The 57671-nt window shown below is 38.6% G+C and carries 48 protein-coding genes (2 of these 48 running past the window's edge); 18 read left to right on the top strand and 30 right to left on the bottom strand.

Going from position 1 to position 57671, the window contains the following annotated elements; translation table 11 throughout:
* Window positions 1-1405, bottom strand: the 5' portion of a protein-coding gene (gene hrpB / locus OB69_RS02110; RefSeq protein WP_053222044.1) for an ATP-dependent helicase HrpB. The gene continues 1079 nt to the left of window position 1, outside the view; 1405 of the gene's 2484 nt are visible here — the first part of the coding sequence; it begins with the start codon at window positions 1403-1405; its stop codon lies off the left edge, out of view.
* 158 nt (window positions 1406-1563) lie between these two features.
* On the opposite strand from hrpB, the gene OB69_RS02115 reads away from it, so the two are divergent.
* A complete protein-coding gene (locus tag OB69_RS02115) occupies window positions 1564-2871 on the top strand; it encodes a M28 family metallopeptidase (protein WP_053222045.1) in 1308 nt (435 codons plus the stop codon).
* 67 nt (window positions 2872-2938) lie between these two features.
* Here the strand turns inward: OB69_RS02115 and OB69_RS02120 are convergent, their stop codons facing one another.
* The 7 genes from OB69_RS02120 to mog form a co-directional block, all read right to left on the bottom strand.
* A complete protein-coding gene (locus OB69_RS02120) occupies window positions 2939-3673 on the bottom strand; it encodes a YoaK family protein (RefSeq protein WP_053222046.1) in 735 nt (244 codons plus the stop codon).
* Window positions 3674-3861: 188 nt separating this feature from the next.
* Entirely contained in the window at window positions 3862-4269 is a 408-nt protein-coding gene (locus OB69_RS02125) for a response regulator (RefSeq protein WP_053222047.1), read from the bottom strand.
* Window positions 4270-4273: 4 nt separating this feature from the next.
* Window positions 4274-5323 carry a PAS domain-containing sensor histidine kinase gene (locus tag OB69_RS02130; protein ID WP_053222048.1) on the bottom strand — a complete coding sequence of 350 codons (1050 nt, stop codon included), beginning with the start codon at window positions 5321-5323 and terminating at the stop codon, window positions 4274-4276.
* A 280-nt stretch (window positions 5324-5603) separates the two neighbouring features.
* The gene (gene dcd, locus OB69_RS02135; protein ID WP_053222049.1) at window positions 5604-6131 is read right to left on the bottom strand and encodes a dCTP deaminase; all 528 of its coding nucleotides are present in this window, start codon (window positions 6129-6131) and stop codon (window positions 5604-5606) included.
* Between the two features lie 4 nt (window positions 6132-6135).
* Entirely contained in the window at window positions 6136-7647 is a 1512-nt protein-coding gene (gene cysS / locus OB69_RS02140; protein ID WP_053222050.1) for a cysteine--tRNA ligase, read from the bottom strand.
* Window positions 7644-8336, bottom strand: a complete 693-nt coding sequence (gene folE / locus OB69_RS02145; RefSeq protein ID WP_053222051.1) for a GTP cyclohydrolase I FolE — start codon at window positions 8334-8336, stop codon at window positions 7644-7646. The genes cysS and folE overlap by 4 nt, the downstream gene beginning before the upstream one ends.
* Before the next feature lie 179 nt (window positions 8337-8515).
* Window positions 8516-9043, bottom strand: a complete 528-nt coding sequence (mog, locus tag OB69_RS02150; protein ID WP_053222052.1) for a molybdopterin adenylyltransferase — start codon at window positions 9041-9043, stop codon at window positions 8516-8518.
* A gap of 102 nt (window positions 9044-9145) precedes the next feature.
* On the opposite strand from mog, the gene OB69_RS02155 reads away from it, so the two are divergent.
* The gene (locus OB69_RS02155) at window positions 9146-10258 is read left to right on the top strand and encodes a DEAD/DEAH box helicase (RefSeq protein ID WP_221404842.1); all 1113 of its coding nucleotides are present in this window, start codon (window positions 9146-9148) and stop codon (window positions 10256-10258) included.
* A gap of 1 nt (window position 10259) precedes the next feature.
* On the opposite strand, the gene OB69_RS02160 is transcribed toward OB69_RS02155, so the two are convergent.
* Complete coding sequence (locus tag OB69_RS02160) at window positions 10260-11093, bottom strand: hypothetical protein (protein ID WP_053222053.1); 834 nt, start codon at window positions 11091-11093, stop codon at window positions 10260-10262.
* Window positions 11094-11243: 150 nt separating this feature from the next.
* Between OB69_RS02160 and OB69_RS02165 the strand changes: the two genes are divergently transcribed.
* Window positions 11244-11831 carry a peptidylprolyl isomerase gene (locus OB69_RS02165; RefSeq protein WP_053222096.1) on the top strand — a complete coding sequence of 196 codons (588 nt, stop codon included), beginning with the start codon at window positions 11244-11246 and terminating at the stop codon, window positions 11829-11831.
* 96 nt (window positions 11832-11927) lie between these two features.
* On the opposite strand, the gene OB69_RS02170 is transcribed toward OB69_RS02165, so the two are convergent.
* From OB69_RS02170 to OB69_RS02185, 4 genes are all read right to left on the bottom strand, one after another.
* Window positions 11928-12431 (bottom strand): SRPBCC family protein, encoded by a 504-nt coding sequence (locus OB69_RS02170; protein WP_053222054.1) that lies wholly within the window; start codon window positions 12429-12431, stop codon window positions 11928-11930.
* Window positions 12432-12474: 43 nt separating this feature from the next.
* Window positions 12475-13662: an MFS transporter gene (locus tag OB69_RS02175; protein WP_053222055.1), complete on the bottom strand. Its 1188-nt coding sequence runs from the start codon at window positions 13660-13662 to the stop codon at window positions 12475-12477.
* A 61-nt stretch (window positions 13663-13723) separates the two neighbouring features.
* Window positions 13724-14518 (bottom strand): TlpA family protein disulfide reductase, encoded by a 795-nt coding sequence (locus tag OB69_RS02180; RefSeq protein WP_082338041.1) that lies wholly within the window; start codon window positions 14516-14518, stop codon window positions 13724-13726.
* A 123-nt stretch (window positions 14519-14641) separates the two neighbouring features.
* Window positions 14642-16675, bottom strand: a complete 2034-nt coding sequence (locus OB69_RS02185; protein WP_053222097.1) for a M3 family metallopeptidase — start codon at window positions 16673-16675, stop codon at window positions 14642-14644.
* Window positions 16676-17078: 403 nt separating this feature from the next.
* Between OB69_RS02185 and OB69_RS02190 the strand changes: the two genes are divergently transcribed.
* Window positions 17079-20222 carry a beta strand repeat-containing protein gene (locus OB69_RS02190; protein ID WP_053222057.1) on the top strand — a complete coding sequence of 1048 codons (3144 nt, stop codon included), beginning with the start codon at window positions 17079-17081 and terminating at the stop codon, window positions 20220-20222.
* A gap of 207 nt (window positions 20223-20429) precedes the next feature.
* The gene (locus tag OB69_RS02195; protein ID WP_053222058.1) at window positions 20430-24302 is read left to right on the top strand and encodes a T9SS type A sorting domain-containing protein; all 3873 of its coding nucleotides are present in this window, start codon (window positions 20430-20432) and stop codon (window positions 24300-24302) included.
* Between the two features lie 15 nt (window positions 24303-24317).
* Here the strand turns inward: OB69_RS02195 and OB69_RS02200 are convergent, their stop codons facing one another.
* Both OB69_RS02200 and trpS read right to left on the bottom strand, forming a co-directional pair.
* Window positions 24318-24860, bottom strand: a complete 543-nt coding sequence (locus OB69_RS02200; RefSeq protein ID WP_053222059.1) for a hypothetical protein — start codon at window positions 24858-24860, stop codon at window positions 24318-24320.
* 81 nt (window positions 24861-24941) lie between these two features.
* Window positions 24942-25910: a tryptophan--tRNA ligase gene (trpS, locus tag OB69_RS02205; protein ID WP_053222060.1), complete on the bottom strand. Its 969-nt coding sequence runs from the start codon at window positions 25908-25910 to the stop codon at window positions 24942-24944.
* A gap of 110 nt (window positions 25911-26020) precedes the next feature.
* Between trpS and OB69_RS02210 the strand changes: the two genes are divergently transcribed.
* The gene (locus OB69_RS02210; RefSeq protein WP_053222061.1) at window positions 26021-27055 is read left to right on the top strand and encodes a DUF1573 domain-containing protein; all 1035 of its coding nucleotides are present in this window, start codon (window positions 26021-26023) and stop codon (window positions 27053-27055) included.
* Between the two features lie 5 nt (window positions 27056-27060).
* Here OB69_RS02210 and OB69_RS02215 read toward each other — a convergent pair whose 3' ends face one another.
* Window positions 27061-27846, bottom strand: coding sequence for a hypothetical protein (locus tag OB69_RS02215; RefSeq protein WP_053222062.1), 786 nt, complete (start codon window positions 27844-27846; stop codon window positions 27061-27063).
* Window positions 27847-27967: 121 nt separating this feature from the next.
* Here OB69_RS02215 and ppk2 (OB69_RS02220) point away from each other — a divergent pair, with 121 nt between their 5' ends.
* The gene (ppk2, locus tag OB69_RS02220; RefSeq protein WP_245620767.1) at window positions 27968-28867 is read left to right on the top strand and encodes a polyphosphate kinase 2; all 900 of its coding nucleotides are present in this window, start codon (window positions 27968-27970) and stop codon (window positions 28865-28867) included.
* Complete coding sequence (gene ppk2, locus OB69_RS02225) at window positions 28867-29649, top strand: polyphosphate kinase 2 (RefSeq protein WP_053222063.1); 783 nt, start codon at window positions 28867-28869, stop codon at window positions 29647-29649. Before ppk2 (OB69_RS02220) ends, ppk2 (OB69_RS02225) begins: the two co-directional genes overlap by 1 nt.
* Window positions 29650-29652: 3 nt before the next feature.
* Here the strand turns inward: ppk2 (OB69_RS02225) and OB69_RS02230 are convergent, their stop codons facing one another.
* Window positions 29653-30840 (bottom strand): 6-bladed beta-propeller, encoded by a 1188-nt coding sequence (locus OB69_RS02230; protein ID WP_053222064.1) that lies wholly within the window; start codon window positions 30838-30840, stop codon window positions 29653-29655.
* A 146-nt stretch (window positions 30841-30986) separates the two neighbouring features.
* On the opposite strand from OB69_RS02230, the gene OB69_RS02235 reads away from it, so the two are divergent.
* Window positions 30987-32564, top strand: coding sequence for an NAD(P)/FAD-dependent oxidoreductase (locus OB69_RS02235; protein ID WP_053222065.1), 1578 nt, complete (start codon window positions 30987-30989; stop codon window positions 32562-32564).
* A 58-nt stretch (window positions 32565-32622) separates the two neighbouring features.
* On the opposite strand, the gene OB69_RS02240 is transcribed toward OB69_RS02235, so the two are convergent.
* Window positions 32623-34593 (bottom strand): hypothetical protein, encoded by a 1971-nt coding sequence (locus OB69_RS02240; RefSeq protein WP_053222066.1) that lies wholly within the window; start codon window positions 34591-34593, stop codon window positions 32623-32625.
* Window positions 34594-34676: 83 nt separating this feature from the next.
* Between OB69_RS02240 and OB69_RS02245 the strand changes: the two genes are divergently transcribed.
* Window positions 34677-35315 (top strand): hypothetical protein, encoded by a 639-nt coding sequence (locus tag OB69_RS02245; RefSeq protein ID WP_053222067.1) that lies wholly within the window; start codon window positions 34677-34679, stop codon window positions 35313-35315.
* On the opposite strand, the gene OB69_RS02250 is transcribed toward OB69_RS02245, so the two are convergent.
* The 4 genes from OB69_RS02250 to OB69_RS02265 form a co-directional block, all read right to left on the bottom strand.
* The gene (locus OB69_RS02250; RefSeq protein WP_053222068.1) at window positions 35304-36179 is read right to left on the bottom strand and encodes a hypothetical protein; all 876 of its coding nucleotides are present in this window, start codon (window positions 36177-36179) and stop codon (window positions 35304-35306) included. The two genes, OB69_RS02245 and OB69_RS02250, sit on opposite strands and share 12 nt — an antisense overlap.
* 52 nt (window positions 36180-36231) lie before the next feature.
* Entirely contained in the window at window positions 36232-37128 is an 897-nt protein-coding gene (locus tag OB69_RS02255; RefSeq protein WP_053222069.1) for a helix-turn-helix transcriptional regulator, read from the bottom strand.
* 204 nt (window positions 37129-37332) lie between these two features.
* Window positions 37333-38028, bottom strand: coding sequence for an aspartate/glutamate racemase family protein (locus OB69_RS02260; RefSeq protein ID WP_053222070.1), 696 nt, complete (start codon window positions 38026-38028; stop codon window positions 37333-37335).
* Between the two features lie 108 nt (window positions 38029-38136).
* Window positions 38137-39345 carry a thioredoxin fold domain-containing protein gene (locus OB69_RS02265; RefSeq protein WP_053222071.1) on the bottom strand — a complete coding sequence of 403 codons (1209 nt, stop codon included), beginning with the start codon at window positions 39343-39345 and terminating at the stop codon, window positions 38137-38139.
* Window positions 39346-39445: 100 nt separating this feature from the next.
* On the opposite strand from OB69_RS02265, the gene OB69_RS02270 reads away from it, so the two are divergent.
* Both OB69_RS02270 and gyrB read left to right on the top strand, forming a co-directional pair.
* A complete protein-coding gene (locus tag OB69_RS02270; RefSeq protein WP_053222072.1) occupies window positions 39446-39811 on the top strand; it encodes a CoA-binding protein in 366 nt (121 codons plus the stop codon).
* A 104-nt stretch (window positions 39812-39915) separates the two neighbouring features.
* Complete coding sequence (gyrB, locus tag OB69_RS02275; protein WP_053222073.1) at window positions 39916-41871, top strand: DNA topoisomerase (ATP-hydrolyzing) subunit B; 1956 nt, start codon at window positions 39916-39918, stop codon at window positions 41869-41871.
* A gap of 127 nt (window positions 41872-41998) precedes the next feature.
* Here the strand turns inward: gyrB and mnmA are convergent, their stop codons facing one another.
* From mnmA to OB69_RS02295, 4 genes are all read right to left on the bottom strand, one after another.
* Window positions 41999-43201 (bottom strand): tRNA 2-thiouridine(34) synthase MnmA, encoded by a 1203-nt coding sequence (gene mnmA / locus OB69_RS02280; protein ID WP_053222074.1) that lies wholly within the window; start codon window positions 43199-43201, stop codon window positions 41999-42001.
* Between the two features lie 114 nt (window positions 43202-43315).
* A complete protein-coding gene (locus tag OB69_RS02285; protein WP_053222075.1) occupies window positions 43316-43825 on the bottom strand; it encodes a hypothetical protein in 510 nt (169 codons plus the stop codon).
* A gap of 152 nt (window positions 43826-43977) precedes the next feature.
* Complete coding sequence (locus OB69_RS02290) at window positions 43978-44670, bottom strand: LytR/AlgR family response regulator transcription factor (protein WP_053222076.1); 693 nt, start codon at window positions 44668-44670, stop codon at window positions 43978-43980.
* On the bottom strand, window positions 44667-45794 hold the full coding sequence (locus OB69_RS02295) for a sensor histidine kinase (protein WP_053222077.1): 1128 nt from the start codon (window positions 45792-45794) through the stop codon (window positions 44667-44669). The genes OB69_RS02290 and OB69_RS02295 overlap by 4 nt, the downstream gene beginning before the upstream one ends.
* A 211-nt stretch (window positions 45795-46005) precedes the next feature.
* Here OB69_RS02295 and OB69_RS02300 point away from each other — a divergent pair, with 211 nt between their 5' ends.
* Both OB69_RS02300 and OB69_RS02305 read left to right on the top strand, forming a co-directional pair.
* A complete protein-coding gene (locus tag OB69_RS02300; RefSeq protein ID WP_053222078.1) occupies window positions 46006-46893 on the top strand; it encodes an ABC transporter ATP-binding protein in 888 nt (295 codons plus the stop codon).
* Between the two features lie 7 nt (window positions 46894-46900).
* The gene (locus tag OB69_RS02305; RefSeq protein WP_071426682.1) at window positions 46901-50467 is read left to right on the top strand and encodes an ABC transporter permease/M1 family aminopeptidase; all 3567 of its coding nucleotides are present in this window, start codon (window positions 46901-46903) and stop codon (window positions 50465-50467) included.
* Window positions 50468-50958: 491 nt separating this feature from the next.
* Here OB69_RS02305 and groL read toward each other — a convergent pair whose 3' ends face one another.
* From groL to OB69_RS02325, 4 genes are all read right to left on the bottom strand, one after another.
* Window positions 50959-52590 carry a chaperonin GroEL gene (gene groL / locus OB69_RS02310; RefSeq protein ID WP_053222080.1) on the bottom strand — a complete coding sequence of 544 codons (1632 nt, stop codon included), beginning with the start codon at window positions 52588-52590 and terminating at the stop codon, window positions 50959-50961.
* A 30-nt stretch (window positions 52591-52620) separates the two neighbouring features.
* Window positions 52621-52899: a co-chaperone GroES gene (locus OB69_RS02315; protein ID WP_053222081.1), complete on the bottom strand. Its 279-nt coding sequence runs from the start codon at window positions 52897-52899 to the stop codon at window positions 52621-52623.
* Between the two features lie 302 nt (window positions 52900-53201).
* Window positions 53202-54047, bottom strand: coding sequence for a DUF2911 domain-containing protein (locus OB69_RS02320; protein WP_053222082.1), 846 nt, complete (start codon window positions 54045-54047; stop codon window positions 53202-53204).
* A gap of 145 nt (window positions 54048-54192) precedes the next feature.
* Entirely contained in the window at window positions 54193-54732 is a 540-nt protein-coding gene (locus OB69_RS02325; protein ID WP_053222083.1) for a DUF2911 domain-containing protein, read from the bottom strand.
* A gap of 136 nt (window positions 54733-54868) precedes the next feature.
* Here OB69_RS02325 and OB69_RS02330 point away from each other — a divergent pair, with 136 nt between their 5' ends.
* The 4 genes from OB69_RS02330 to OB69_RS02345 form a co-directional block, all read left to right on the top strand.
* Window positions 54869-55465 (top strand): DNA-3-methyladenine glycosylase, encoded by a 597-nt coding sequence (locus OB69_RS02330; RefSeq protein ID WP_053222084.1) that lies wholly within the window; start codon window positions 54869-54871, stop codon window positions 55463-55465.
* Entirely contained in the window at window positions 55447-56382 is a 936-nt protein-coding gene (locus OB69_RS02335; RefSeq protein WP_053222085.1) for a 2-hydroxyacid dehydrogenase, read from the top strand. The genes OB69_RS02330 and OB69_RS02335 overlap by 19 nt, the downstream gene beginning before the upstream one ends.
* Before the next feature lie 162 nt (window positions 56383-56544).
* The gene (locus tag OB69_RS02340; protein ID WP_053222099.1) at window positions 56545-56892 is read left to right on the top strand and encodes a helix-turn-helix transcriptional regulator; all 348 of its coding nucleotides are present in this window, start codon (window positions 56545-56547) and stop codon (window positions 56890-56892) included.
* Window positions 56879-57671, top strand: the 5' portion of a protein-coding gene (locus tag OB69_RS02345; protein WP_053222086.1) for an ABC transporter permease. The gene runs 1847 nt beyond the window's last position; the window shows 793 of its 2640 coding nt (coding positions 1-793); its start codon is at window positions 56879-56881; its stop codon lies off the right edge, out of view. The genes OB69_RS02340 and OB69_RS02345 overlap by 14 nt, the downstream gene beginning before the upstream one ends.

The following is a 57671-nucleotide window of genomic DNA, read 5'->3' on the forward strand; positions in this document are numbered from 1 at the left end:
GCGCCTCAATTCGGGTGTTGATGTCAATGCCTGCTTCTCGGCCCAGCGGATCTCTTTCTTCTAATAAAGCGGCAATATCAGTGGCCAATTCCAATTGATCATCTTCTTCGGCCATCAGCAGCATATGCGCAATTCGTGGATGACAAGGCAAACGAAGCATTTTCTTACCATGTGCTGTGATTCTACCGTTTTCTAATGCTTCTAACTGATGCAATAAATCGGTGGCTTGCGCTAAAGGGCCTTTCGGAGGAGGCGTAAGCCAAGTCATTTGTTGCACGTCCGTTATACCCCATTGCGACATGTCGAGGACTAGTGAAGCCAAATCTGCTTCAAGAATTTCGGGGGTAATGTGCTCGGTTAATCGTTGTTGGGTTACTGCAGACCACATGCGATAACAAACTCCTTCGCTCAATCGGCCAGCCCTTCCTGCCCGTTGGTCGGCTGAATCTCTTGAAATACGAACCGTTTCTAATCGAGACAAGCCAGAGTTAGGGTCGAATTTAGAGGTGCGTCCAAAACCACTATCCACCACTACTTTAATACCTTCAATGGTTAAACTGGTTTCGGCAATGGAAGTGGCTAAAACTACTTTTCGATTTCCATTTCTATCTGGTAAAATGGCTGCAGCTTGTTGCCTTTGGGGCAGCGAACCGTAGAGCATATGGATGGAAAACCCACGTAGTTCTCTCCTTAAAATTTCGTTGGCGGTATGGATTTCCCGCTGGCCGGGCAAGAAAACCAGAATGTCACCTTCATGGGCTTTTGCGGCTTTCATCACGGTTCTGGCACAAAGCTCGGCCATTGAAAATTCATCAATATCGTTTTCGTAACGCACTTCAACTGGATATTGCTTGCCTTTACTGACTATGGCAGGCGCCTTCAACAGTGAAGTTAATTGCGGCATGTTCAGCGTGGCCGACATAACCATAATGCGCAAATCGCTGCGCAAAACTTGTTGAGCTTCGCGGCAGAGCGCCAAGGCTACATCGGCATGGATGCTGCGTTCGTGGAATTCATCAAAAATAACCAGGCCCACATTCTCCAAAGCATTATCGTTTTGGATCATTCGAGTCAGAATTCCTTCGGTAAGTACTTCTATTTTAGTGTGTTCAGAAGTTCTGTTTTCAAACCGAATCCGAAAACCGACTGTTTGGCCCACAGGTTCTTCCAAAAAGTAGGAGAGGCGTTCGGCAATGGTTCTGGCGGCCAATCTTCGTGGTTCTAGCATCAATATCTTCTTTCCTTCCAACCACGGCTCGCTCAGCAAAGCAAGAGGAAGAAGCGTGCTTTTACCAGCTCCTGGAGGTGCATTTACGATCAGCGTATTTCCTTGGCTAAGGTGCTGGCGCACATCGTCAATAATTTTGGTAACGGGAAGCTGAACGGAATGCGGATCGAATGACAAAGCTTGATTAAATTTAGATTAGATGAGTAAGCAAAATTAAGCTGCTTTTATTTAGCTTAAAAACCCTTTGGGGCAAAAGCTTTGAATGACACTAGCGGTAGCAAGGATTGATGAAAATTATCCTAAATTGACCCCGTACACAAATTGATTATTACACCATGAAAAAGCCCATTTTATCGCTTATCACATTTTTTATCGTTTCCTCGCTAAGCTTTACGAGTTGCCAAACGCCTTATGAGATCACTCAGGATGAAGTGACAAGAGTTGTTTCCACCTTGGCTTCCGATGAAATGGAAGGTCGAATGATTTTTACTCCAGGAATTGAAAAGGCCTCTCAGTTTATTCAGGAAGAGTTTAAAAAGGCAGGTTTAGAGTATTTGGAAGAAATGGACAGCTACAATCAGCAGTTTAATATTTATTCGATTGCTCCAGAAAGCATGGCAGCTACATTGAATGGAAAAGCGATTGACGCGGCAGATATGATGGCCATGTCGAATTCTGAAGGTTTTGATTGGACGAATGTTGCCGACTTAAACGTAAGAACGATTGGTGCTAAGGATAATTTTCAGAGCGCTTACAATGAAATTAGAAGAGGAACAGGCAAGAATTTGGTATTGGTAAATCCTGCGCACAAAGATATATTCAATCGTTACAAAGGCTTTTCATCACGTGGAAGCAGAGTGGTTGCTTTAGACCCTGACAATGCTACTGTGATGGTAATTTCTGATTTGACCGCAGTATCGTCTGTTGATATTGAAGTGCAAAATACGGTAACCACACAAAGCCTTTCTAACGTAACAGGAAAAATTACAGGGAACAGGACCAACGAAATTGTTCTTTTTGGAGCGCATTACGATCACTTGGGTATTCGTGAAGGTATGGAAGGCGATAACCTTTTCAACGGGGCTAATGACGATGCTTCTGGTACTACAGCAGTAATAGAATTGGCGAAATACTTTGCCGCATCGGGCAAGAAGCCAGAAAGAACAATCGTTTTTGTAGCCTTTACGGCTGAAGAAAGTGGGGGATATGGCTCAAGACATTTCTCTGAACAATTGAATCCAGACGAAATTGTAGCCATGTTTAATATTGAAATGATTGGAAAAGGAGCGAAAGAAGGGCCAAACACGGCTTGGATTACAGGTTTTGAAAAGTCTAGCTTTGGTAAATTATTACAAGATGCAGTGGAAGGAACGGAATATACCTTCTACCCAGATCCTTACCCAACTCAGAACTTATTCTACAGATCTGACAATGCTACATTGGCGAGATTGGGCGTTCCTGCACACTCTATCAGTACTACGCAAATCGACATTGATCAGGATTACCATAAAGCTTCTGACGAAGTAAGTACTTTGGATATGGCGCATATGACCAATACCATTAAGGCCATTGCTAAAGCTGCAGAAGGAATGATCTCTGGTGAACAAACGCCAACAAGAGTTGACCCAACTGGTTTAAGATAAACAGAACAGAAACTTATTAAAAAGGCTCATTCGCATTTGCGGATGAGCCTTTTTTGTCTTGAGGTTATTATGCCATCTTTTTGTGACGGTACTTCCGTTTGGCCAGTAAAAATCTGTGTCTCATATCATCGTAAATCAGCCCCGTTAATAGAATCAAGGCTGCTATAATCAGTACATTTAACTGGATTTTCATGTAAAGAAAGCCTCCAAATATTCCCCCTAAAAAGAAAAAGGTAATGATGTAGATTCTCAACTTAATAGTTGAAATGATGCTTTTGCTATTGGTTTCTTTTTTAAGAAAAAATAACTGAGACAGTTCGATGCCTAAATCAGTAAAAAGCCCTGTGAGGTGGGTTGTTCTTACCACCGCATTCGATATTTTAGTCACGAATGAGTTTTGCACGCCCATAGCAAAAAGCAGCAGGCAGGCAATTGTATTTGGCGATTGAAGGGTAGATAAATCTGTTAGTATAACAACCAGCAGTAGAATGGCAGATTCAAGTAATGTGGGTAAAATAAAAATATTGAGTTTTTTAGTCCTCATCGTCCATTCTATAAGCAAACTTGAGGTGAAAGACCCTAAAAGAAAAGAAAGGATATAGAGAAAGTAGGCCAAGCCATTTGAGAATTCGAATTCTAAAATGTCGTTAATAAATAAGGCAAAATGCCCAGTAACGTTAGTGGTAAGCTGATGTATAGCCAAAAAACCAGCTAGGTTTACAATTCCGGCCACAAAAGAAAGCACGATGGCGATTCGTAAGTTGTTTTTAAACGTTCTTCTTTTACCCTGATGTCTGAACATTTGCTTTGGTGCCAGTCGCTAGGTTTATAAATTCTATACTTTTTTTAATTGTGGGTGAATTATGAGTAGCCTCAATATTTATTACAAAATTGATGAAAATATTAACTCTTTAGTGGTGACTAAGGAGTTAATATTTTAGTGAGAAGTAGGGTAGGAAGTAAGCTAATTGGAAGAGCAATGACGATTTCTCATTTGAAATGTTTAGACAAAATATTCTGAACCAGTTCTATTCCCAGTGGCTTATTTACAAAATCTTGAATTTCGTTTAGTCGAGAAGCCATTTCCTGATCGGCAGGGTTTAAGGAGGTGGTGAGCATTACTACTACGATACGGCCTCGTTGCGTTGCTTCAAGTTTCTTGTATTGTTCTAAAAACTCCCAGCCATTCATTGCGGGCATATTTATATCTAAAAAAATAAGGTCAGGACAAGGATAGTTTCCGTCATCTTCTTTCGACTTAAGATATTCGAGGGCTTCAAAACCACTTTCTTTCACTACAATTTTATTAGTGCAGTTTAATTTCCCTATAATGATCTGATTGTAATAATTAGTCGCTTCATCATCATCTATCAATAAAATACAATTGAGTTTCTTCATAAGTTTAAAAAGGTATAGTGAAATAAAAAGTGCTTCCTTTTCCTAGGGTGGATTCTACCCAAATTCTTCCGCCATGTAATTCAATGATTTTTTTACAATGAGCTAACCCAATTCCTGTGCCTGCGTAGTCCGTTTTACGGTTTAATCGTTGAAAAATAACAAAGACTCTATCTTTGTAGCTTTCATTAATGCCTATGCCGTTGTCTTTGAATGAAAACAACCACTGGTTCTGTTCTTCTTTTGCGGAAACTTCAATCAAAGGGTCGATGTCTTTTTGTTTGAATTTGATGGCATTCGCGATTAGATTCTGACACAGTACTCTAAACTCAACTTCATAGCCTCTAATTTTTGGAAGTTTATCAATTTTAATGTAAGCATTTGATTCCTTTATACTTGCGTCTAAGTCCTCCAATGTTGATTTTAGCGCCTCATTGCAATCGATCGACCCTAGTTCTTTTTTTCTTCCAATAAGGCTGTGGTCTAACAAGCTTTTGACAAGTATGCCCATTTTAGAAGACGCCTCCAGAATGAATCGTGTATATTTCTCAGTTTCTTTATCTTCTCCACCTTTATATTTTTGATTAAGCATTTCAGAAAAACCATTGATGGTACGCAATGGCTCTTGCAGATCGTGAGAGGCTACATAAGTAAACTGTTCAAGCTCTTTGTTTTTCCGCTCTAATATTTCTACATATTTTCGAGGTCGGGTGTCTCTAATAATAGCAATAATAAGCATGCCGCTTTGCGTGGATATGGGGCCAAGGCTAATTTCTACAGGAATGTTTGTTCCATCTTTATGGATTCCAAATAATTCCTCCCTATTACTCATTAATCTTGGGCTAGGGTTTTCGGTATACTCCTTTCGGTGTAAGGCGTGGTTTTTTCGGTATTTACTGGGAATTAATACCTCAATTTTTTGATTAAGTAACTCATCTTTCTGATAACCAAACATGCTAAGCGCAGGTGGATTTACGAACTGAATCAATCCACTGCGATCAGCTACTATAATTCCATCGGGAAGTAACTCTAATACCTCAAGACTTACATCTGTCATTAGTTACTATTTAGATTGACTTGTATTTAAATATAAATATATAATATTGAAATTAGAAAGTATTTGCAATATACTTTTTGAGTGGAGAACCACGGTGAAGCATCCCGAATTGGTGAAAAACGGGAATAAATCTTATTTCTAGATTTTCAATCGAAAGTATGGCTTGCCGATACTAGCGAATTGACATAATTGGGGGGATCGTCTCAGCTACGTGAAACAATAGTAGTTATGTAATACCTTGAACGGTCTCAGGATTTCAGATGCTGACTTAAAAAATAATTTATTGTTTTCTTTCGAAATCCTTATAGAGTAAACTCGGCTGAATGCCTTGGTTGTTCTGGTATTTGCCTTCTTTGTACGTGTCGTAATCGCCTTCAATGGTATGATAGAAAATCTGACAAATTTCAACACCCGCATAGATTCGGATAGGCTGTACGCAGAAAATTTCTAAGGTCCAGAAACCATTGAAACCCACATCGCCAAAACCAGCAGTAACATGTATAAATAAGCCTAATCGTCCGATAGAGGAGCGACCTTCTAGCATGGGTACAAACTTAGAAGTTTCGGTGTGCTCCACAGTACGGCCCAAGTAAAGCTTGTTGGTTTCTAAAAGCAATCCTTCTTCAGGAATAATCAGTTTTTCTGTTGGGTTGGGTTGCTTCATGTCCAACTCGTTGTTGGAATAGGTGAGCAGCTCGTGATGTAACTTTAGGTTATAGCTATTTGGGTTAAGCTGAGATGGATTAAAAGGCTCTATATTGATGCCTTTGCCCATTTCTCTTTGAATTTCCCTTCCTGAAAGAATCATATGATTAGTCTATGGTAAAAGAGGTTTCGCCTCCTTTTTCGTCTTTTAATTGAATGCCTACATTTTTGAGGTCATCTCTAATTTTATCGGATAGCGCATAGTTTTTAGAAAACTTGGCTTCTTTTCTTAGGTTGATCAAAACCTCCATTGCACCCTCTAAAACATTGTTTTGAGCGGCATTTTCGGTTTCAGAAACTAGGCCTAACACATCGTTAATAATGGCCTTGAATTTAGTCATAGCAAAGTCAAAAGCTTCCGCATCAATTTCCGCCAGTTCCGAATGGTTTTGATAGTAGGTGTTAACTTTAGAACTGACTTCAAACAAAGAAGCAATCGCTTTTGCTGTATTAAAGTCATCGCTCAAGTTTTGCATGGCTTGGTCTATAAAACCTTTCAGCTCTTCAGATTTCTCTTTAGAAACCTTTCCAGTTCCTGCTGCAGGCAATTTATCGACCAATTGAACGCTGGCCATTAAACGCTTAAAGCCTTTTTCTGCGGCCTGCAAGGCTTCGTTGCTGAAGTCTAGCGTACTTGCATAATGGCTTTGAAGCATGAAAAAGCGCACCGTCATAGGGCTATAACCTCGTTCCAAAAGCTTATGATTTCCCGTAATCAGTTCTTCTGGCGTAAAACCATTGCCTTCACTTTTTGCCATTTTGCGACCGTTTACGGTAAGCATGTTGGCATGAATCCAATAATTGGCGCCTCCGGTGTGGTGGCATCCTTTATTTTGGGCAATCTCGGCTTCGTGGTGAGGGAATTTTAAATCCATTCCTCCTCCGTGAATATCGAAAGACTGGCCCAAGTATTTTGTGCTCATGGCAGAGCATTCCAAATGCCAGCCAGGGAAACCTTCGCTCCATGGTGATGGCCAGTGCATTAAGTGTCCTGCTTCGGCTTTTTTCCATAAAGCAAAATCCAATGGATCGGCTTTTTGATCTTGGCCGGCCAAAGCACGAGTGTTCGAAAGCATATCGTCTACGTTTCTGCCCGAAAGCTCTCCGTATTCGTGCGCTTCGTTGTATTTTCTTACATTGAAATAGACAGAGCCATCCTTTTCATAGGCAAAACCATTTTCAATGATCTTCTTAATAAATTCAATTTGTTCTATTAAATGGCCAGTAGCGGTAGGTTCAATAGAAGGTGCTTGAATATTAAAAATTTGCATTACATCATGGAAACCATTGGTGTATTTCTGCACCACTTCCATAGGTTCGATTTCTTCTAAACGAGCCTTTTTAGCAATTTTATCTTCTCCTTCATCGGCATCACCTACAAGGTGACCTACATCAGTGATGTTGCGCACATAGCGTACCTTATAGCCCAAAAACTTGAGGTACCTAAAAACAATATCGAAAGAAAGAAAGGTACGAACATTACCCAAATGGACATCGCTATACACGGTAGGTCCACAGACATACATGCCCACTCGGTCTTTTACAAGGGGCTTAAAAACCTCTTTTTGTTTAGTGAGAGAGTTGTATACTGAAATTGGGTATTGTTCAATCAGGCTCATTTAAGCTTGTCGTTCACGTAGGTTAAAAATTCTCTTTTGGTTTCTTCTTCTTTGAATTTACCACTGTATTCTACCGTAACCGTAGAAGAAGATTGGTCTGATACACCTCTAGAGCTTACACACATGTGTTCAGCATCAATATATACCGCTACATCTTCGGTGTTCAAAGCACGTTTCATTTCATCAAGAATCTGTAAAGCCAAGCGCTCTTGCACTTGCGGTCTTCTTGAGTAATAATCTACAATTCTATTGATTTTAGAAAGGCCAATTACGTTTCCGTTAGGAATGTAAGCCACGTGCGCTTTACCCACGATAGGTAGGAAGTGATGCTCACAGTTGGAGTAAAGTGTAATGTTCTTTTCAACAAGCATTTCGCTGTATTCATACTTGTTTTGGAAGGTAGAAAGCGAAGGTTTGTTTTCTGGCTTTAGGCCTTTAAAAAGCTCTTTTACATAAAGCTTGGCTACTCTTTTTGGTGTTCCGCTCAAACTATCATCAGTCAAGTCTAAGCCTAAGGTGTGCATGATTTTTTCGAAGTGGCCTTGAATAATAGCAATTTTCTCTTCGTCTGATAAGTCAAAAGCACCTTCGCGCATCGGTGTTTTAATTGAGGACATCACGTGATCGTCACCCATCTCTTCAATTTGCTTCAACAAATCCTCTGAACTTTTACCGTTTTTGTTTTTCATTTATTGGTTACCTAAAACAATGAATCGTTTATACTGCCCATAAGCAGAAAAGTTGTGCAAAAGTACAATTAATTGGCTGGCTTTTGAAACGTGATTTCAAAAATGATTAATGCCCAATGCAGCCCTTAAACACGGCATTGCCCTAGGTAGTTCAAAAACCGTTCACTACCCCTTACTAACTACTGTTTTGGCCTGAAAACCTTCATGATTTCGGGCTTCGTTTCGATAAATGGCCCACCAATTAAATCGATACAATAGGGGATAGCAGGGAATACGGCATCGAGGCATTCTCTTATTGACTTAGGTTTGCCTGGTAAATTCACTATGAGTGACTTTCCTCTAATTCCTGCTGTTTGTCTTGATAGTATGGCGGTAGGTACGTATTTCAAACTTTCTTGACGCATTAGCTCGCCAAATCCAGGTAGCATTTTCTGGCAAACTGATTCAGTGGCTTCAGGGGTTACATCGCGTGGAGCAGGGCCTGTTCCGCCTGTGGTAACGATTAAACAACAGCGTTCTTTATCTGCCATTTGTTTAATTGTACTCTCTATTAAATGTTGTTCATCTGGAATAACATGATACACAGTTTTCCACTTAGAAACGAGATACTCGTTAAGTGTGTCGATAATGGCAGGGCCAGAAAGATCTTCGTAGGTTCCTTTACTGGCTCGATCTGATACTGTAATTATTCCTATTTTAACTTCCATGTTCCTTATTTTGATGCAAATAAGTCAGGTTGAAAGAAGAATCCAATGCTTTAATGCGAAGTATTCGTTCTACCTTTGTAGCTGAATAAAATAAAACAAACAGTGACTACATTTTCCGAACTCGGCATATCCAAAGATTTAATCAAAGGCTTAAGCGAAATGAATATTCTAGAACCTTCTGAGGTTCAATCGCTTTCCATTCCAATTCTTCTTCAACAAAACACCGATTTTATCGGTCAGGCGCAAACAGGAACTGGTAAAACCGCAGCTTTTGGCTTGCCTTTGCTTCAGAAAATTGATGCAAAGAAACAGGCGATTCAAGGTTTGATTTTGGCGCCTACACGCGAATTATGCCAGCAAATCGCGAAGCAGCTATTTAAATTCACCAAATACACCGATAAGATTTTTATTGAAGCGGTATATGGTGGTGCTGATATGCAAGTTCAAATTCAGCGTTTACAGCGGCCTACTCATATTGTAGTGGCTACTCCTGGCCGTTTAATGGATTTGATTAAAAGAGAAGTGATTGATATTTCTCAAGTGAAGTATGTGGTTTTAGATGAAGCGGACGAAATGTTAAGCATGGGCTTTAAACAGGATATGCACAGTATTCTGGACTTTGTTCCTGCTGAACGTACCATTTGGTTGTTTTCGGCTACCATGCCTGATGGAATTAGAGAGATTATTTCGAAATTCTTAAGAAATAATGCTCAGAAAATAGAAGTAGGTAGAAGTGCGGGCGTAAATGCCAATATTAGCCACGAATATGTAGTCTGTCAATCAAAAGATAAAGTGCAGGAAATCAATCATTTCTTGTCGTATCATAAAGACGAGCGCGGAATGATTTTCTGCCAAACCAAAAATGCGGCTCGTATTCTAACCAAGCAGCTTTTGGCCAAGAATATTGCTGTAGATGTAATTGAAGGCGATATGGGCCAACGCGACCGTGATAAGGTAATGCGAATGTTTAAGAGCGAGAAAATTGATCTTTTGGTAGCTACCGATATTGCAGCCCGTGGTATCGATGTAAAAGGTTTAAGCTTTGTGTTGCATTATCAACTTCCGCAGCAAATTGAATACTATACTCACCGCAGTGGCAGAACAGGCCGCGCTGGATTGAAAGGAACTTCGATCTTATTCATCTCTGAAAAAGAAAAATCTAAGATTTTCGAAATGGAAAAAGAGCTAAAAATTAAAATTAAGGTATTGAGCTAGTTTATTCTGCCATCAATTTCCTTAAAATATTGAAGTCCTGAGTTTCTGATTTCAAACCGGTAGCCATTACCTCATGGTAATTGTTTTCGAATTGAACATTGGTGATATAAGTTTCTGCGCTATGCAGTTGACTGGCTATTCCGTGGTAAATGTATGATGCAATTTGGTCGTGCGACATCTGGAAAGTGTTGAAATAACCAGTGCTAAATAAACACACCCGAATGGTATTGATAGGTTTTAGGTTTAGGCTGTTGGGGCTTTTCTCTAAGGTGAAATTTTTGTTGTAGTACATTACGGCTCTGATAATGTTTTCGGCAGTGTCTTCAATCGCGTTAAGAAAATCGTTTGGTGTGCTGTACAAATCCGCTAGGGGAGGCACTACGTAAATCATGGCATAATTGGCGTCAATTTGGTAAGGACGCAAATGATCTTTGAAAATATCAACGAAAACAGTTCCGTCAAAATCAATACAAGCCGTATCTAATGGAGGTTTTTGTACCAGCGCAAACTGCACTCCAAAATCACTGTCGAAATTATCGATATGGGCGGTTTCTTTGTTTTCTGCTAGGCGATGAAGTGTTTTATGAATTTTCTGATAAGGATGTTTTCCTACAAAGTTTTGCTGTACACTGAGAATGCCATAAAAAGCGCCTGTCATACCTTCTTGACCCATTACAAATAAAGATCCTGTGTAAGAAGTGCCAGCGTTTACAGACCCCATTACTACTTCTGGTTGAAGCGGTGGGTTTTCATAAAACACTTCACAGAAATTAGAATGCTTTGGGTTGAGTAATTCTGCCGTGATGTGTGTTCCAGGGAATTTATTGATAATCATGGTTCAGAAAGTTAAATATGATTGACAGTTGGTCTTTACAAACTACGAAAAATAATTGAAAAATTATGAGCCCTATTTTGTCGAGATAACTACTAATATGCCATTATGATCACACGTTCATTTTTTATACTTTCAAGAAAAAAAGAGAGTATGAAAAATCTATTTCTGTTACTTGTAATTGGTCTGATTTCAAGTTGTACGCCAGAAACTACTTACCCTGTAGGGCAAATTAAAACCGATAAGGGCGATATTCTGATTTGGCTTTATGATGAAACTCCAAAACATAAAGAGGCCTTTATTGAATTGGCCGAAGAGGGATATTGGAACGACTATACATTTAACCGAGTGATTGAAAATTTTGTAGCCCAAGGCGGTTGCCCAGATACGCCCGAAGGTTTTGCTTACTCAACCCACCTTTTAGAGCCTGAATTTGACCCCATTGCTAAACATGTGTATGGTGCTTTTGGTGCTGGACGAGATGATAACCCAGGTAAAATTTCGGCTGCCTGTCAATTCTATATTGTTCAGAATAAAAAGGGTTTACCGCGTTTAGATGGGGATTACACGATTTATGGACAGGTGTTCAAAGGCATGGATGTAGTTGATCAAATTGTTAAGGTAGAAACGGATTCAACTAATGCGCCTTTGGTTCCTATTAAGTTAGATGTCAGTGTTATACAAATGACGGCCGCTCAAATTGAAGCAGAAGGGTATACAATGCCAGCCAAAGGCTTGTAATACTTACTTAGGCTTGACTTTTTGAGTAGGTAGAACCTTCAAAGTTTTTCATTCTGATTTTAAATAGAGTGATTTAACACAGCTGATATTATTGCATCAACTTTTAGAAAGATTTTTCAGTTTAGCTGGAAACATCTCTTCTAACACTTTGTAACGGTGAGTAAAAATTTGCAACAGCTTTCCTCTTACTAAAATTGGGTGAACCATACGTCCTAAAATGCCAAAAGGAAGTTTATATGATACCTTGTCGATCATTCTAACTCCAGTCAAAGAAGTTTCGAAAATGTGTTCGTGATGCCACATGACATAGGGGCCAAACCGTTGCTCATCTACGAATGAATTGAGGTGATTTACATGAGTTATTTCCGTTACCCAATTAGATTTTATACCGGGGAAGGGCGAAACCTTATAAGTGATGATTTGGCCTGCATACATGGTTTTGGCTTCTTCTGAAGTGATTTTAAAACCCATATGCTTCGGTGTTATTTTCTCTAAATTCTTAGGAGAAGAAAAGAAAGCCCAAGCTGTTTTAATGTCTATTGGAAGCTCTTGTACTGTTTTGAGGGTGTAAATACCAGAATGACTTTTCAGTGATACCATTGTTTCAAATTTGGTTATCAACTGTTTTTGTGAGTGAAGTGTTTTAAGCTTTCGTAATATTTTCTTTGATCAACTTTTTGGTATGCACTAAACCAAATAAAGGTCCTATAAACAAGCTAAACATTAGCCATTTGGTATCGATTACTGTGGATAAGTATCCTAAAAGCTGAATGCTTGGAATGGTCAATAAAAAGCCGATACTTACTACAATTGTAATGGCCGTACCAACCGATTCTTTGGGTGCTGTTTTTGCAGTTAGTGAAGAAAACTGAGCTGAATCTCCAATAACAGCAAAGCCCCAAACTAGGAGCGAGGCAATGAAAAATGTTTCGTTTAGATTGAAAATAAGAGGTGAAATCAAACAGAGTATTCCAGAAATCATCAGGAAGGTATACGCCACTTTTGCACTGCCTTTTTTTACTGAGATAAAGCCCCCCAAAACACAACCAATAGCACCAATTGCCATGATAATAAAGGTGTAAAGGCTTGGGTGAAGCGCTGCCCCTTGTGTTTCATTATAATACACCAGCACTACAGGCAAAAAAGCCCAAAAGGTGTATAACTCCCACATATGCCCAAAATAGCCAAAGGCCGCAGACCTGAACTCTTTAACTTTAAACACTTCAAAAATCTTAGCAGGGTTGAATTTAGAACCCTTTTTGCGGTGTGGACCTTCTCCGACAAAGAGAATCATGGCTAAGCCACCTAGAACTGCTAAAATGGAAGTGCCAATCAAAACGAATTTCCAAGAAAGACTGCTGCCGGTATAGTTCAATAAATGAGGGAAAGCAGAGCCTAAAACCAAAGCAGCCACTAAATAGCCTAATGCTTTACCCAGTTTGCCCTCAAACCAATCAGAGGCTATTTTCATTCCGACAGGGTAAATTCCAGCAATAAAAACCCCTGTTAAAAAGCGTGCAGAAAGCAATACAAAGTAGCTAGAAGGCAAGAAAATCAATGAAACATTTAGAGCACTACCTGCAAGTGCGCAGAGCAGAAAAACCCTTGAGGGTTTAAACCTATCAGCAATGGATAGCAGGGCGAAAATAAATGTACCGAAGATAAAGCCCAGTTGCACCGATGAAGTTACAGCGGCCAAGGCATCTTCAGGTAAATTCCATTCTAATTGAAGCTCTTTTAGAATGGCATTTCCTGCAAACCAAAGAGAGGTTCCCGCAAATTGAGCAAACACAATACTGGGTAATACCCTTTTAGGAACGCTTAAAGTCAAAATAAATGGAGTTCGGTTGGTGTAAAGTTACTTAGTAAACATTGAGTTACTAAAATACAGGTTACATCTTCTCGATAATCTTCTGAATTAACTCATTTGTAGTTTCGTAATCCGTTTCACTTTCTTTGGCAAGATCAATTGCTTCCTTGGCTTTTTTTAGTGCTTCGGTATATTGACCCGATAGATATAGAAGGGCAGCGTATGTGTCGGTATTATTGTAGTTGGCGTTTAAGCTGATAGATCGTTTCACAAATTCTAAGGCCTTTGCCATTTCTTCATCTGTTTCTGGAATTACATTACTTTCATCTTCGTGTTCTAAATAATAGTTCCAAGCGTAAGAATTAAGGCCTTCCGAATCTTCCCAAATAAACTCTTTTCCAAAATAATCTACGAACATGTATGACCTCAAGCTATAACTCGCATCCATGTATTGAATATGACCTAGCTCATCAAAAAATAGAATTACCGGAGCTGTAGAAGTAGTGAAATACGTATCGAATGAATTGTTTAAATCAGTGTCTAGGTAAAGATTAGTAACATTACTCCAGTAGTTGTTATGGTAATTATTGGCTTTCATGGCTTTCCAATCCTCATCAACATTGAGTGCCAAAACCTGAACTTTACCCGATTTTGCTGCTGCGCCTAAAGATTTTATCACATCCATACATGGTGTACACCATTTACCGCTCCAAGTGATTAGAAAGGTTGGATTTGCACCACCTTCTCCGTCTGATATCAGGCTGACAAGCTCTACTGTTTCGTCATTATCGGCTCTTCTCATTGTAAAATTGACTTGAGCATCTACATAAGTATATGTCAGTGTTAGGAAAAGTAGTGTTGTGATTAGGCGTTTCATAATTGGCGATTTAAACAACTAATTTATAGAAAATCGATTACCTAATTCAAAGTGGCTATAAAAAAATAAGCATCTGTATTTTCAGATGCCTATTTTTCTTCATCAATAAGTGAGAAAAGTGTCTTATTTAAGTAAACCAGCTCTTCTTAATAGGGCCTTAACATCTGGTTCTTTGCCTCTGAATCTTTTGTACAGAGTCATTGGGTGCTCCGAACCTCCCTTAGATAAAATGTTGTCCTTAAACTTGTTGGCTATTTCTTTATTGAAAATTCCATTCTCTTTGAAATACTCAAAAGCATCTGCGTCTAAAACTTCGGCCCATTTATAACTGTAATAGCCAGCCGAATACCCGCCTTGGAAAATATGAGAGAACGAGCAGCTCATATTAGTTCCGTCAATGGGAGCGAGCACCTCGGTATTTTTTAAAATATCTCTTTCAAAATCAGATACGCTGGTAACGCTTGAATTGTCTTGCCCGTGCCAAGCCATATCTAGTTTACCAAAACCTAACTGACGCATGGTTTGGTATCCTTCCAAGAAATTGGCGCTTTCCTTAATTTTTTCAACTAGTGACTCAGGAATGGTTTCTCCTGTTTCGTAATGCTTCGCGAAAAGGTCTAAGCATTCCTTTTCATAACACCAGTTTTCTAGAATTTGAGAAGGAAGTTCAACGAAGTCCCAGTAAACACTTGGCCCCGATAGGCTTTCATATTGAACATTGGAAAGCATTCCATGCAACGCATGACCAAATTCATGGAAAAGCGTAGTTACTTCGTTAAAAGTGAGGAGGGAAGGTTTACTTTTTCCTGGCTTAGTAAAGTTGCAAACGTTTGAAACCAAGGGGCGGTGATCGCCTTTTTCATCTTTGTATTGCCCAGCGAAAAGTGTCATCCAAGCGCCAGCGCGTTTGCCTGGTCGTGGAAAGAAATCGGCATAGAAAATTGCCATGTGCTCACCTTTTTCGTTTTTTACTTCATAGGCTGTAACATCAGGGTGGTATACTTCAATTTCATCATTCTTCTTGAATGTCAAGCCATAGAGCTTTTGTGCAGTTTGGAAAACTCCATCAACTACGTTTTCAAGCTTGAAGTATGGTTTTAGCATTTCATCATCAATGCTGTATTTTTCCATTTTGAGCTTTTCGGAATAGTAACCGAAATCCCAGCGTTCTAATTTATCTATGCCATCTAGTTTCTTGGCAAAGTCTTCTACTTCTTTTACATCATTTTTAGCTGCTTCAATTCCATGTTTCTGAATTTCATCTAAGAAATCGAGCACTTTTTTAGGCGACTCAGCCATGCGCTCTTCCAAAACAAAGTCGGCATGAGTTTTATAACCAAGTAGTTTAGCGCGTTCGTTTCTGAGTTTTACAATTGCCTTTACGGTTTCTTGGTTATCTAGCTCATCGCCTTTAAAGGCTTTTGATGAAAAAGCTATGCTTAACTCTTTTCGCAGTGCTCGGTTTGCAGCATAGGTCATGAATGGAACATAACTTGGGTAATCAAGCGTAATCACCCATTTGCCTTCATGCCCCTTATCGATGGCATCTTGAGCTGCTTGTTCAATGGCGTAATCTGGTAAACCTTTAAGGTCGTCTTCGTTATCAATTACCAATGCATATTTATTGGTTTCAGCCAATACATGGTCGCCAAACTGTAAGGAAAGTTTCGAAAGTTCAACATCAATATTGCGGAGTTTTTGTTTTTGATCATCATTCAATAAGGCTCCGTTTCTTACAAACCCTTTATAAGTTTTATCAAGCAAGGTGTTTTGTTCCGCAGTAAGTTTTGTTCTGTCTTCATTCTCATAAACAAACTTTACTTTTTTGAAGAGCTCCTCATTTAAAAGGATGTCGTTAGAGAACTCAGTAAGCAGCGGAGAGATTTCTCTGGCAATTGCCTGCATTTCTTCATTGGTTTCAGCTGAATTCAAGTTGAAAAAGATAGAAGAAGCTCTATCCAGCTGCTTTCCCGAAAACTCTAGGGTTTCTACCGTATTCTTAAAATTAGGCGTTTCACCGAGCTTATTGATATTCTCAACTTCAATCTTTGCTTGATTAATTAAGGCTTCAATTGCGGGCTGATAATGTTCGTTTTTGATTCGTGAAAAATATGGTGTCTGAAATGGGTTGTTATTATTTTCAATAAGGGGATTCATCTGAATTCTTTTTATCTGTTTGAACACTGCAATATTAACCAACTCAAAATAGAAGCGGTTTCTTATTCTTTAAAAAGTTTTAAGAGAATCGACTTAGTTGAGGAATTGTATTTGAACAAGTGGTTGAGTGTTTTTATAATGAATACTGTCTGTATTTTACTGCTGAGTTGAATTATATCGTGCTATTACGAGTGTGTTTTTTTGCCGGTGTTTTCATGTTGAAAAACAAAATAAAAATAAATAATTAATAACAGGTAGGGTGCGAACTAATATGGGAGTAATTCAGTTTTTCAAACACAAAAAAATGCGTTTCACACGGAAAAATTATTTTCAATTAAACTGAATCCAGTCTTACTGATTAAGCCGTATGTGTAATCTTGAAAACGCTAACCAATAATCTTTAATGAGGTTTTTTACTTTCGCCTTTTACCTTCTTTTCTTATTCCCTTTTTATCTGGCCGCACAAGGAAACTTTGTTTCCAATAGTTCTGGACAATGGAAATCCAAATCTACATGGACTTTAGTCAGTGGTTCTGATGCTAATGAAGTACCTGATGATGATGATAATGTTATTATTCAATCTGGGCATACTATTACTATTTCCGGTAATGAAGCTGGAAATAATCTCGTTTTTAATGGAGGAACCATTGCCTTTAATAGTAATAGAACACTTACGCTTAATGGAAATGTAACTATGACGGCCAGTTCGTCAATTACAGGCTATAGTAACTCACATGTATTTAATGTATTGGGTAACTTAACTGTAAGTAGTGGTAATACGCTTTCAGTTGGGGCCGTTAAATTTGAAATTCAAGGCACAACTACGGTTAACGGAACCTTAGCTATTACTGGTTATAGCGCTAAACCGCGAAACTTTGGAAACCTTATCATTAATAGTGGTGCTACGATGACAGTAAGTGGTCAGGACCTCTATACTTTTAGTGGTAATGTGACAAATAATGGAACCTTTACCGCCAACGATCAAACCGAGTTTCGATTTGTAAGTGCCACAGGCACGATTGGAGGAGCAAACCCAATGAGTATGTATAAGGTGGTTTTTAACTCTCCAGCCAATTATACAAATAATGGAAATTTGGTGGTTAGGAATGACATGTCTGGTACGGGTAGCTTTACCAACGGAGCTGGCGGAAACCTTGAGTTACAGAACGGAGGACCTTTTACAGTAAGCACATTCAACGCTTCTGCCACTGGCAATACTATAACGTATACAGGTTTTGGAAGTCCCACATCGTTCTCTGGTAACTATTATAACCTCGTTCTTAACAAGTCTAGTGGTAGTTTAAGCTTTGGTAGTAGCTTGTCTGTTTTGAATGACCTTACTATTCAAGATGGTATTCTTCAAGTAAATGCGGTTACACTAACCATAGGGAATGATTTAATAATTGAAGATGGGGAATTTACACCAGATAATGCATCTGCAATTGTGAATATTGGAGGAGACTTTGTTGGCACTGGTGGTCAATACGATCACAACAATGGAGATGTGAATGTTACGGGTAACGTAGATATTTCTGGTACAGAGTTTTTGTTCAGTGGTGCCTCTTCTACCTTAGATGCAGGCTCTTTCACCATGAATAATGCAGCCATTACTTTTAGTAGCGGTACTATTACTACAACAGGAAATTACACCCTGAACGGAACAAGTAACTTAATTGTCAATAATGCAGCAGCTACACTATCTGTTGGAGGTGAGTTTTCTTTGGTGAGTGGCACTACAAACCTTAGCCGAGGTAATTTTTCAGCAGGGTCAATAAACGTAGCAGCAGGCAAAGAGCTTGTACTAGGGAATATTACAACTACTGTAACAGGAACAACCACGATAAACGGCACAATAACTTTTAATTCATCTGGTAGCTCTAAGAGTTTTAATTCAATTTTGGTGAATTCTGGTGGCTCTTGGGCAGTTACTCAACCCAATAATTTTACAGTTTCAGGAAATATAACCAACAATGGGTCTTTCACTAGTCCTAGTTATGGAAGTAGTATTTACACATTGTCAAGTACTTCGGGTAGTTTGAACGGTTCTGGAAACCTTTCACTTCGAGATATTCTAATTAACAGTCCGGCCAGTTATACAAACAATACGGATTTAACGGTAGGGGGTACTTTAAACGGTTCTGGAACATTTATTAATGGGGCAGGAGCCACTTTGAGGTATCAGGGTGATAATAGTGCTGGTTCAAATTTCACCATTTCAAATTTTACGGCCTCAGCTACTGGAAATACAGTAGTATATGGTGCTGCTTCATCGAGTCAGAGATGGAGGGCAACAAGCAGCGCTAATAATGATTACTATAATGTGACTTTAGATTTTACTGGAACGGGAGACTATCAGCGACTTCAGTTGGTAAATAATGTACGTGTAAATGGCACTTTAAATATCATTGCGGGCGATCCAGTGTTGAATACTTACAACCTAGAATTAGCTGCTGGAGCAAGCGTTACTGGAGGAAATGCTACAGAATATATTAGACAGAATAGCTCGGGCGTAATTCGAAAGTATTTTTCGGCAACGGGTCAATCGGTGTATCTTCCTATGGGAGACGATAACGATTTCTCACCTATTACTAATTTCACCTTAAATGGAGGTACTCTTGGTGCTAACCCTTATGTAAATTTTAGCGTCACAGATGCCAACCATCCAAATAGAAACACAGACAATACTGCTTCTGGAGGAGACGATGACGGAACCACAGCAGTAGCCTATTTGAGTAGATACTGGACTGTGACTGGCAATGACATTGCAAACCCATCCTTTAGCGCTACCTATCAATATGTAGATGCAGATGTAACAGGTACAGAATCGGATATGGTGGCTGCACTCAGACGAACTAGAACTGGTGGAATGGGGCCAGTTTTAGATTGGACAGAAGCCGGAACAGTTAATCCCACAACTAATACGGTATCGTTAAACAGTGGCGATGGATTTGGCGATATGTATGCGATGGACAATACCGATAGTCGTTTGCCAATTGTATTGTTATCATTTACTGCCGAAGTTAAAAAAGCTAAGGTTCAATTGTCATGGTCTACCGCGTCAGAATTGAACAATGATTTCTTTACCATAGAGCGTTCTCAAAATGGACTTGATTTTGAGCCTATCCTATTTATTTCGGGTAAAGGAACAAGTAAAGAAACCAACACTTATACCGCATTTGATGATTTACCTATTACTGGTAGAAATTACTATCGATTAAAACAGACAGATTTTAATGGGGCTTTTGAATATTCAGAGGTGGTTAGTGTAATGAATACTAATGTCTTTGAAAAAAGTTCTGAATTAAGAGTGTACCCTAATGCTGTTTACCGAGGCAATGACCTTAATATTCAACATGCACAAATCGGCAATGAGATTGTTGTTTTGACCTTGATATCTCTTAATTCTTCTGAAATTCTAGAGATTACTGAAAAGGGAGAAGATGGGCATATAAAGTTTCAAATTCCAAATACTTTAAAATCAGGCGTCTATATTTTGAAAGTGGTAAACGGAAGCTTTACAGAGTCGCTGAAGGTGTTAATTAACTAGTTAACAAAGACCTCTAGACTAACTTTTTTGGTAATTCTCTGTTTAGAAAGTCCGAATATTTTTTGTTCTTTTACGCTGAGAACCTCGATTGTCTTAGTAAACTCAATGCGTCTTTCACCGCACTACTCACTTTTGAGCTTATTAGACGACTATTATTTCCTAGCACTAGTGCTGAATTAACCATTTAGATTAAATACCGAAACTGCTGTGAAGTTTATTTTTACATTCACATTTTTTGTGTGTACTGTTATTTGTAGTGCTCAAGCTAATTTTCAGAGCAATGTTGCTTCAGGCAACTGGACTGCCCCTGGAAGTTGGCTTTTAGTCAGTGGATCAGACGCTGATGGTATTCCTGATAGTAACGACAATGTTACCATTCAAACGGGGCACACCATAAACATTGCTACCACTACCACCCAAAACTGTAACAATCTCACTATTGATAGAGGTACGTTAGCATATACGGCAGGTACAGGAAGGTTAAATGTACGAGGTAACTTTGTTGCCAATTCAACATCTGGAACTCGTGCTAGATTATCTGGTTCTTCCAATAATCATCGTATCGTAATAACTGGCAGTTCTACAGTAAATGCTTCTAGTCACCTCGAAGTAATTGCCGTCAGAATTACAGCAAATGGTCCAACGGTACTCAGTGGCTTATTAGAGTTCACAACGGCCCAAGCTTCAAATAACCTTTTTACAGATGTAACTATAAATGGAAGCGGTACTTGGACCAATAACTCTACCCAAAACTTTACATTTAGCGGTTCTATTTTGAATAATAGCGGAAATGCTATGACACCATGCTCAACCGTGGATGGTTGTAATTATGTTCTTAATGGAGATGGAGAGAGTATTGGTGGTACGGGCACAAATACATTGACTAGGCTTGTAATTAATGATCCAGTAACCATAACAAACGATGGTACTTTGGTGATGACTGACGACATAGTAGGCTCAGGTACTTTGATTAATGACGGCTCTATTACAGTAAATACCCATGCCGGTGGTGCAAATTTCACATTGGATAACTGGGATCTAAATAACCCAGGAAGCTCTTTTACCTACCAAGGAACCGCCAATGAAACACTTGATATTACTTTTCCATTTTATGATTTAGTAGTCAACATGGATAATGGCGTTTTGCTTCAAGTACTAAATAACGATGTGTCGGTTGAAAATAACTTGGCCATAAATTCTGGAGAAATGAGGGTGCGAGATAATAGAACCTTGGCCGTTACAGGTGATTTAAGTATTGCTGGTGCTAATGCTGAATTCTCGCCTTTTTCAACCAACAATACTGTAAATATTGGAGGAAACCTCTTGATGTCAGATGGTAACTACGACCAAAATGAAGGAGATGTAAATGTAACAGGAGACATAATTCTGACGGGTGGAACAATGATTATTTCTGAATCTGGAACCTCTACATTAGACGCCACAGATATGACCATTACTGCTGCTGCAGTAACACTTAGCAGTGGTACAATGACTATTTCTAACGCTGCTGGCGGATTGACCATAGATAGTGATGCGAACAACGTGGCTATATTGAGCGCATTAGATGTTGCAGGTCAAATTGCCGTACAAAGTGGTACTACAATTCTTAATTCTGGAGCCGATGTTTCGGCTGGTTCGATAGCGATTTCTGGAGGGATTTTTAGACCAAATAATGCCACAGTCATTTTGGATGTAACGGGTGATATAACCACTTCAGCAACTGGTATTTATGATCAAAATGATGGTGACGTAAACGTATCAGGAGATTTCAATTTAACCAATGGGTCGGCTTTTTTAGATGGAGGGACTTTGGATGCCACAGACATGGATATCGCTACAGGAGATGTTCAGCTAAGGGCAGGCACAATGAATGTCACCAATCCCACAGGTGGAATAACCATAAATTCAGGAAGACTTATAATGAATGGTGGAAATACGTTGAATGTAACCAATGACTTGACTATTGCTGGTGGTGAATTGTTATTTAATGATAACACAGCTACAATTAATATTTCAGGCGATTTACTTATGTCATCAGGTGAATATGACCATAACGATGGGGATATGAATATTTCTGGTGATATAACGATTACAGGTGGAGCTATGGATTTGAATGAAACAACAGCTTCAACCATAGATGCTACCGATATGACCTTAGCAACAGGCACCGTTGACTTAAGAGCAGGAACCTTAACACTTACAAATGCTGCTGGAGGATTAACTGTAAATAGTGGTGCATTTAATCAACTTGGCACAACCGTCAGTATTGCTGGAGACTTTGAGGTTAATGGAGGGACTGTTGACTCCAATACAGGTACTTTGACCTTCGTAAATATGGATATTGCTACAGGTGGAGCAATGACTTTGGCCAATACCTCTATTACTTCTACCGGCACAATTACTGTTGACAATGGTAGTTTTACTATTGATGGAGCGGCAGGATCTTACAACTTCAATAATATTGATGTAAACTCAAATGGATCTTGGTTGGTTACAGCCCCTTATTCACCAACTATCTCGGGTAATTTATCAAATGACGGCACTTTTACAGGCTGTAACGGAGCAGGTTGTGTATATACACTGACCAGTGCAACAGGAACTATTTCCGGAACAGGAGCAATGAATACTATGTCTGACTTTTTAATTGACGCACCTGCAAGCTATACCAACACAAACTCTGGCGGAGTAGATATATCTGATGCACTAGGTGGAACTGGGGCATTTATCAATGGAGCGAATGGATCGATGCTTTATGGTGGTTCAAATGCAAACTTTACCATAAGCTCTTTTACTGCTTCGGCTGTGGGCAATACGGTTACCTACAATCGTACTGTGAGCAATCAGGAAATTCAACAAACCACAGATGCAGGGAATAATTATTACAATTTGGTTATAAATAAGGCTGATGGACAGGATGTTACAACTACTGCAGACATCACTATCGACAATCAGTTGACCATGACAGCAGGAGATATTATTATGGGAGGTCAGAATATAATTATGTCTCCAGGGGCGACAATTACTGGTGGAAATTCAATCAGTTATATTCAAGATAATGCAGGAGGAGTACTTAGGTATGGCCTTTCAGCTTTGGGTACATTTTTCGTTCCAATTGGAGGCGATCAGTATTCTCCGATAACCCTTACACTAACATCTGCCACAATAGGCGGTGGTGCTTCAATTGATTTTAGTATAACAGATTCAGCGCACCCTAACCGTGATAGAGATAATACTGGCGATTCACCAGCGGGTGATGATGATGGTACTGCGGCAACAGACTATATAGACTTGTATTGGACAGTTTCAGGCAATAACATTACCAACCCGGTATACAATGCTAGTTTTATTTACGATGCATCAGACTTTACTCAAACCACAGAGAGTAATATGGTTGGGGTAGCTTACCGAACAATTGCAGGAGGCACTCTAGACTGGTTTGTAGGCGGAACTGTAAACCCAACCAACAATACGGTAACGGTGAGCAATGTAGCAGGCTTTGGCGATTTATATGCTATGGATAATACCACCGAACGTTTGCCAATTGTATTACTTTCTTTCAATGCTTTTCCATCCAAGGGCGCTGTCAATTTGAAATGGGTAACCGCCATCGAAGAAAATAATCAACTTTTCACCGTTGAGCGATCTTCAGACGGTAAAGAATTTACGCCAGTTTTATTTGTAGAAGGAGCAGGCACAACCACCGCTACAAGGTCATACAGCATATCAGATTTGAATCCGGTTTTGGGCAGATCATACTATAGGCTTAAGCAAACTGATTTTAACGGGCAATTTGAGTATTCAGAAGTTATCAGTGTGGTTTATGAAGGGGTTAACACTTTCAGTTTTGGCCTAAAAGGAAACGTAATTACGACAGGTGAAAAACTTAGAGTTTGGTCTCAGAATGCCTTAGAGCTTCCTAAACTAATGATTAGAGATATTAAAGGAGAAATGCTTTTAAATAAAACCCTTTCACCAGAACAGGAAGAAGTAGAAGAGACTAGCTTACTATCGGCTGGAATTTATTTCTTAACAGTTAGCCATTTAGGCAGCGTAGAAACAAAGAAGTTTATTGTTCGATAAACGAATCGCAGTGGGTTAGTTTCCGAAGTTAGAATTACAAACGGTTATACTTTTAGTTCCGTTTAAATAGGCTTGATTTTGATCTACATTCAGTCCAATGTTAGTTGAGCCCAAAATTTCGTTTTCCAACGGTCCTGAAGCTTCAAAGTGGATTTTAATACTGCCATTAAAGTCCAAAAAGTCATTATAGTCAATGGTAGTGTTGTTATCTAACGATTCCAAAATGGTAACACTTTTACCAATTCCATTCACCTCTTTTAAAGTGGTAAGGTAAGTGGCTACATCTCCATTATCACTTAAGCTCCCAAAATGGAGATGAACTGGATGTTCAGCACCTGAAATCACATCGTTTAGAGTGATTTCTATTTGAGCTTTTCCATCATTCCGTTCTTTTATTGATAAAGTGCCTGAGGTCGTATTTCCTTCAACGGAACCAGGGATTAAGGTCATTTCCATTTGGTTACCCGTAAATTCAGAAAGCTCATTTCCAGAATCGTTACACGAGCTAACGAATAGAAGAGTGGATAAAATCAAACTACTTAGAAATGCCTTTTTCATAATCCTTATTTTTTAACCAATTAACTAAACGACATGTGACTGACTTTGGTCTTTAATTAAGCAAGAATTTTATCATTTGGTTCAAAAACCAATGGCTTTCTTGGCCCTAGCAAGAACTTCTCTAGCTACTACTCTGGCTTTTTCTTCACCGGCTTCTAATTTCTTGTTCAGTTCGTCAAGGTTATTCATGTAGTAATTGAAGATTTCTCTTTCCTTGGCGTATTTTTCTAAAATTAGCTCATAAAGCGCAATTTTAGCATGTCCATAGCCATAATTTCCGCCTTCATAATTTGCTCTCATTTCTTGGGTTTGAGCTTCAGAAGCTATTAATGAATAGATGGCAAATGTGTTGTCAGTGTCGGGGTTTTTAGGAGCCTCAAGCGGAGCACTATCGGTAACGATTTGCATAATATTCTTCTTAAGGGCCTTGTCGGGCTGAAAAATATCAATGGTGTTTCCATAAGATTTACTCATTTTTTGGCCATCCGTACCAGGAATGGTCATTACTTTTTCGTTAATCTTGGCTTCTGGAATTTTAAATATTTCTCCGTATTGATTATTGAAAGTATTGGCCATATCACGTGCCATTTCTAAGTGCTGTCTTTGGTCTTTTCCTACAGGAACATAGGCGGCATCGTAAAGTAAAATATCGCAGGCCATTAATACAGGGTAAGTGAAAAGCCCAGCGTTTACATCTGAAAGTCTGTCCGATTTATCTTTAAATGAATGTGCATTGGCCAGCATAGGGTAGGGCGTCATGCAGCTTAAGTACCATGTGAGTTCGCAAACTTCTGGAACTCTTGATTGACGGTAAAAGGTGTTTTTTTCTGTATCGAAACCAAAAGCCAACCACGCGGCTGCCACAGCATTGGTATTGTCTATTCTTGTTTGTGGGTCTTTAATGGTGGTAAGTGAGTGTAAATCAGCAATAAAGAAGAACGAATCGTTTTTAGGATCCTTTGATAATTCGATTGCTGGAATAATAGCACCTAATAAATTTCCCAAGTGTGGTTTGCCTGAACTTTGTATACCAGTTAAGATTCTTGCCATGGATTTAATATTTGTCACAAATAAATGATTATTGACTGGTCGATTCAAGCATTGCCTTGTTATTTTTGCTTGTGAACATATTAAAAATACATTCCTGTCGTCAATACCTTATGACCAAATTCTTCAGCTTCCTTTTTTTGATTTGTATTACTTCTTACGGTTTTGCTCAAAAGCCTGAAGTGATTAATGTAGGAGTGATTGATGGAGAAGTAGGGACTTTTTATGGAAATTTTTCTTGGGAAAACACCTCTGAAGATACAGTGATGATCGGGTTTTGGTCTGGCGCTGAAAGGTTAAAACTGGAAAAGGAGAACTTGAAAGTGCACCCAAGAGAAACCGTAGATATTCCTTTTACCATTCTGACAGAAGGCTATGTAGGAGGTTTTGAAATAGGGGTTAGAGTTTTAGACTCATCTGAGATTATTATAAAAGAATATGTTTTTCAAGGAAGAATTTTAACCCCAGTGATAGATGTATTTAAAGCTTATCGTAATGTGTTTTGGCCATTTCGATCTAAATATCAGTTAGTTAACTTCAAGTCGGGCTTTATTGGAGATGATTTAAGCGCGGAAATGATCCTGTACAATTTCGGAGGTGAACCATTGGATTTGAGAGCAACCAGCATTTCATCTTATTACGATGTAAGTTTTCAACCTAATGAAGTGCCTCACAATAGCTTCACTAAAATGAATATTGTTTTAAAAACAGATTCTTTATTAGTACCAGGCTTTACAAAAGAGATTGTTCAAGTAAAAGATAAAAATGATTCGCTGGTATTTTCAATTCCAGTGCAGTTTACCCTTGAACAGAAACCTTCGGACTATACTGCCGACTCGCCATATTTGGCAATAAGTGATTTAGACCATGACTTTAAAGTGATGGCGCCAAACACTAAAAAGTCGGTGAATATTACACTTTCAAATCGAGGAAATGAGCCATTGGAGCTTTTAAAAATAGAAAGCAATTGCTCATGTTTGTTGTATGATGTAAAAAGGGCTGCTATAGCTCCTGGCGAATCTGTAGAAATGCAAGTTACCTTTGATGCGACTGACAGATTAGGCTTCGAAAGAAAAACACTAGCTATTTTTAGTAACGACCCCAGAAAACCTACTGCGGTCATTACTTTTAGAGCACATGTGAAATAATACTGCTATTCCTCAATAATTTTGTTTAGCAGCTCAACAAGTTTGTTGTCATTTTTGATGGCACCTTTTAATGCATTAATCAGGTAATCAGGTACTTTTTCTCCTTTTTTAAGTTTAGAGCTCAAATCCGAAAACATCTCTGTGGCACTTTCTTTATTTTCCACTTTTTCAGAATACTTAAGTAATGTTTCAAAGTCTTCTAACATGCTTTGTTTAGAGGCTGCTATTTTAGGAGCAACAGACTGGTAGTAAGAAGCGGGTTGTTCTTTGATTGAGTTTTTTAGCGCAATACAGCCATTATAATCCGCAACAATTTGATCTATATCCTTTCTGGTAAATTCTTTCTCCTCAATTTTATCAGATACTTCTTTACAGTCTGAAAGGTAATCTGCCATTAGCTTTCTGAAACCCATTATGCCGGGTAGTGCAAATGCTGGTGCGCCAAATTTCTGTAAAGCCACCATACCAAAATCATCCATTCTATTAGAATTAGAATATTTGTAAACGCTTAAGTAGTCTTCAGAAACAAGTAATCCGAAATGATATTGCTCACCAATTTTCATAGGTTTAATTAGCCCAAACTCTTCCATTGAAATGTTCTGGATGTCGAAAAGCTTAATGGTCTCCTTGTCCTTACCATTTTTTACAACAGCGTAAGGCATTCCATCAGAATTAGATAATAATTGAACATCGCCAGTTAAGGTTTCGCCTGTATGTTTTGTAAGAATGTCTTGGCCAACAACTGAAAATGAAAGAAGTAACAGTGTGAAAATTGATAAGTAGCGTTTCATATAGATTTATTGTGTTTGCGAAGGTAGGGCATATTTTTTTTTAATTCCACAGAATTGATGCTGCTTAATGCAAAGGGTGTAACCATTTTGATTATTTTAACGCCAGAAATCAATTCGAATTATGAGCGAATTTTTAATAACAGATGATTCTGTTCAAAATAAGTTAACCAAAGACCAAATGCTTGATAATCGAGATTTCTCGAATATTAAGAATGGAGCCGATTTAGAGCGTTTACTTCAAGAAAAGGGTAGAGATTACTCGAAAGCTTTGTATAACCTCGAATATGAAAGACAGCTTGAAAAGCTCCAGATAGAATTGGTTAAACTTCAGCACTGGATTGCTGAAACTAAACAAAGAGTCGCTGTAATTTTTGAAGGGCGCGATGCAGCAGGAAAGGGTGGAACCATTAAGCGATTTACCGAGCACCTAAACCCGCGATCTATGCGCGTAGTAGCGCTGAATAAGCCTACAGATTTAGAAAAGGGGCAATGGTATTTTAGAAGATACATTAAGGAACTTCCTTATGCTGGTGAAATGGTTTTTTTCGATCGTAGTTGGTATAACAGAGCTGTGGTAGAGCCTGTTATGGGGTTTTGTGACGAAGATCAGTATCAGCGTTTTATGCGTCAGGTTCCAGAGTTTGAGCATATGCTTTTTGAAGATGGTGTTCATATAATAAAATTTTGGTTTTCAATAGGTAAAGATGAGCAAGTCAAACGCTTTAATGATAGACGAGCCAATCCCTTGAAACAATGGAAACTAAGTCCTGTGGATGAAAAGGGACAAGAAATGTGGGAAAGATATACCTATTACAAAGAGCAAATGTTTGCCCAAACGCATAACAGTTTCAGCCCTTGGGTTATCATAAAAACTAACACTAAAAAACAAGCCCGTTTAGAAAGCATCCGCCATGTACTTTCTAAGTTTGAGTACCCTGGTAAAAAAGAGGCAGATGTTGTGGTATTGCCCGACCCAAACATTGTAATGCGTTTCCACCGATCAATTTATCATTTGATATAATGTCTGAATTAAAATACAACTTTACTGATAAGGAACTGAAACTCTTGAATAGCAATAAGGCGATTAAGCTATTGCTAAAAGACAAGAATAATATCAATCCCGAAAAGGTTTTGCGTTATGTGAAATATGAGAAGCGCCTCGAAGAGTTTCAGGTAGAACTTATCAAACTTCAGCAATGGGCCATTAATGAAGGAAAGCGAATTTGTTTGCTGTTTGAAGGAAGAGATTCAGCAGGAAAGGGTGGGGCGATTAGAAGAGTAACTCACCATTTGAACCCAAGAAATTATCGTGTAGTAGCCTTGCCAAAGCCTACTGAAGAAGAGCGTGGACAGTGGTATTTCCAACGTTATATTTCCCGTTTACCAAACCCAGGAGAAATCGTGTTTTTTGACAGAAGTTGGTATAATAGGGCTGTGGTAGAGCCAGTTAATGGTTTCTGCACCAATGAAGAATATGAACGATTTATGCGCGAGGTCAATAACTTTGAGACTATGTTGACCAATGATGGCATCATTCTGTTGAAGTTCTATTTCTCGATTACAAAGAAAGAACAAGCGGCTAGGTTTAAGGCTATTCTGGAAAACCCACTAAAGCGCTGGAAGATGTCGCCAGTAGATGAAATGGCGCAAGAACTATGGGATTCTTACACAGAGTATAGAGTGAGAATGTTTGCAGAAACAAACACGAAAAATAACCCTTGGATTGTGTTGAAAGCGAATAAAAAGACTTCAGCAAGAATTCAGGTTATTAGACATATTTTAGAGAAAGTGCCATATAAATAGCCCTTACTTGAGGTGGTATGCAATCATTACCAATGGGTCTTCAATACTTAGGTTGCTAGCGAAATCCAAAAAGGCTCGTTCTTTTTCATTGAATTCACTTTTTTCTTGTTGCAGTTTGTTGGCTCTTTCCATAACGTATTGGGAGTCAATGATCATTATAAGATTATCCTTGTTGACGGAGTGAATCCAGTAGAGAGGTAAACCACCATCAACATCATTTTTGGCAGTTGACTTTATAATTGATGATTTACCTTCTTTGTCATTGTTGATTAAATAGCTATTTCCACTCGATTTAAATCGTGTTATTAAGAACTCGGAGTTCCCTTGCAGGTCTGGATTATGGTATACTTTGTCTTTAAGAGTTTCTGTAAAGTCTGAAATAGGTTGGTTAGAGTCAAGGGTTTCAGTGGGTAGAGCGTTCGAAGAGAATTTCATTATAAACCGTGGAGTGAATTTGTCCCCTTGTTTTCTATAGATGGTGTCATTAAAATATGTGCTATAATAAGTTATGCCTCCTATGTTTTTCAAAATATTTCTTTCCTTGAAAGAGTGCGGGTTTTTGCCATTATGAATTTCTAGCTGACAGTCTGTTTTTTTGGTCTCTAAATTATATTGAACCACTTCACAAGGTTTTCCATTTTCACCTAGTTCGTTTGGTATTTTACCCGTTTGGAATAAGTAATCATTACTTGTTTTTAAAAATGCTCGTGCAGAGAAAGGTAATTTTTCACTTCTCTCAAAAGCGCCTTGATTATCGTAAAAAACTAATTTCCCTCTAGTATCCAGCACTTCAATCTTGCCTTTGTCTATTAAGAAATCTTGGACTGATAGGTATTGGTCTGGCCCTTCCCCTGGTTTAGTAATGGCAAATTGAAAGTTGCCTTTTAAATCATAAACAGAGAGCGATCGACCGGAGTAGTAATCAAAGATATAAATCAATCCGTCCTCAATTAAAACCTTGTCAATTCGGTAGGCACGATGTTCTGGATGATATTTCAACGCAGTATAGCCAATGTCATCAACTACATCCGACAATTTGCTTGGTGTAATTTCTGCAATAGAAATCACATCAACGTCTTCTAAACTAGAATCAGAGTTCTGCTTTTCAGAATTAGCTCCACAAGATGAAGTGAGAAAAATAATTGTGATGATTAATTTTGAAATTAGAAGTGCTTTTTTGGTTGATTTCATAATTATAAACTTAGCAAATATATTTTTGTATTCTACCTAAATGCGTACCTCTAGCCATGTTGTGGGGCAATAGGTTTGTTGATGTTTTGAATCTAAATTTGCAGGAAATCAAAGAACATTCACTTTAGAGATAAATACTCTACGCCATGCAAAAGTCTATAAAAACTACGCTTCGCCCCGAAGAAGCCTTCACTCCAGAATTATTTGAGGCCATCATCCTGAAAAGGGCCAATATTACCAACCCTAAAAGTGCTCAGGTGCGGGCTTTAAAACGCTCCATCGATGCACGTTCTCGAAATGTAAAGGTGAATATTGAAGCGCAAGTTTTTATTAATGAGGAGCTTCCACCTGTTATTTCCTACAAAAGAGATTATACAGTAGTCACCAATGCCGAACCAGTCATTATTGTAGGTTTTGGGCCCGCTGGAATGTTTGCCGCATTGCGTTTAATCGAATTGGGCTACAAACCCATTGTTATTGAACGAGGTAGCGATGTGCAGAAAAGGAGACGCGACCTTGCTGCCATCAACAAAGAGCATGTTGTGAATCCTGAATCCAACTACTGTTTTGGAGAAGGGGGAGCAGGTACTTTTTCTGACGGTAAGCTTTATACCCGTTCAAAAAAACGTGGTGACATTCTCAGAACCTTAGAGATTTTAGTTGCGCATGGTGCTACTGAAGATATTTTGGTAGATGCACATCCGCACATTGGTACCAACAAGTTACCTAAAGTGGTGCAAGAAATCAGACAGAGTATTTTAAATGCAGGTGGAGAAATTCATTTCGATACCAAAGTGGCTGACTTCATTATCAAGGAAAAAAGAATGACGGGAGTGGTTTTGGCAGATGGCTCTAAAGTAGAAGGCTTGGGCGTGATTCTAGCAACTGGCCATTCCGCTCGAGATATTTTTCATTTACTACAGAAGAATAAGGTAGTGATTGAAGCGAAACCTTTCGCTTTGGGTGTAAGAATTGAGCATCCGCAATCGTTGATCGACAAGATTCAATACCATTGCGATACTGATAGGGGTGAGTTTTTGCCAGCGTCATCTTACGCACTCGTTCATCAGACTTACTATGAAGGCAAACAAAGAGGTGTATTTAGCTTCTGCATGTGTCCAGGAGGTTTTATTGTGCCTGCGGCTACTGCTCCGGGCGAAGTGGTTGTAAACGGAATGAGTCCTTCAAGAAGGGATTCAGCCTTCGCTAATTCTGGTATTGTTTCGGCAGTTGAATTAGAAGACCTTACCGCGTATTCCAAATTTGGTGCTTTGGCTGGAATGGAGTTTCAGAGAGAAATTGAACAACGTGCTTGCCAGATTGCTGGAGGTACTCAAGCGGCTCCTGCGCAGCGCATGACTGACTTTGTCAATGGCAGAGTTTCATCTTCTTTGAATGACACTTCCTATCAGCCGGGCTTACTTTCTGTAGATATGCGTGAAGTATTGCCAGAGTCGATTCATTTGAGATTGAGAGACGCTTTTAAAGGCTACGCCAAGAAAATGAAGGGCTATTACACTAACGAAGCGCAAATAGTGGGAGTAGAGAGCCGAACTTCTTCACCTGTAAGAATTCCAAGGGATAAAGAGAGCTTAGAACATGTGGAAATCAAAGGCTTATTTCCTTGTGGGGAAGGAGCAGGTTTTGCTGGTGGAATTGTTTCAGCCGCTATGGATGGTGAGAAATGTGCTGAAGGTTTAGTGGCGACTTTGAAAAGAAAATAGTTGCAGAGTGTCTCATGTAGATATGGACACTCCCAAAAACTACTTTGTTCTTTTATAATTACGTTTTCATTCTCATAAACTCCCAAGTATAGTTAAATGTAGACTCATAGTCTTTTGGCTTGATGCCAATCTCTTCAAAAACCTTGAGGAGCTGGGTTTGATTAACTTTTTGAAGCAAAAGTAATTTCATGCTTAGTTTTTTGAGCCATTTCTTATTGTTTCGTAGCGTCTCTAGCGCAAGTGCATAAGCTTCATCTATTTCATGCTGTATTTGACTTTCCAAGCCCTGATACTGGATTTCTTGATCGTTGGGTTGTGCATTGCTATATGATCCAATATGCTGCCCCAAGCCATATACTTTAATAGCTTTAGAGGCTAGTTTGGTAGCTTCTTTTAAATCTTGATACGCTCCGGAAGTGATATATTCTTTTCCGAAAACAATTTCTTCAGCAGCTCTTCCTCCCAAATAACCAGCAAGCTTCGCCCTGAGGTTCTTTCTGTTTAAAATTTCGTCTTCTTTGGTATAGTAGACAAAGCCTAATAATTGCTGATCTCTTGATTTACATACTACCTGTTCGGGCACTTTGCCTTCAAGCATTAAACTGACCAAAATGTGGCCAGATTCGTGCAAACTAGTGATGATGTCAGCATCATTTCGCTTGTCTATTTTTCTGGTAGGGTTCATCTTGAGCAGTAGACTGTAGATTTTCTCATCTGCTTTTTTAAAGGTGCCAATGATTTGATCATTATTGATCCAAAAACATACCTCATCTATGTCGAGCTTTTGTTTGAGTACCGTTTGCACCATTTTACCTAAATGGGCTTGCACTTCGGTATCAATACTTGACAAAACAGGTCGATAACCCAAAGAAGGAATTACAGCCAAATTATAGAGGTAAGATTTAAAAGTGTCTTCAAAGGTTAATCTAAAGCCAGTAGCGGACTTGATAGTTTTTGACAAAAGTTCGAGCTTCTTCTCAATGAATTGTAGGTATTGTGTTTCGTTGATGGATGGATAAATGATGTGGTTGTTACCTAGCCGCGCCACTTGTTCATGCCTGAAAAGCCCGCTTAACTTCTTTTTGACATCCGACAAGTCAATCTTTAGCGATTGCTTATAAAACTCATCAGCCGAAAGGTCGATAGAGTAATTACTACTCATCGGGTACAAACTGTTGAGGTTTCCAATGTTGAAAATCAAGGCCTTTGAGCAGTCGATTGTGGTAGGGGTGGTGTACTCGTTCAGTACTCGTTTTAAAAAGGCCAGAGTTTCCATTTCGTTTAATGAAAGCAAGTATTCTTCAATTTCAAATGGATCTCTAAAACCCATTAGTCTACAGTTCCAGATTTCTAAATAGGTGGAAGGGTGAATAAGAAGATCATTCATCAGCTTTTCATCGTCTTCTTTTGCGTATCTGTCAGGCTGATTTTGATTGTGCACTTTCTGAAAAAACGCGAGTTGTTCGGTCACTTTACCGTTTTTAGCTCTGACACCTTTTTTAATCAAAAACTCTATCGTAGTGATCTCTTCTGACAATTTGAGTAGCTTAAATTGTGAAGCATTGTCTATTTCGAACTTACCCACATCTAGAAGTTTCCATATAATTCGATTGTTAGGCTCAATAAGCTCTTCGTTGGTTTCAGAGATGGTTCGAGCCAACTGAAATTCATCAAAAACGATTACCGAAGGCTGGTCTGCTGACACATTACTTAAGTCTCTTAGCTGATTGAAGATATTGAGTTTGTCACCTTTCACTTCGCCCAGGTCGAAGTAATAACGAATGTTTTCAAACTGGATTAATTCAATCAACCTTTTTACTAAGGCAGATTTGCCAACTCCCGTCATGCCCCAGAGGTTAATAATCAGCGGACGTTCTTGTAATTGAGGAAACAAATACCAAGAGGAAATATAAGAGACCAGTTGATCTATGATTTTATCCAGCCCAATAAACTCCTGCTTTAATGTCTCTTTTGCTTTTTCGAGTAGGCCGGTCTTGAATACTAGTGCTTTTTTTGTTTCTTTATCCATGTTCATCTTTTTCTTCAAAGATGATAGGAGGGGTACGACAGGGGGTGACGTGATAGTAAAGTTATAATTGTAAAAAAACAGATATGAGTAATTTAAAATGGAAACCATTTGTTGGAAAGAACTATCAAAACAGTGAAAAAAAGATGCTTTTAATAGGTGAAAGTCATTATATATACGACACCAAAGAGTCACAAGTCAGTGCAAACAGCAAAGAGTTTACGCAGAAAGTTGTAGATGAACTTGCGATAAAGCAATGGAAAACAAAGTCTCCATTTTTTCAAAATATCAATAAGCTATTTCTCGGGGCAGAAAGTAACACCAACAAGTTCTGGTCTGAGGTTGCTTTTTATAATTTTATTCAACGCCCAATGCGTGACGCAATAAAGGAAAAGCCAAGTAAAAGTGACTTTGATAATGCCTGGGTAACTCTAATTGATGTCTTGGTCGAGTTAAAGCCTAAGGTCTGCTTATTTCTTGGAAACTCTGCTTCCAATAGAATGGAAAAGGCATTAAGAAATGAAGGAAGAGTTGAACATGGGAAGTTGCGCTATATTTCAAAAGTAGGATCTAATTGGTTCAAAAAAGTAGAATTGAATATTGAAGGAGATACCATACAGTGCTTATTTATTAAGCATCCTAGTGCCTATTTCTCTATAAAAAAATGGAGAGATGAGCTGTCTAAAGATCATGAGTATCTCTTTAACTTAGATTCAGTAGAGTAGTAAATTTAACTCTTTCAACTCCTCTTCACTCCAACCAGCAGAACCGCTTAGTTGGTTGGTGAGTATTACAGTTCTTTTGTTATCGCGTGACTTAAACTTGAGGTATGTCTGTTTACCAACCTTGGCTGTTTCTACAAATTGGACGTCATAGATTTTTTCTGTCAAGCCTTGATTTTTCTTAATAGCATCATATGCTCGATAAGTCAACAGGACTTTGGAGAATGTTTTGAAGTAATCATTCATGAAGAATTCTTTTCGGACTGGATCGATCACTGCATTTCCGAGACTGTATTGAGAAGGTAGATAATTGAATTCAGTTATAAAGCAATGATTAAAGAATTCATTTCGGCTCTCCAATATCATAGGTTCATGTAGCATGGAGGAAATTAATTTTCTGTAAAGCCTCCATGTATGACCTCCACGAAAATCGTCCTGTATTCCACCGTATGGCTTCCTCACTGAAAAGTTTTTACCCTCTGTCTTTTGTGTCCAATAAAAGTTGTTCAAGATAGACTCTTTAAGGAACTGAAATTCAAGCCAATCATATTTCAGAGCGTCTATATCTTCATTTTTAACTGGTTTAATGTCAAATCCTTTTTCTTTACCCACTATAAGTAAGTCTGCTTTAGGGTTTCCGTAACCTATGAATAAAGGGTTGGCAAATAGTTTTTGAGAATTGCTATCCAAACTAATGAAGTTGTCTTTCCATATTTTAAATTTTTCATCTTCATTATCGGACTTGAACAGCTTTTTGAAAACTGGAGTTTCCTTGATCTTTTGCTCAGTTAAGCGCTGAATAGTTGTGCATAACTGTTTTTGTATTGACCACTTAACAAGTTCGTTGAAAGTATCTATTTTATTCATTTTTTTCGTGATTCATTGTTCTTAATAGTAGTTACTTTGAAGGTTTGTCAACTCACTTTATAGGGTTGTATCGTGTATTAATCTCCATAATTTTACTTGCCATATAGTCTACAAATTGATCAGGGCCAGTGACGGTTAAGAAGATAGAATGCATTAAGAGTTTTTGCTCTAGTTCATAGTTGTGAACAACTTCCATTTGGTAGTGGGCATATCCATCCTCGTCAAATAGATGAGTTTGTGATTTATGGAGAGGGAGAGAGTCCATGTACTTTTTTTGGCTCATGGGTACTTTAAACTCCAGTTTGATCAGTTTATTCGGGTTATAAACAACTCCAATTACGCTTTCGAAAAGAGCATTGAGGTTAACTTTTTTACTTTTCTTAAATGGAGTTGCTGTTTGAGTGAGGTTTGAAATTCTATCAATTCCGTAAGTTCTTAGTTCTTGAGTATCTTGCTTGTAGCCTATTACATACCATCTGTTTAAGTACTCTCGGATCAAGTATGGCTCTAAGAGCGTTTCTTTCACAGTACCTGCCTGATAGTTTTCATGCTTGAAACTAATTAATTTACTCTCGTCAATGGCATTGAGGATTTTAGGCACCTGTTCAACACCTTTTAGTAAATCCACTTCCGCATAGGAGATGTATTTAGCAAACTTAGGGTCGTTTAAGTTATCACTGAGATAGGAGAGTTCTAAGAAACGGAGTACGCCACTGGCTTCTTTTAGATCTTCACTTTTAAAATAATATCCTTTCGCCTTTGAATCGTATTCTGGCCACAGTTTGAAACTGTACCTAAGCGCGTTGATATAACGGTCAAGGGTTCTCTCATCAATCTTTATATCGTGTTCTTCAAGAAATTCGAGAATCTTGTTTTTGGAAGGAAAACGTTGATGAATTATACATTGGTAAATGAGATAATAACCTCTGAGTTGTTTGCTATTCGCCATAAGCGAAGATAACTTTCTGCTACGACAAATAATGTCGCTAAGGTTTTAATATTAGTTTTTTTGAATGAAATTTAAGTATCGCAAATGCTGGGACAGCAATGGTTGATAGACCCTTCGCTTCACTCAGGGAAAGAAAACGGACTTATGGCTGTAACTAATCACCTAATCAGTTAAGCTGTTTCCAGTTAACTTTATGTGGTTTAATTATTCAACAAGTATAAACTCCACCGCTGCTTTAGCGTGGATCAAAGTAGTATTAAAAATAGGAACGTTCAGGTCACTTTCAGAAATCATTAGGGGAAATTCTGTACAACCTAGAATAACACCTTTAGCACCCTTTCCAATCATTCTGTTAATGGTATCTAATACGTATTGCTTAGACGATTCCTCGATCCGACCAAAAGTCAGTTCTTTCTGGATAATCCGATGCAGTTCTTCAATCACTTCTGGCATTTCAGGAACGAGTACTTCAATACCAGACTGTCCAATTCTACCGGTAATAAAATCCTCTTCCATGGTGATCTTCGTTCCAATAAAACAGACTTTGTTAATGCCTTTTGTTTTAATGGCTTGGGCTGTGGCATCAGCAATATGCAGCATTGGGACTTCAAGAGTTTCGTTTACGGTATCGAATACTTTATGAGGTGTATTTGCGCAGCACATAAGCGCTTCTGCTCCTGCAAGTTGAAGTCGTTTACCTGCATCAATAATCATATCAGCAATTGTTGCCCAATTACCTTCTCGTTGGTATTGGTGAATTAAAGATTGATTCAGATTGTAAAGCACCAAAGGAGGGTTGGTATTATCGCCAAAGTGCTCGTTCACCGCCTGATTAATATCTCGATAATACTCTACTGTGGAATGCCAAGAAGTTCCCCCGATTAAGCCTAGTGTTTTCATTTTTATTATTGGTGAATTCAATGGTGGAAAAAATACACGATAGAGACGTTCTGTAAGCGAGGCTACCGGATTTAGATAGTAGGATAATGGGTTTAACTCTACAAAATCCTAACTCCCCTTCATCTGCTGTACGGCAAGAATTAGGCTATCTGCCATTTCTTTTTGTTCATCATTTTGCGCAATGGTTTTGGCTTTTTCAATTTGCGCAATGGCTACATCATAATCGCCCAATAAACCTTTAGCGTAACCCAATAGGGCAGCGGCTTCAAAGTGAGTTGGGTTTATTGCTGTGGCTTGGGTAAGTAAATTGGCCGCAAATTGAAGCATGGCAACATCTTCTTGGTCTTCGATAATTTCGAGCCCATTACTAAATAGAAAATCAACTTTTGAATCTGCAGCCACATGATTATTCATATAGCTGTTTACTTCAAACTGATATTTTTGATAATTTCTACGCTGTCCAAAGTATAGTTTTTTAGTAATAAAGGCTGCTTCAGGAATTTCTACTTCTGGAAGAAATTCAGGCAATACTTCGCGAATCAACTGATACAGCAGGTTTTCGTCACCATATTTTATAGCAAGCTGAAGGTTGTCGTTGTAGATTGTTTTAAAGTAGTCTTCATATTCGTCTATACCATGCGCTTCAATAATCTCGCTCTTATGGGTTGTCATGTAGCCATAGGGGGCAGAGCTTAAGTGGTTTTCAAATCTAGATACCAACCATAGGTTTTCTACATTCTCTAGGTAGTCTACAAGCTTCAATTGACTGATGTAGTCTTTTGCTATCTCGGCAGCACGCTCAAAGTCTTTATTTTCAAGAATTCGGATCAATTCAAGCTTTTCTTCATTGGTAGCAATTAAGTCGTCATATTTCTTTTCTAGAATGGGAAGTTGAGCGAAATCATCTACAGCCCTTTGCCCATAGGCCATAAGGGCGGGGGCAGGAATAAAACCTAAAATGGTGTCAAAGATTTCTTGATCTTCGGTAATAAAGAATAACGTAGGCAAGCTTGATACGCCAAAAATATTGGCTAATTGAGCACCATATTCAGATTCCGTATCAAATTTTACGTTAATAAAATTGTTGTTAAAGTATTTGATTACCTGATTATTAGTGTATACTTCTTCATCTAATTGATGACAGTATGCACACCAGTCGGCATAGGCATCTACAAACAAAAGTTTGTTCTGCGCTTTCGCCAATTCAACTACCTTTTGCCAATCTTTTTCATTCTTAATTTCGTTGAACAAAAGTGAATCACTAGCGAAGGTGAGGGTGGAAATAAATATTGATATTACTACTAATGGAACTCTCATAAATCTTTTGGATGTTCGAAGCCTAAACGAGTATGCTATACTCACATTGCAATCGCAAAGTTATTCATTTAGTTTCATGTCAATCGTTAATTATAGTTAAGTGAAAAAAACAGTAATCATTGGAAGTAATCCAAAAACGAACAATTACGCATTTATGGCAGCAGAAAGACTTAAAAACTACGGCCATGAATTTATTCCTATAGGTATTAGCGAAGGGCAAGTTTTGGGTAAATCAATTTTGAATATTCGTGATGAACCTAAAATAGATGAGGTAGATACCGTTACGCTTTACATTAATCCGCAACGCCAAATTGAGTGGTACAGCTATATCCTTTCATTAAAGCCAAAACGCATAATTTTCAATCCCGGAACTGAAAATCAGGAACTTAAAAAGCTGGCCGAAGCCCAAGGTATAATTTGTGAAGAAGCCTGTACTTTAGTGATGCTTTCTGTGGGCAATTTCTAAGTTATTTTACGTATCTTCGTACGTTGTATGAGGGCGGTCTATTGTCCTTTGGATTTAATTCTGAAACCGACCGCAACCTCCTTTTTTAACAGTTTTTATTCACAATGAGCGAAGAGAAAAAGAATCAAGAATATTCAGCGGTTAACATTCAGGTTTTAGAGGGTTTAGAGGCGGTTAGAAAGCGGCCAGCCATGTATATTGGAGATATTGGGGTTAAAGGACTTCACCATATGATTTGGGAAGTAGTAGATAACTCTATCGATGAAGCCTTAGCAGGCCATTGCGATACCATTACAGTAACCATCGAAGAAGACAATTCAGTAGTTGTAACAGATAACGGTAGGGGAATTCCGACCGATATGCACGAAAAAGAAGGAAGGTCGGCACTAGAAGTAGTAATGACGGTACTTCACGCTGGTGGTAAGTTCGATAAGGATACTTACAAAGTGTCTGGAGGTCTTCACGGTGTGGGTGTATCTTGCGTTAACGCACTTTCATCTATGATGCTTGTGACGGTTGAGCGCGGTGGATCAAAGTTTCAACAAGAATATTCAATAGGGATTCCTAAGTACCCTGTTAAAGAGATTGGTAAATCGGATAGAACCGGTACTACTGTTCACTTTAAGCCAGATGGTGATATTTTTACCGTTCTGGAATATAAGTATGAAACTGTAGCAGGAAGGTTGAGAGAACTCTCTTTCCTAAACGCGGGCATTACAATTACCCTAACCGATAAGAGAGAAAAAGATGATGATGGTAACTTCCTTGGCGAAGTATTTCATTCAGAAGGTGGTTTGAAGGAGTTTGTGGAGTATTTAGATGCTACCCGTGAAAAACTGATTGAAGAGCCAATTTATATCGAAAATATTAAAGGCGAAGTACCTGTTCAGGTAGCCATGAGTTATAACTCATCTTATGCTGAAAATGTAGTTTCTTATGTAAACAATATTAACACCATTGAAGGTGGAACTCACGTTTCTGGATTTAGAAGAGCATTAACACGAACATTGAAATCTTACGCAGATAAATCTGGTCTGCTTGATAAAATTAAAATAGACATTACCGGAGATGACTTTAGAGAAGGTCTTACGGCAATTATTTCTGTAAAAGTGGCAGAGCCTCAGTTTGAGGGCCAAACTAAGACAAAGCTTGGTAATAATGATGTAATGGGGGCTGTTGAGTCTGCTGTGGGCGAAACCCTTCAGTATTTCTTAGAAGAAAACCCTAAAGCGGCTAAAACCATTGTTCAAAAGGTAATCCTAGCTGCGCAAGCACGTCATGCGGCCAGAAAAGCCCGTGAAATGGTACAAAGAAAGAATGTACTTTCTGGTACTGGTTTGCCTGGTAAACTTGCCGATTGCTCTGAGAAAGATCCTGCACTTTGCGAATTATACCTTGTTGAGGGAGATTCTGCGGGTGGTTCGGCCAAACAAGGTAGAGATAGAAACTTTCAGGCCATTCTTCCATTAAGAGGTAAAATTCTTAATGTAGAGAAAGCACAAGAACATAAGATTTATGATAATGACGAGATTAAGAATATAATAACGGCATTAGGTGTATCTTTTGGTACAGAAGAAGATGATAAGGCGTTAAACTTAACGAAATTGCGTTACCACAAAATCGTAATCATGACGGATGCGGATATTGATGGTAGCCACATTCGTACCTTGATTCTGACTTTCTTCTTTAGATATATGAGACCATTGATTGATGCTGGGTACTTGTATATTGCGCTTCCTCCTTTGTACTTACTCAAAAAAGGGAAAGATCAGCGTTATTGCTGGGATGAGCAACAGCGAGCTCAGATTACCAAGGAAATGGCTGGAGAATCAGGAAAAGAAGATTCTGTAAGTATTCAGCGTTATAAAGGTTTGGGAGAGATGAACCCAGAGCAACTTTGGGAAACTACGATGGATCCAGAAACTAGAAGTATGAAACGTGTAACGGTCGAATCGGCTGTTGAGGCCGATCACTTGTTTTCAATGCTTATGGGCGATGAAGTACCACCTCGTAGAGACTTTATTGAAAAGAATGCGAAATACGCTAAGGTTGACGTTTAAGGCTTCCTAAGCTAAAAATACAAAACCCCATTGAACGAAAGTTGAATGGGGTTTTATTTTGGCCAATTATACCTTAACCCTTAGCGGTTTAGTGTTTAATATCTAATGTCTAAAATCAAACATAAAACTACTGAATCTCGCCAGAGCCTATTAACTCATTCTTGTCATACCAAGCTACAAACTGACCTGATGCAATTCCTTTCTGATATTCCTCAAAAATGATATAAAGGCCATCAGCCTCCATAAACAACTCTGCCTTTTCTAAGGGTTGTCTATATCGAATTCTAGCATCGTAAACTTTCGATTCACCTGTTTTTAATGCCATGTCTGGACGTACCCAATGCACTGCATTGGCTGGAACAAATAACCCCTTTCTTAATAATCCAGGATGGTTTTCTCCTTGACCAGTATAGATAACATTTTGCTTGGTGTCTTTATGAATTACAAAGAGTGGCTCTGGCGTTCCGCCAACAGCCAAACCCTTCCGCTGACCAATAGTAAAATAATGCGCTCCATTGTGTTCGCCAATTTTTTTACCGTCTGTTGGAGTATATTCATAAGGTTTAGTGTGGTGTTTGAGTCCTTCTAGTTTTGTATCAAAATGAAACACGTCTTTTTCAAGAAAGGAATTGAAATTAACCGCATCTGCTTCTAATTCGCGTATTTCCCCTTTTTTAGGAGCCAGTTGTTGCTGTAGAAAATCAGGTAATCTTACCTTGCCAATAAAGCAAAGACCTTGTGAATCTTTTTTGTCGGCTGTAATTAAGTCTGCCTCTTTGGCAATAGCCCTCACTTGGGGTTTTTGTAAATGCCCAATAGGGAAGAGTGCCTTGGCTAACTGATCTTGGTTCAGTTGACATAAGAAATACGACTGATCTTTATTGGCATCTGCGCCAGCTAATAGGCGATGAATTTCTTTTCCATTTTCAACAATAGTTTCCTTTTGACAGTAATGTCCGGTAGCTACAAAATCTGCCTTAAGCTTCATGGCAGCTTTTAAGAAAATGTCGAATTTCACTTCGCGGTTGCAAAGAATGTCTGGGTTGGGAGTGCGGCCTTTTTCGTATTCAGCAAACATATAATCTACAATACGTTCTTTGTATTGCTCACTCAAATCGATTACATGGAAAGGAATTCCGAGCTTTTCGGCTACGGCTAAAGCATCATTACTGTCTTCTACCCAAGGGCATTCTTCTGAAATAATCACCGAATCGTCTACCCAATTGCGCATAAACATGCCGATTACCTCATAACCTTGCTCTATCAACAGATGTGCTGTAACGCTTGAATCTACACCGCCCGAAAGGCCTACCACTACTCTTTTCGCCATTAATTTGAATTCTGAATTAGGCTAACACCAATTCTGCAAAAATAGTTGATTTGAAAATTAAAAAGTAATGTTGGTTTGAGGGATTGGTTAAAGGGTTTTATATAGTGAGATTCTCTACTCGGGATTTAAGCCTGTAAGTTCATCATTATCTGGTTCTCCTAGGTTTAAAGCATAGTCTGCTACAATAATGCCATTGGCACAGAATAGATTACCATGTTTCAGTGAAGTAGTTGGATTCAATGAGGGGGAAATCATATGAATGCCTTCTTGATAAGTACCCATCACTACCATCTCTATTTTTGTGGTTGATCCATCTGCTAAAAATATGTTGTCATTGGGCATGAAGTGTTTTGCCGTTTTCAGCTTTCCATTTTCTGTTAATATTTTCTGACCTAGAGAGCAAATAAGGCTTGAGTTATTTCCGAAACTAATATTTATCATATTCTGAGAAATGGGAGTGTTACCAGTGCCATTAGACATTTTGACTATTAATGGATTGCCTTTAGAAAGACCGCTTTGTGTAGAATAATTAAAGGTTTCCACTTTGTCTCCAATGGCAATATCTTGAATAGCAACTGTTTTGTTATTTGGGATTGCTACGATTGTGTTTATGACTAATGACATGGTTTGAAAAATTTGGTGAAAAGTGATTTAAATAAAATTTAAAATCGGATAGTGATTTGTCTATTCAAATATGAGCCAATACTTACACAAATGCCTACTACTAAAGAGGGTTTAGGGCTTGTACCGAAAAAGGAGTATTGCCACTTTTTAAACTATTTATAAAGTTTTCCAACTGCACTCTTATACGTTTGGCCAATAGGCACTTCTTTCTGGCCAATCTTGATTCTGTTGCCTTCAATCAGGTTGATTTTGTCTAAAGCCACAATAAATGATTTGTGCACGCGCAGAAATTCATTTTCGTCAAGCATTTCTTCGTAATACGTTATGTTTTCGTGGCTAATAATCATTTCGTTTTCAAAATACAGTTTGCTGTAATTGCCATAGGCTTCCACATACAAGATATCCTCAGACGAGATTTGATGATACTTTTTGTTTCCTTTGATAAAGAAACGACCGCGATTGGTCGGTGTTGATTCTGGCTGTTTAGAAGGTGTTTTTGTGCCAATGGCCTTATTTACCGCCTTTACCAATCGGTCGAAACTGAAGGGCTTGAGTAAGTAATCGGCTATATTAAGCTCATAACCTTCTAAGGCGAATTCTTTGTAGGCTGTAGTGACAATTACGGCTGGTGGGTCGGTAAGTGTTCGTAGAAAATCAAAGCCTTTTAGTTTGGGCATGTTCAAGTCTAGAAAAATAAGGTCTACAGATTTGCTGTTTAAAAACTGAATGGCTTCCATGGCATTATAGCAATTCTTTTCCAGTTTTAAATGGGGAAGCATACCACAAAACTCTTCAATTAGTTCGTGTGCTAATGGTTCATCGTCAACAATAATGTATTTTATCATTGGTGGCTTATTTTTAAATCTACAGCAAAGGTGCTGGCCGTTTTATGGATGTTCAGTTCGTGTGTTTTGGGATAAATCAATTCTAATCTACGCTTTAGATTCTCTAATCCAATGCCTTTGCTTTCATTGATTTCCAAAGGTTCGTAATTGTTTTCTATGCTAAAACGGATATGTCTATTAGAACTACTCAAATCTATTTTTACATAAGCCGAATCGGTTAAGGACTCAACACCATGTTTGAGAGCGTTTTCTAACAGAATAATAAACAAAAGGGGAGCTACCTTAACTTCTTGCTCAATACTATGACTGAACTCAATATTGACCTTTTTCTGGTACCTGATTTTGTGTAATTCAATGTAGTTTTCCAAATAAGTCACTTCTTCGCGAAGCGGCACAAATTCTTTTTTCCCTTCATAAATGGTATAGCGCATCATTTCCGAAAGTTTCAAAATTACCTCAGGTGCTTTATCCGAATGCTTCACAGTAAGGGAATAGAGATTATTTAGTGTATTGAAGAAAAAATGGGGGTTGATTTGAGTTTTGAGCAACTCCAATTCCGCTTTTGACTTATCGGCCTTGAGTGTTTTCAACCATTTCCACTGATCATAAACCCATACTAAAATCAAGAAAGGAATTGGCAAAAAGAAGAGAGCGAAGGCTGTTTCTTTGTCATTGCTCACATAATCTTCAAAACTGATTGCCGACAGGCGGACGTAAAAGAAATAGAGCAAAATAATAGCGTACACTCCAATAATATAACGCTGATATTTAGTAAAAAACTTGGGTATAAACAGGTAAAACAAACCAAGCCATAAAGTAACTAGCAAGAAGATGGTTCCAGGGTTATCTGGAATATTGAAATAGCTGTCGATGATGACCATTAAAATAAGGCAAACAGAAAGCCCTAGTACTTTATAGGCCACCAACTTATGTTGAAGAATGTATTTGTATTTATAAATGGGGAAAGAAAAGACTAGCCACCAAAAAACAAAGAACAGTGTATTGGTTAACCATTCATCGGGATCAATCAAAATTAATTTAAGACTAGAAAGTATTTGGGTCAGCACCAATAAAGTTGCCAAGCCAATAAGAAAGCCGCTGTATTTTTTAAGAAAAGCCGTCATTGTTCAAAAATACCATTCCCTCAATATGCAACAAGCAATTTGGACATACATTAACAAAAGCCATGTGAACGCTGTGTTTTTTATGTCCAACCGTATTTGATCATAGCTGGTAAGGGTTTGACATGGAATTAGATGCGATCGTCATCTTTAATTGTACAGTTTTTTCATTGCAATTAGGTTCGAGAAATTGAAAAATTAACTCGTACCGACTATGAACACGCTTAGCGTACAACAGCTTTCTAAGACTTACTCAAACGGTGTTAAAGCCTTAAACAATGTATCGCTCACCATCACCAACGGAATGTTTGGTTTGCTTGGCTCAAACGGAGCAGGTAAATCATCTTTAATGCGAACTATTGCTTCGTTGCAAGAGCCTTCGGCAGGCATTATTAAGTTTAATGATGTTGATATTATTGCTCAACCTGAAGAGGTGAGGAGTAAGCTGGGTTATTTACCACAAGAGTTTGGAGTGTACCCAAAAGTCTCTGCTGAGCAATTGCTCAATCATATTGCGGTGTTGAAAGGGCTTTCGAACAAGGAGGAAAGAAAAGAGCAGATGGCGGCACTTTTGCAACAAACCAATTTATATCAGCACAGAAAAAAATCGGTACACACTTATTCTGGTGGAATGCGTCAACGATTTGGCATTGCACAGGCATTACTTGGAAATCCTCAGTTGATTATTGTGGATGAACCTACCGCTGGTCTTGACCCTGAAGAGCGAAATCGCTTCTTAAATTTGCTTAGCGAAATAGGAGAGAACGTAATCGTAATTCTGTCTACCCACATTGTTGAAGATGTATATGACCTCTGCCCAAAAATGGCCATTCTTTCAGAAGGGGCAATTGTAAAAGAAGGCAGCCCACTGAAACTGGTGGCTGAATTGAACAATAAAATCTGGACGAAATCTATTCCTAGAACCGAGCTTTCTGAATACAAAACGCAGTACAATGTGATCTCTACTAAATTGGTTTCTGGACAAACCCAGATACGCGTTTTGGCTGATTCTTGCCCCAAAGTCGGTTTTGAGCAACAGATTCCCGATTTAGAGGATGTCTATTTCGCATCTATCCAAAAACCCAAAAACGCCTCAAACTGATATTGCTATGATTATTGATTTATTGAAATTTGAGGTCTTTTATCAGCGAAAACAACGAGCACTGATTGGCCTTTCTATGATTTTCTTGTTGTATGGCCTTATGATAGGCAAGCAGAATTTTGCTCCAGCCAACGTTAACTTTAACTCGGCACATCAAATAAGTTATTATACTTCATTTATGTCGCTGGGCACCGTGTTTATTATCATGTTTTTCGCCATTAGCGGACTATTACGTGATTTAAGGTATAAAATGGACAGTATTATATTCACTACTTCCATTACCAAATTTCAGTTTTTTGTAAGTCGATTTTTTGGGGTTTTTCTATTTGGACTTTTGACATTTTCCCCATTCTTTATTGGCTTTTTAATCGGTACGCAGTCTCCTGGTCTTGATCCAGATCGGTTATCAGACTTCAATCTCATGGCCTATTTGTGGCCTTGGGTTATCTTTATTTTGCCGAATACTTTTATCGTTTCGGCAATCCTTTTTTCGGTGGCACTATTAACCAAGAATAACATAGCTACTTATTTAGGTGCCACTAGCATTTACGTACTCTATATTGTCTGTTCTATTGTGCTCAACTCACCTTTGATTGCACAATCTATTCCCCCCACAGAAAGTGGAATGATGATAGCTGCTTTGCTTGATCCATTCGGAATTGCTGCATTTTTTCAACAAACTCAGTTTTGGACTCCATTTGAAAAGAACACCGAATTACTATCGCTTTCAGGATTTTTATTACAGAATAGATTGATTTGGGTGCTTTTTGGTTTTGGCATATTAGCGCTTAGCTATAAATTCTTCTCGTTCAAAATGGTCAATCAAAGGCTGAAGAAGGAAAAGAAGGCAGTAAGGACTAAGGTGTGTAAAACAGCTTATCGCCCTATTGATATTAACCTTAATGCTAAGGGAAGACGGTTGGCATTTACTTCATTAATAGAATCAGATATGAGGGCTGCTTTTAAAAGTCTCCCTTTTTGGGCCATCATTTTAGCTTGGCTTTTTATTGTAATTTCAGAATTTGTTTCAAGAATTCAAGGAGGAGGTGAATACCACGATAGCCTTTATGCTACCTCGAACATTTTGATTACCAATTTTTTACAGCCACTCGAAATTTTTGCTCTACTTCTCATTGTTTTTTATAGTGGCGAACTGGCCAATAGAAACAGGGATTACAAATTCGAAGGAATTCTAGATGTTACACCGGTTTCAAATATTGCCTTATTCTTGTCTAAATGGGTAAGCTTACTTTTACTGCCCATTATTCTGATTTCATCGGCCATATTAATGTCCGTGGTTTTTCAAATCTCAACAGGATTCTATGAATTCAATTGGCCATTGTATGCTTCTTTGTATTACTATAATGGAGCACCCTTTGTGCTTTACAGCTTATTTGCACTATTTCTCCAATCTATAATTCCTAATAAATACTTGGGCATGGGGCTGACGGTGCTCGCTATTGCCCTGCTCAATTTTGCAGGCCCTTCCATTGGTATTCAGCATCCGATGTTACGTTTAGGTTATATCCCATTGCCGAGTTACACTGAGATGAATGGATTTGCACAGAGCACAAAGGATTTTTATCACCTTACCATGTATTGGTTTTCGTTGGGTGGAATCTTGGCTCTTATTTCGTTCAAGATTCTGAAAAGAGGAGCGAATTCAGATTTTAAATCTCAAGTTCAAAAATTTACTAGTAGTTGGAGGAAAAGTCAGCTTACTGCGGTAAGTGTCTTTGGCGTTCTATTTTTGAGTTCAGGAAGCCTTATTTATTATAACACTAATGTGCTGTCGGAGTACAGAAGTATAGACGACTACCTTAATACACAAGAACGCTATGAGCGTAAATTCAAGCAATTTCACGGCTTAGCAACATTAAACCGTATAGCACTGAAAACGGAATTGGACTTGTATCCGAATGAACAAAGTTATGACCTAAGAGCAAATGAGATTTTGAAGAATGAAAGCTCAAAATCTATTTCTGAAATGCTTGTTCAAGAGAAAGAACAAATGGCTAAAATTCAAATTGAAGGTGCAAATTTGGTGGAGTATGATAGCCTGACTGGAACTTATCTTTTTGAATTTAAACAGCCAATTCAGCCTGAAGAAGAGGTAGAGATGACTTATGAAATTAATAAGCGAATAAAAGGCTATGAAGTAAATAATTCGGTAGTAAAGAATGGTACATACCTTTCCTTCAATGCTTTTTACCCTAGTTTTGGTTATAATGTTGGTAGTGAAATTGATAATAATTTTGAGCGTGAAAAGAGAGGTTTACCAAAAAAGGAGCGAGAGGCATCAATTGAAGGTCACTTAGAAGTTTATGGCAATAAATTAGACAGGGCAAGTTTTGAGACGGTAATTTCAACAGAAGCCAATCAAACAGCAGTGTCTTCTGGCAACTTAATCAATCAGTGGACTGCAGACAATAGAAACTATTTTCACTATAAAGCCACTTTAGCAATTTTGCCAGCTATAGGTTATTTCTCTGCTGACTTTGCCATAAAGAAGGACGAACACAATGGTGTTTCCATCGAACAATACTATCACCCTAGCCATAGCTATAATATTGATCGCATTACTGAAAGCACTGAGTTAACGCTAGATTACTGCATCGAAAATGTTGGTGCATATCCGTTTGACTACATCCGTATTGCAGAAGTGCCTGCCCATTGGAGTTTTGGAGGCTACGCTCACCCTGGCCTTATCAGTATGGTGGAAGATAGGCTTTATCTAGCTGATATTCGTGATCCAAATGGCTTCGATATTGTAGCAAAACGAACCATTCACGAAGTGGCGCATCAATGGTGGGGACATATATTATCGCCTAATAGAGGAGAGGGAGCAAGTTTTTTCGTAGAAGGCTTAGCCAAATACACCGAGGCTATAATAATGGAGAAACACTACGGAAAAGGTTCGGTTTGGAACTTGGCTGAAAACGCCAACAGACGCTATTTTCAAGGAAGATCTTTTGCTAGTGAGCCTGAACCGCCTATTTATAAACAATTGGGAGAGAGTTACATTGGCTACGGGAAAAATTTAACGGTGATGTTGGCCTTGATAGATTTAATAGGAGAGGAGGCTGTAAATCAGGTGCTAAAAACGATTACTGATCGGCAAAGAGCGGATTATGATTATTCAGTAAATACTCTGGTTTTGCTGGATGAACTGTACAAAGTAACACCTAAACAATATCATGCGCTGATTGACGATTGGTTCAAGAAAGTAATCACCTACGATTTATCTGTGGAAGAGGCGGAATATCAACAACTGGAATCTGGTAAGTATGAGGTTTCGTTAACCATAAACGCTAAACGTTTTCAAACTCAAGAAAATGGTGCTTCAGAACAAATAACCATTGACGAACCTATTTCAATAGGCCTTTTTACAGCATCACCTGAAAATGTTAGTAATGAAGAGTCGATTATTTATTTGGCACCTCATCAGGTCAATCAAACGCAAATGCAATTCAAGTTGATTGTCGACCAACTGCCAACACATGTTGCTATCGATCCATTCGGCACTCGATCAGATGAGAATTTATTTGATAATACAATTCGCTTATTAAAGTAGTAATAGTTAGTCACAGGTTTAGAAAGCCTACGACAGTGGCTTTGCTTTAAGGGCTTTGCATTAAATTTTCGTTGCAAACGAGGATTAGTAGAGACTTGTTTAAGGATCCGTTTGCTAATACTTTTCTATTTAGATCCTTCGCTGCCACTCAGGATGAAAAACCGAGTGCAAACAAGAGACAATTGTATTGTGTATTGACTTTTTAAACACTAAAGATGATTATACGTAAACTGCCTCTTTTCTTTCCCTGAGGTTACGAAGGGTCTAAAAGACTATATTACTTTCATTACACTTTAAGGACAGAGTTCTTTATCAATTGATGGTCACAGGTTCGGAGAACCTACGACAGTGGTATCAATCCATCCATTGTAAGCAATAGAATAGCATATGAGCGTAGGCCTAAACACACAAGAGCCTGACTCTTTCGAATCAGGCTCTCTATATTTCTAAGTACTAGGTACTAAGGACTCAATACTAATCTGCGAAGCAGATTACATCATGCCGCCCATTCCACCGCCCATTGGAGGCATTGGCATTCCGCCACCTTCTTCAACTTCTTCTGCAATTACGCATTCAGTAGTCAATAGAAGTGCAGCAATAGAAGCAGCATTTTCAAGTGCTAAACGAGTTACTTTAGTTGGGTCAATTACACCCGCAGCAATTAGGTTTTCATACTTTTCAGTACGAGCGTTGTAACCGTAATCCGCTTTACCGTTTTTCACTTCGTTTACTACCACAGAACCTTCACCACCACAGTTGGCAACAATTGTTCTTAATGGAGATTCAATTGCTATTCTGATGATGTTAACACCAGTAGCTTGGTCTTCGTTGTCGGTTTCTACGCTATCTAAAGCAGCAGCTGCTCTGATAAGCGCTACACCACCACCAGCAACTACACCTTCTTGTACGGCTGCTCTGGTTGCGTGCAATGCATCGTCAACTCTGTCTTTTTTCTCTTTCATTTCTACTTCAGTAGCTGCTCCAATGTAAAGGATGGCCACACCGCCAGAAAGTTTCGCAAGTCTTTCTTGCAATTTCTCTTTGTCGTAATCAGAAGTAGTGTTTTCAATTTGCTGCTGGATTTGCGCTACTCTAGCTTTGATATCGGCTTCAGAACCTGCACCATTTACAATGGTAGTGTTGTCTTTGTCGATGTTCACTTTTTCAGCAGTACCTAGGTACTCCATAGTAGCGTTTTCTAACTTATAACCTCTTTCTTCAGAAATTAAAGTTCCACCAGTTAAGATGGCAAGGTCTTCCAACATTGCTTTTCTTCTGTCGCCAAAGCCTGGAGCTTTAACCGCAGCAATTTTTAGAGAACCTCTGATTTTGTTTACAACTAAAGTTGCAAGGGCTTCGCCATCTACATCTTCAGAAATAATCAATAAAGGCTTTCCGCTCTGAGCTACTGGCTCAAGGATTGGAAGTAACTCCTTCATTGAAGAGATTTTTTTGTCGTAGATCAAGATGTATGGATTATCCATCTCTACTTCCATTTTCTCTGTGTTGGTTGCGAAGTATGGAGAAAGGTAACCTCTGTCAAACTGCATACCTTCTACAGTTTTTACTTCAGTTTCAGTACCTCTTGCTTCTTCAACAGTGATTACACCGTCTTTACCAACTTTGTCCATCGCATCAGCAATCATTTGCCCGATTTCCTCATCGTTATTGGCAGAAATGGTAGCTACTTGCTTGATCTCGTTAGAGTTCTGGATTGATTTTGATTGACTTTGAAGGTTAGCAACTACTGCAGAAACTGCTTTGTCGATACCTCTTTTCAAGTCCATTGGGTTTGCACCAGCGGCAACGTTTTTAATACCAATGTTAAAAATTGATTGAGCAAGAACAGTGGCAGTAGTAGTACCGTCACCAGCGCTATCAGCAGTTTTAGAAGCAACTTCTTTAACCAACTGAGCACCCATATTTTCGATTGGCTCTTTTAGCTCGATTTCTTTTGCTACAGAAACACCATCCTTAGTTACAGTAGGGGCACCGAATTTTTTGTCGATGATTACGTTTCTACCTTTTGGACCCAATGTTACTTTTACAGCATCTGCCAAGGTGTCAACACCTTTTTTCAGCTGATCTCTAGCGTCATTACGAAAGAATAATTCTTTAGCCATTTTATTTTAGATTTTTAATTTCTGATTTGATTAAACAATTGCAAAAATGTCAGACTCTCTCATGATTAAGTAGTCTTTACCTTCTACTGAAATCTCAGTGCCAGCATATTTACCGTACAATACAGTGTCGCCAACTTTTACAGTTAAAGGCTCATCTTTTTTTCCAGCTCCAGCTGCTACTACAATACCTTTTTGTGGTTTTTCTTTCGCAGTGTCAGGAATGATTAAACCAGAAGCAGTTTTTTCTTCAGCAGCGGCAGGTTCTACTAGAACTCTGTCGGCTAATGGAGTGATGTTTACTTTTGACATTTTCTATAAATAGTTAAGTGTTAAAACAATTTGTCGAGGAGCCCATTTGCATTAAATGTGCCAATCGCTAAACGTGAAGTTTTGTCAGGTTTTTGTCAGTTGTTTATCTAGAATAAGGTATTCAGGCAATGACAAGGATATGTTTTTGTCAGACTTTATTTTGTTTAGTGGACTGAAAGGTAAGCCTTACTGTCAGGTGCAGAATATTTTGACTGGTTTCTTATTTCAATTCAAGCCCATAAAAAGAAAAAAGAGGGTACCGTTTTGGTAACCTCTTTCTGTATTTTTCAGCTATTGTAATCTTATTTTAACGAAGCAATCAACTTCTCGTTCAACCTAACATAATCAGGGTTTCCACCAGTTTTAGCAAGTGCCATTGATTTTTGTGCCGAAGCAATGGCTTCTTTATTCATTCCTAATCTGGCTTGTAATTTGGCTTTGAGGTGAATTACCCAATATTGTTCATCTGCGCTACCTGCTATGGCCTTGTTTACCCACTCTAAAGCCAATTGAGGATCACGATTTGTATCGTAATAATAACCAGCAGCTTGAAAGTATACACCAGCATCAGAAGGTTTTTTGTCGATTACTTGGGCTTTGATATCTGCCATTACTTTGCTGTCCACATCTGATTCGATCGTGAACATTGCTTTAGTATGTTCCCACTTCATGTTAAAGTTGGCAGAGTTCATCGTAAAGTCTGAAAAGCTAATAGTAAAGGTTTCGTACATGCTGCTTGGGTGTTTCACAGGTACGTCAAATCTTAAGAGATCGTCCTTTTTGTCATAACCAATAGCGCCCCACCATGTAAGGTTTTTGCTCAAAATAATAGTAGCTACTTCTTCTGTAAATATTGTATAAAGTGCATAGGTACCAGCAGGCACGGGGTTGCCATTTAATTTTACGTTTTCACTAAAAGTAATTTTTGTTGAAGCATTAGCACCTGTTCTCCATACTTCATTGTAAGGAATCAATGCACCTGCCACTTGTCGGCCACGGGCGCTGGGTCTAGAATAGACTACTTTTACATCTGCCAATCCTACAGTGCCTTTCAACTCAAAAGTTGGGCTGGCAGGAGGCATTTTAATTTGGGCTATGGCCATTACACTAATTAATAGTGCAGTTAGTACAAATGAATATTTTCTCATGTTGTTTTGTGTTTGTGCGGTTCAAATATAAAGGATTACTCTGTAACAGTTCAGCAATCCGTTTTCCCTTAATTAAGTTCAATAGGGTATAAAAAAAGGCCGAACCATTTTGGTCGACCTTATCTTATACTTTTTTCTGTGCGAATTAGTTGTTCACTTTTATCGGGAATTTCACAGAAAGATTTCCCCAAGCTAATTCGATATTCCCTTTGTCTTTAGAGTTTTTATCGAAATCAGTAAGGTTAATCACAAATGTCTCAACGTTGTTAGAAGTTTTAGTTACCGGAACAAAGAAGCTTAATACATCACCAGAGTTGTCATAAGCCGTTCCCCATTTATCAGTAATGCTGCTAATAATAATTTTCCAAGTAGTGTCACCAGGTACAGTCCATAATGAGTAGCGTCCAGCTTTAATTGGTTTACCGTTAATCATTACGTCTTTATCAAAACCAATAATAGTATTCGTATTTGCGCCTGTGCGCCACACACCATTGTTTAATTTATTTACCAATTCATTTACATCTCTTCCATCAAGGCTAGGGCGGCTATACACCAATTCCATTTCGGTAGTTCCAATCATTTGTTTTACTGTAACCAATGGGCTAGCAGCTGGTTTTTGAGCAAAGGCATTTTGAGTAAAAACAAAAAGGCCAAGCATTACAATTAGGGTCAGTGTTCTTTTCATAGCTATAAATTTAGTGGTAAATTTTTAAAATCGAATTTTGATTCATTACACTAAACTGAATTTCTTGTTTTAGGTTCAGTATAATAAGTTTGATGCAAAGGATTTCGGTAGTGTTTGGTCAGTAATATTTCATTTAATGCAATTAACTCGGAGCTTTTACGAAAGGAATAATGTAGATGTTTTAGCTAAGAAGCTTTTGGGCAAAAAGCTCGTTACCAACTTTAATAGCGTGATTACTGCTGGTTTTATCACTGAAGTTGAGGCGTACTCTGGCAGAAACGATAAAGCCTGCCATGCAAATAACGGACTGCGTACATCAAGAACTGAAGTGATGTATGGAGCTGGAGGTTATGCTTATGTCTATCTATGCTATGGGATTCATCATATGATCAATATTGTAACGAATGTAGAAGGGCAGGCCGATGCGGTTTTGATTAGGGCGTTTGAACCGATCGAAGGAATTGATGCCATGCTTAAAAGAAGAGGGTTTGATAAGTTGACCAAAGCGCTAACTTCGGGTCCAGGAAATGTAGGTAAGGCTTTGGGTTTAAATACTAAAACGCATAATGGACTTAGCCTTTTGGAAAATGAAATATGGATTGAAGACCAAGCCGAAGTTTCTGAAGAGCAAATAACTTCAACTACACGAATAGGGGTGGATTATGCGGAAGAAGACGCGTTGAAACCTTGGCGATTTTACATTAAAGATTCAAAATGGGTAAGCAAAAAATAGATATTCTACTTTCAACTTCAGTATGGGATCCAAAAGCATGGGTCGAAGGATTGAGCCAGTCGGAATTGGTTGGCAAAATTTATGTTTGGCCTACGGAAGAAGATTTGAGCAATGTACAAGCACTTTTTGTTTGGAAGCCTTTGGCTGAAGGAGTGATTGAAAAACTGCCCAACTTAAAATGGATCAGCTCGCTAGGAGCAGGGGTAGATCATTTAATGACGGACCCTCAAATTCCAAGAAATATTCCCATCACCCGAATTGTAGACCCGAACTTAACTACCGATATGACAAATTATGTGATGATGAGCGTAATCATGCATCAAAGAAATTTCAGATTGCTTCAGCAGAACCAACAAAAGTCTCACTGGGAACGCATTACCTACAATAAACTCCGAGTAGGGGTAATGGGGCTTGGAGAACTTGGTGGACATTTGGCTAAACAACTTTATGCGGCTGGTTTTGAGGTTTCGGGCTATTCTAGAACTCAAAAGCAGATTGAAGGAGTGAAGTGTTATGATGAAAATCAGCTCGATACATTCCTTTCTGAACTAGATGTTTTGGTCAATTTACTGCCCATCACTCCCAAAACGGTTGGTATTTTGAACTATGAACTGCTCAGCAAAACGCCAAAAGGTTGTTACTTGATTAATGTAGCCCGAGGCAATCATTTAGTAGATAATGACCTAATAAAACTTCTTGACGAAAATCACCTTTCTGGTGCTATATTAGATGTTTTTCACCAAGAGCCGCTTCCAAATGACCATCCATTCTGGGCACACAAAAAGATAACGGTTACCCCTCATGTGGCTAGCGTAACCTCACCAGAATCGGCTTTAAAACTTCTAAAAGAAAACATCGACAGGTTAGTTAACGAAACACCATTACTGCACCAAGTCGATCTGAATAGAGGGTATTGAATTTTAGCTTTAGTCAATAGTCATTAGTCAATCGACTGTTGACTGATATCAAATGCCCAATTCACTACACAAATATTCCGTTTCAGTAAACTCTGTTTTATTTCATTTGCAATAGTGAAACATATGTATTTCATTTACTATTGTGAAACTAATAAAAAACAGATGCAGAGAATAAACCTAGGGGAGTTCGAAGAACTGGTTTTACTTATTGTAGCCATTCTGAACGACAATGCCTATGGCATTAGTGTGATGGAAGAAATTGAGGTGCAAACTGAGCGTAAGATCAATATCAGTGCTGTGCATTCGGCTTTAGATAGATTGGAAAGTAAAGGTTTTTTGAAGTCCGAAGTTGGAGGAGCCACCAATGAAAGAGGAGGTAGGAGAAAGCGATTTTTTACAGTGACCGTTGCAGGAAATAAGGCCCTCAATTTTGTGCGCGAACAGCGTAACCGACTGCACGAACAAATACCAAATATAGATTTTGGTCTGAATCAATATGCCTCAATTTGATCACCATCCACCACGCTGGGCGCTTTGGTTTCTTCAATTGTATTGTAAGCCACGTGTGAGGGAAATCATTGAAGGGGATGCCTATGAACTGTTTTATAAGAGGGTCGAAACAGACGGTTTAAAGGTAGCAAAACGCAAATTCGGATGGGATGTACTTCGGTTCTTCCGTCCAAAATATATCAAAGGTCTAGAAGATATTAACTCATTAAACAACATTGCCATGTTCAAAAACTATTTTAAAATCTCGGTCAGGAGTTTGGTTCGCCAAAAGTTTTTTTCCATAATCAACATTTCAGGGCTTTCACTAGGTTTAGCGGCCTGCTTGCTCATTATGCTCTACATTACTAACGAGCTTAGCTACGATAATTTTCATAAAGATGTAGACCGTGTTTACCGAATTGCCAATAATCAGAGCGGTCAGTACACACCAGCTCGACTTGGTGCTCAATCCAAAATGGATTTCCCCGAAATCGAAGAGGTTGTTCGTTTGTCAGGCCCATACGATCAGACTTTTAAAGTCAATAATCAGATATTTAAAGAACAGGAAGGCTTTTCAGCCGATTCTACTTTTCATAAAATTTTCACTGTAAAATTTGTAGAAGGAAACCCCGATAAAGCATTGACTGAGCCAAATTCAATTGTATTGACTGAAGGTTTAGCTAGCAAGCTTTTCCCTAAACAAGAGGCCTATGGACAGTTGGTTGCTGTTAATGGTAATTCGCTTAAGGTTACAGGTGTGGTGGCCGATCCGCCAAAGAACACCCATTTCCATTATAATT

This window comes from Roseivirga seohaensis subsp. aquiponti (assembly GCF_001267955.1).
Lineage (GTDB): Bacteria > Bacteroidota > Bacteroidia > Cytophagales > Cyclobacteriaceae > Roseivirga > Roseivirga seohaensis.

Excerpts from the sequence above, each read along its gene's own strand:
- OB69_RS02115 (WP_053222045.1), top strand. The coding sequence starts at position 1,564 with ATGAAAAAGCCCATTTTATCGCTTATCACATTTTTTATCGTTTCCTCG.
- OB69_RS02120 (WP_053222046.1), bottom strand. The coding sequence starts at position 3,673 with ATGTTCAGACATCAGGGTAAAAGAAGAACGTTTAAAAACAACTTACGA.
- OB69_RS02125 (WP_053222047.1), bottom strand. The coding sequence starts at position 4,269 with ATGAAGAAACTCAATTGTATTTTATTGATAGATGATGATGAAGCGACT.
- OB69_RS02130 (WP_053222048.1), bottom strand. The coding sequence starts at position 5,323 with ATGACAGATGTAAGTCTTGAGGTATTAGAGTTACTTCCCGATGGAATT.
- dcd (WP_053222049.1), bottom strand. The coding sequence starts at position 6,131 with ATGATTCTTTCAGGAAGGGAAATTCAAAGAGAAATGGGCAAAGGCATC.
- cysS (WP_053222050.1), bottom strand. The coding sequence starts at position 7,647 with ATGAGCCTGATTGAACAATACCCAATTTCAGTATACAACTCTCTCACT.
- folE (WP_053222051.1), bottom strand. The coding sequence starts at position 8,336 with ATGAAAAACAAAAACGGTAAAAGTTCAGAGGATTTGTTGAAGCAAATT.
- mog (WP_053222052.1), bottom strand. The coding sequence starts at position 9,043 with ATGGAAGTTAAAATAGGAATAATTACAGTATCAGATCGAGCCAGTAAA.
- OB69_RS02160 (WP_053222053.1), bottom strand. The coding sequence starts at position 11,093 with ATGATTATCAATAAATTCCCTGGAACACACATCACGGCAGAATTACTC.
- OB69_RS02165 (WP_053222096.1), top strand. The coding sequence starts at position 11,244 with ATGAAAAATCTATTTCTGTTACTTGTAATTGGTCTGATTTCAAGTTGT.
- OB69_RS02170 (WP_053222054.1), bottom strand. The coding sequence starts at position 12,431 with ATGGTATCACTGAAAAGTCATTCTGGTATTTACACCCTCAAAACAGTA.
- OB69_RS02180 (WP_082338041.1), bottom strand. The coding sequence starts at position 14,518 with ATGAAACGCCTAATCACAACACTACTTTTCCTAACACTGACATATACT.
- OB69_RS02185 (WP_053222097.1), bottom strand. The coding sequence starts at position 16,675 with ATGAATCCCCTTATTGAAAATAATAACAACCCATTTCAGACACCATAT.
- OB69_RS02190 (WP_053222057.1), top strand. The coding sequence starts at position 17,079 with ATGAGGTTTTTTACTTTCGCCTTTTACCTTCTTTTCTTATTCCCTTTT.
- OB69_RS02200 (WP_053222059.1), bottom strand. The coding sequence starts at position 24,860 with ATGAAAAAGGCATTTCTAAGTAGTTTGATTTTATCCACTCTTCTATTC.
- trpS (WP_053222060.1), bottom strand. The coding sequence starts at position 25,910 with ATGGCAAGAATCTTAACTGGTATACAAAGTTCAGGCAAACCACACTTG.
- OB69_RS02210 (WP_053222061.1), top strand. The coding sequence starts at position 26,021 with ATGACCAAATTCTTCAGCTTCCTTTTTTTGATTTGTATTACTTCTTAC.
- OB69_RS02215 (WP_053222062.1), bottom strand. The coding sequence starts at position 27,846 with ATGAAACGCTACTTATCAATTTTCACACTGTTACTTCTTTCATTTTCA.
- ppk2 (WP_245620767.1), top strand. The coding sequence starts at position 27,968 with ATGAGCGAATTTTTAATAACAGATGATTCTGTTCAAAATAAGTTAACC.
- ppk2 (WP_053222063.1), top strand. The coding sequence starts at position 28,867 with ATGTCTGAATTAAAATACAACTTTACTGATAAGGAACTGAAACTCTTG.
- OB69_RS02230 (WP_053222064.1), bottom strand. The coding sequence starts at position 30,840 with ATGAAATCAACCAAAAAAGCACTTCTAATTTCAAAATTAATCATCACA.
- OB69_RS02235 (WP_053222065.1), top strand. The coding sequence starts at position 30,987 with ATGCAAAAGTCTATAAAAACTACGCTTCGCCCCGAAGAAGCCTTCACT.
- OB69_RS02240 (WP_053222066.1), bottom strand. The coding sequence starts at position 34,593 with ATGGATAAAGAAACAAAAAAAGCACTAGTATTCAAGACCGGCCTACTC.
- OB69_RS02245 (WP_053222067.1), top strand. The coding sequence starts at position 34,677 with ATGAGTAATTTAAAATGGAAACCATTTGTTGGAAAGAACTATCAAAAC.
- OB69_RS02250 (WP_053222068.1), bottom strand. The coding sequence starts at position 36,179 with ATGAATAAAATAGATACTTTCAACGAACTTGTTAAGTGGTCAATACAA.
- OB69_RS02255 (WP_053222069.1), bottom strand. The coding sequence starts at position 37,128 with ATGGCGAATAGCAAACAACTCAGAGGTTATTATCTCATTTACCAATGT.
- OB69_RS02260 (WP_053222070.1), bottom strand. The coding sequence starts at position 38,028 with ATGAAAACACTAGGCTTAATCGGGGGAACTTCTTGGCATTCCACAGTA.
- OB69_RS02265 (WP_053222071.1), bottom strand. The coding sequence starts at position 39,345 with ATGAGAGTTCCATTAGTAGTAATATCAATATTTATTTCCACCCTCACC.
- gyrB (WP_053222073.1), top strand. The coding sequence starts at position 39,916 with ATGAGCGAAGAGAAAAAGAATCAAGAATATTCAGCGGTTAACATTCAG.
- mnmA (WP_053222074.1), bottom strand. The coding sequence starts at position 43,201 with ATGGCGAAAAGAGTAGTGGTAGGCCTTTCGGGCGGTGTAGATTCAAGC.
- OB69_RS02285 (WP_053222075.1), bottom strand. The coding sequence starts at position 43,825 with ATGTCATTAGTCATAAACACAATCGTAGCAATCCCAAATAACAAAACA.
- OB69_RS02290 (WP_053222076.1), bottom strand. The coding sequence starts at position 44,670 with ATGATAAAATACATTATTGTTGACGATGAACCATTAGCACACGAACTA.
- OB69_RS02295 (WP_053222077.1), bottom strand. The coding sequence starts at position 45,794 with ATGACGGCTTTTCTTAAAAAATACAGCGGCTTTCTTATTGGCTTGGCA.
- OB69_RS02300 (WP_053222078.1), top strand. The coding sequence starts at position 46,006 with ATGAACACGCTTAGCGTACAACAGCTTTCTAAGACTTACTCAAACGGT.
- OB69_RS02305 (WP_071426682.1), top strand. The coding sequence starts at position 46,901 with ATGATTATTGATTTATTGAAATTTGAGGTCTTTTATCAGCGAAAACAA.
- groL (WP_053222080.1), bottom strand. The coding sequence starts at position 52,590 with ATGGCTAAAGAATTATTCTTTCGTAATGACGCTAGAGATCAGCTGAAA.
- OB69_RS02315 (WP_053222081.1), bottom strand. The coding sequence starts at position 52,899 with ATGTCAAAAGTAAACATCACTCCATTAGCCGACAGAGTTCTAGTAGAA.
- OB69_RS02320 (WP_053222082.1), bottom strand. The coding sequence starts at position 54,047 with ATGAGAAAATATTCATTTGTACTAACTGCACTATTAATTAGTGTAATG.
- OB69_RS02325 (WP_053222083.1), bottom strand. The coding sequence starts at position 54,732 with ATGAAAAGAACACTGACCCTAATTGTAATGCTTGGCCTTTTTGTTTTT.
- OB69_RS02330 (WP_053222084.1), top strand. The coding sequence starts at position 54,869 with ATGCAATTAACTCGGAGCTTTTACGAAAGGAATAATGTAGATGTTTTA.
- OB69_RS02335 (WP_053222085.1), top strand. The coding sequence starts at position 55,447 with ATGGGTAAGCAAAAAATAGATATTCTACTTTCAACTTCAGTATGGGAT.
- OB69_RS02340 (WP_053222099.1), top strand. The coding sequence starts at position 56,545 with ATGCAGAGAATAAACCTAGGGGAGTTCGAAGAACTGGTTTTACTTATT.